Genomic DNA, 56,896 nt, shown 5'->3' with positions numbered 1-56,896 from the left:
TGAGAACGGTACCTTCGTTATCAACGGTACCGAGCGTGTAATCGTTTCCCAGCTGCACCGTTCCCCGGGCGTGTTCTTCGACCACGACCGCGGCAAGACGCACAGCTCCGGCAAGCTCCTGTACTCCGCGCGGATCATTCCGTACCGTGGTTCGTGGTTGGACTTCGAGTTCGACCCGAAAGACTGCGTGTTCGTGCGTATCGACCGTCGTCGCAAGCTGCCGGCCTCGGTACTGCTGCGCGCGCTCGGCTATACCACCGAGCAGGTGCTGGACGCTTTCTACACCACCAACGTCTTCAGCCTGAAGGATGAAACCCTCAGCCTGGAACTGATTGCTTCGCGTCTGCGTGGTGAAATTGCGGTCCTGGACATCCAGGATGAGAAGGGCAAAGTCATTGTTGAGGCTGGCCGTCGTATTACTGCGCGCCACATCAACCAGATCGAAAAAGCCGGTATCAAGTCGCTGGACGTGCCTCTGGACTATGTCCTGGGTCGGACTACCGCCAAGGTCATCGTTCACCCGGCTACAGGCGAAATCCTGGCTGAGTGCAACACCGAGCTGAACACCGAGATCCTGGCAAAAATCGCCAAGGCTCAGGTTGTTCGCATCGAGACCCTGTACACCAACGATATCGACTGCGGTCCGTTCGTCTCCGACACCCTGAAGATCGACTCCACCAGCAACCAATTGGAAGCGCTGGTCGAGATCTATCGCATGATGCGTCCTGGCGAGCCACCTACCAAAGACGCTGCCGAAACCCTGTTCAACAACCTGTTCTTCAGCCCTGAGCGCTATGACCTGTCTGCGGTCGGCCGGATGAAGTTCAACCGTCGTATCGGTCGTACCGAGATCGAAGGTTCGGGCGTGCTGTGCAAGGAAGACATCGTTGCGGTCCTGAAGACCCTGGTCGACATCCGTAACGGCAAAGGCATCGTCGATGACATCGACCACCTGGGTAACCGTCGTGTTCGCTGTGTAGGCGAAATGGCCGAGAACCAGTTCCGCGTTGGCCTGGTACGTGTTGAGCGTGCGGTCAAAGAGCGTCTGTCGATGGCTGAAAGCGAAGGCCTGATGCCGCAAGACCTGATCAACGCCAAGCCAGTGGCTGCGGCGGTGAAAGAGTTCTTCGGTTCCAGCCAGCTCTCGCAGTTCATGGACCAGAACAACCCGCTCTCTGAGATCACCCACAAGCGCCGTGTCTCTGCACTGGGCCCGGGCGGTCTGACCCGTGAGCGTGCTGGCTTTGAAGTTCGTGACGTTCACCCGACGCACTACGGTCGTGTATGCCCGATCGAAACGCCGGAAGGTCCGAACATCGGTCTGATCAACTCTCTGGCTGCCTATGCGCGCACCAACCAGTACGGCTTCCTTGAAAGCCCGTACCGCGTGGTGAAAGACGCCCTGGTCACCGACGAGATCGTCTTCCTGTCCGCCATCGAAGAAGCTGATCACGTGATCGCTCAGGCTTCGGCCACGATGAACGACAAGAAAGTCCTGATCGACGAGCTGGTAGCTGTTCGTCACTTGAACGAGTTCACCGTTAAGGCGCCGGAAGACGTCACCTTGATGGACGTATCGCCCAAGCAGGTAGTTTCGGTTGCAGCGTCGCTGATCCCGTTCCTGGAACACGATGACGCCAACCGTGCGTTGATGGGTTCCAACATGCAGCGTCAAGCTGTACCGACCCTGCGTGCTGACAAGCCGCTGGTAGGTACCGGCATGGAGCGTAACGTAGCTCGCGACTCCGGCGTTTGCGTCGTGGCTCGTCGTGGCGGCGTGATCGACTCCGTTGATGCTAGCCGTATCGTGGTTCGTGTTGCCGATGACGAAGTTGAAACTGGCGAAGCCGGTGTCGACATCTACAACCTGACTAAATACACCCGCTCGAACCAGAACACCTGCATCAACCAGCGTCCGCTGGTGAGCAAGGGTGATCGCGTTCAGCGTAGTGACATCATGGCCGACGGTCCGTCCACCGATATGGGTGAGTTGGCTCTGGGTCAGAACATGCGCATCGCGTTCATGGCATGGAACGGCTTCAACTTCGAAGACTCCATCTGCCTGTCCGAGCGTGTGGTTCAAGAAGACCGCTTCACCACGATCCACATCCAGGAACTGACCTGTGTGGCGCGTGACACCAAGCTTGGGCCTGAGGAAATCACCGCAGACATCCCGAACGTGGGTGAAGCTGCTCTGAACAAGCTGGACGAAGCCGGTATCGTTTACGTAGGTGCTGAAGTTGGCGCTGGCGACATCCTGGTCGGTAAGGTCACCCCGAAAGGCGAGACGCAACTGACTCCGGAAGAGAAGCTGCTGCGCGCTATTTTCGGTGAAAAAGCCAGCGACGTTAAAGACACCTCCCTGCGTGTACCTACTGGTACCAAGGGCACTGTCATCGACGTACAGGTCTTCACCCGTGATGGCGTCGAGCGTGATGCTCGTGCACTGTCCATCGAGAAGACTCAGCTCGACGAGATCCGCAAGGATCTGAACGAAGAGTTCCGTATCGTTGAGGGCGCGACCTTCGAACGTCTGCGTTCCGCACTGGTAGGCCACAAGGCCGAAGGCGGCGCAGGTCTGAAGAAAGGCCAGGACATCACCGACGAAATCCTCGACGGTCTTGAGCATGGGCAGTGGTTCAAGCTGCGCATGGCTGAAGATGCTCTGAACGAGCAGCTCGAGAAGGCTCAGGCCTATATCGTTGATCGCCGCCGTCTGCTGGACGACAAGTTTGAAGACAAGAAGCGCAAACTGCAGCAGGGCGATGACCTGGCTCCAGGCGTGCTGAAAATCGTCAAGGTTTACCTGGCAATCCGTCGTCGCATCCAGCCGGGCGACAAGATGGCCGGTCGTCACGGTAACAAAGGTGTGGTCTCCGTGATCATGCCGGTTGAAGACATGCCGCACGATGCCAATGGCACCCCGGTCGACGTCGTCCTCAACCCGTTGGGCGTACCTTCGCGTATGAACGTTGGTCAGATCCTTGAAACCCACCTGGGCCTCGCGGCTAAAGGTCTGGGCGAGAAGATCAACCGTATGATCGAAGAGCAGCGTAAGGTCGCAGACCTGCGTAAGTTCCTGCACGAGATCTACAACGAGATCGGCGGCCGCAAAGAAGAGCTGGACACTTTCTCCGACCAGGAAATCCTGGATCTGGCGAAGAACCTGCGCGGCGGCGTTCCAATGGCTACCCCAGTGTTCGACGGTGCCAAGGAAAGCGAAATCAAGGCCATGCTGAAACTGGCAGACCTGCCAGAAAGCGGCCAGATGCAGCTGTTCGACGGCCGTACCGGCAACAAGTTCGAGCGCCCGGTTACTGTTGGCTACATGTACATGCTGAAGCTGAACCACTTGGTAGACGACAAGATGCACGCTCGTTCTACCGGTTCGTACAGCCTGGTTACCCAGCAGCCGCTGGGTGGTAAGGCTCAGTTCGGTGGTCAGCGTTTCGGGGAGATGGAGGTCTGGGCACTGGAAGCATACGGTGCTGCATACACTCTGCAAGAAATGCTCACAGTGAAGTCGGACGATGTGAACGGTCGTACCAAGATGTACAAAAACATCGTGGACGGCGATCACCGTATGGAGCCGGGCATGCCCGAGTCCTTCAACGTGTTGATCAAAGAAATTCGTTCCCTCGGCATCGATATCGATCTGGAAACCGAATAACACGTGACGCGAATCGAGAGCGGGGCTGTTTAGCTCGCTCTCTGCTCCGCCAGGAGGAAAGGCCTTGAAAGACCTACTGAATTTGCTGAAAAACCAGGGTCAAGTCGAAGAGTTCGACGCCATCCGTATTGGATTGGCATCGCCTGAGATGATCCGATCGTGGTCGTTCGGTGAAGTTAAAAAGCCGGAAACCATCAACTACCGTACGTTCAAACCTGAGCGTGACGGCCTGTTCTGCGCCAAGATCTTTGGCCCGGTAAAGGATTACGAGTGCCTGTGCGGTAAGTACAAGCGCTTGAAGCACCGTGGTGTGATCTGCGAGAAGTGCGGCGTTGAAGTCGCACTGGCCAAGGTTCGTCGTGAGCGCATGGCGCACATCGAGCTGGCTTCGCCGGTTGCCCACATCTGGTTCCTGAAATCGCTGCCGTCCCGTATCGGTTTGCTGATGGACATGACCCTGCGTGATATCGAACGCGTTCTCTACTTCGAGAGCTATGTCGTTATCGATCCAGGCATGACCACCCTTGAAAAAGGTCAGCTGCTCAACGACGAGCAGTACTTCGAAGCGCTGGAAGAATTCGGCGACGATTTCGATGCCCGCATGGGTGCCGAAGCTGTCCGCGAACTGCTGCACGCTATCGACCTGGAACACGAGATTGGCCGCCTGCGCGAAGAAATTCCGCAAACCAACTCCGAAACCAAGATCAAGAAGCTGTCCAAGCGTCTGAAGTTGATGGAAGCCTTCCAGGGTTCCGGCAACTTGCCAGAGTGGATGGTGCTGACCGTTCTGCCGGTTCTGCCGCCAGACCTGCGTCCGCTGGTACCGTTGGATGGTGGTCGTTTCGCGACTTCCGACCTCAACGACCTGTACCGCCGCGTGATCAACCGTAACAACCGCTTGAAGCGCCTGCTTGATCTGTCCGCTCCGGACATCATCGTGCGCAACGAAAAGCGTATGTTGCAAGAAGCGGTTGATGCCCTGCTCGACAACGGTCGTCGTGGCCGCGCTATCACGGGTTCCAACAAGCGTCCTCTGAAATCCCTGGCCGACATGATCAAGGGTAAGCAAGGTCGTTTCCGTCAGAACTTGCTCGGTAAGCGCGTTGACTACTCCGGTCGTTCGGTAATTACCGTAGGCCCGACCCTGCGTCTGCACCAGTGCGGTCTGCCTAAGAAGATGGCTCTCGAGCTGTTCAAACCGTTCATCTTCGGCAAGCTGGAAATGCGCGGTCTCGCGACCACCATCAAAGCGGCCAAGAAAATGGTCGAGCGCGAACTGCCAGAGGTTTGGGACGTTCTCGCTGAAGTGATTCGCGAACACCCGGTCCTCCTCAACCGTGCACCGACCCTTCACCGTCTGGGTATCCAGGCGTTTGAACCGGTACTGATCGAAGGTAAGGCTATTCAGCTGCACCCTCTGGTCTGTGCTGCGTACAACGCCGACTTCGACGGCGACCAAATGGCCGTGCACGTACCGCTGACGCTGGAAGCCCAGCTGGAAGCGCGTGCGTTGATGATGTCGACCAACAACATCCTGTCGCCAGCCAACGGTGAGCCAATCATCGTTCCGTCGCAGGACGTTGTACTGGGTCTGTACTACATGACCCGTGAAGCGATCAACGCCAAGGGCGAAGGTCGTGTGTTCGCTGACCTGCAAGAAGTTGACCGTGTGTTCCGTGCCGGCGAAGCCGCACTGCACGCCAAGGTCAAGGTGCGGATCCACGAAACCGTCAACGATCGTGACGGCGGCAGCGTGAGCAACACCCGTATCGTCGACACCACTGTCGGCCGTGCGCTGTTGTACCAGGTTGTGCCAAAAGGTCTGTCTTACGACGTCGTCAACCTGCCGATGAAGAAGAAGGCGATCTCCAAGCTGATCAACCAGTGCTACCGCGTGGTTGGTCTGAAAGAGACCGTGATCTTCGCTGACCAGTTGATGTATACCGGTTTCGCTTATTCGACCATTTCCGGCGTTTCCATCGGTGTTAACGACTTCGTTATCCCGGATGAAAAAGCCCGCATCATCAGTGCTGCCACTGACGAAGTGAAAGAGATCGAGAGCCAGTACGCCTCCGGCCTGGTAACCCAGGGCGAGAAGTACAACAAAGTGATCGACCTTTGGTCCAAGGCCAACGACGAAGTTTCCAAGGCGATGATGGCCAACCTCTCGAAAGAGAAAGTCATCGACCGCCACGGTGTCGAAGTCGATCAAGAGTCTTTCAACTCGATGTACATGATGGCCGACTCGGGCGCACGGGGTTCTGCTGCGCAGATCCGTCAGCTCGCCGGTATGCGTGGCCTGATGGCCAAGCCGGACGGTTCCATCATCGAAACGCCGATTACTGCGAACTTCCGTGAAGGTTTGAGCGTACTTCAGTACTTCATCTCCACGCACGGTGCTCGTAAAGGTCTGGCGGATACCGCGTTGAAAACCGCTAACTCCGGTTACCTGACTCGTCGTCTGGTAGACGTTGCACAAGATCTGGTTGTAACCGAGATCGATTGCGGCACCGAGCATGGCCTGCTGATGACTCCGCACATTGAAGGCGGTGACGTTGTAGAGCCTCTGGGTGAGCGCGTATTGGGTCGTGTTATTGCTCGTGACGTGTTCAAGCCAGGTACCGAGGAAATCATCGTTCCTGCCGGCACCCTGGTGGATGAGAAGTGGGTCGAGTTCATCGAACTCAACAGCATCGACGAAGTGATTGTTCGCTCGCCGATCAGCTGCGAAACCCGTTACGGCATCTGCGCCAAGTGCTACGGCCGTGACTTGGCTCGTGGTCACCAGGTCAACATCGGTGAAGCGGTTGGCGTTATCGCTGCCCAGTCCATCGGTGAGCCGGGTACCCAGTTGACCATGCGTACGTTCCACATCGGTGGTGCTGCAAGCCGGACCTCCGCAGCTGACAGCGTTCAGGTGAAGAATGGCGGTACTGTCCGTCTGCACAACCTCAAGCACGTTGAGCGAGTGGATGGCCACCTGGTTGCTGTGTCCCGTTCTGGTGAGCTGGCGATCGCTGATGACTTCGGTCGTGAGCGTGAGCGTTACAAGCTGCCGTACGGTGCTGTGATTTCGGTTAAAGAAGGTGACAAGGTCGACGCTGGCGCAATCGTAGCCAAGTGGGATCCGCACACTCACCCAATCGTTACCGAAATGAAAGGTACCGTGACCTACGTGGGCATGGAAGAAGGCATCACGATCAAGCGTCAGACTGACGAATTGACCGGTATGACCAACATTGAAGTCCTCGACGCCAAAGATCGTCCAGCTGCCGGTAAAGACATCCGTCCTGCCGTGAAGATGGTTGATGACAACGGCAAGGATCTGTTGCTGCCAGGCACTGACGTTATTGCTCAGTACTTCCTGCCAGCCAACGCCCTGGTCGGTGTGGCGGATGGTGCGAAGATCGCGATCGGTGATGTTATCGCTCGTATCCCGCAAGAAACTTCGAAGACCCGTGACATCACCGGTGGTCTGCCGCGTGTTGCCGACTTGTTCGAAGCTCGTCGTCCGAAAGAAGCGTCGATTCTGGCTGAAGTCAGCGGCACCATCGCGTTCGGTAAAGAGACCAAGGGCAAGCGCCGTCTGGTCATTACCCCGAACGACGGTAGCGATCCGTATGAAGAGCTGATTCCGAAGTGGCGTCACCTGAACGTCTTCGAAGGCGAACAGGTAAACCGCGGCGAAGTTATCTCCGACGGCCCGAGCGATCCACACGATATCCTGCGTCTGCTGGGTGTGAGTGCGCTGGCCAAGTACATCGTTAACGAGATCCAGGACGTTTACCGCCTGCAAGGCGTGAAGATCAACGATAAGCACATCGAGACCATCCTGCGTCAGATGCTGCGTAAAGTTGAAATCGCTGAATCCGGCGATTCGAGTTTCATCAAGGGCGACCAGATGGAACTGACTCACGTACTGGTAGAAAACGAGCGTCTGGCAACCGAGGAGAAATTTGTTTCCAAGTTCACTCGCGTGTTGCTGGGTATCACCAAGGCGTCGTTGTCCACTGAGTCGTTCATCTCGGCGGCCTCCTTCCAGGAGACCACTCGCGTACTGACCGAAGCAGCGGTAACCGGCAAGCGTGACTACTTGCGCGGCCTGAAAGAAAACGTGGTTGTGGGTCGTCTGATCCCGGCCGGTACCGGTTTGGCCTACCACAGCGAGCGTAAGCGTCGCCGTGAACTCGACAAGCCGTTGCGCGTAAGCGCCAGTGAAGTGGAAGCTGCACTGACCGAAGCGCTGAACTCTAGCGGTAACTGAGTTCTGCGATAAATAAGACCGGGCCCTGGCAGCCCCGTTCGTCGGAACAAGACAGTTTTGTCGGGTTTCGGTGGAGGGGGAGGTCGGGGCCTTGCCTTGACTGGGGGCAAGATCCTCTTTAGACTCTTGTACCCCTAAATTTGGCGGGAATTCGTTCCTGCCATTTTGCTTTTCTTGCAAGACAATAGCGTCGCAAGACAACAGTGGAGCTAGTAGATGGCAACTATCAACCAGCTGGTACGTCAGCCGCGTAAGCGTATCGTCGAGAAATCCGACGTGCCTGCGCTGCAGAACTGCCCGCAACGTCGTGGCGTATGCACTCGCGTGTATACCACTACGCCGAAAAAACCTAACTCGGCACTGCGTAAAGTATGCCGTGTGCGCCTGACCAACGGTTTCGAGGTTTCCTCGTACATCGGCGGTGAAGGCCACAACCTGCAAGAGCACAGCGTGGTACTGATCCGCGGCGGTCGTGTAAAAGACTTGCCAGGTGTTCGTTACCACACCGTACGCGGCTCCTTGGATACTTCCGGCGTTAAAGGTCGTAACCAGGGTCGTTCGAAGTACGGTACCAAGAAGCCTAAGTAGTAGCGGCTTTTTGTAAACTGAATCATCTTATTTTCTGAGTCGATAAGAGTAAGGTCGGAGGCGTCCCGCAAGGGCACCGATTCCGAGCGAACCTGAAGACCGTTTGAGGGCTTATCCATGCCAAGAAGACGCGTAGCAGCCAAGCGCGAAGTGCTTGACGATCCAAAATACGGAAGCCAAATTCTGGCCAAGTTCATGAACCACGTGATGGAAAGCGGCAAGAAAGCCGTTGCCGAGCGTATCGTTTATGGCGCGCTGGAAAAGGTTAAAGAACGCAAGAACAGCGACCCCCTGGAAATCTTCGAGAAAGCTCTCGACGCCATCGCTCCGCTGGTCGAAGTGAAGTCGCGCCGTGTAGGCGGTGCTACTTACCAGGTTCCGGTCGAAGTTCGTCCGTCCCGTCGTAACGCCCTGGCAATGCGCTGGTTGGTAGACTTCGCCCGTAAGCGCGGCGAGAAGTCTATGGCTCTGCGTTTGGCCGGCGAGCTGTTGGACGCTGCTGAAGGTAAAGGTGCTGCTGTTAAGAAGCGTGAAGACGTGCACCGTATGGCTGAAGCTAACAAAGCTTTCTCGCACTACCGCTTCTAATCTTAGCTTCACTAATTTTGCGAGGGCTTTATGGCTCGTACTACTCCGATTAGCCGCTACCGTAACATCGGTATCGTTGCTCACGTGGATGCTGGTAAAACCACCACCACCGAGCGCGTACTGTTTTACACCGGCAAAAGTCACAAAATGGGCGAGGTGCATGATGGCGCCGCGACCACAGACTGGATGGTTCAGGAGCAGGAGCGTGGTATTACCATTACTTCTGCTGCTATTACCGCCTTCTGGAAAGGTTCTGCCAAGCAGTACAAGGACGAGCACCGCTTCAACGTAATCGATACCCCGGGTCACGTGGACTTCACTATTGAAGTTGAGCGTTCCCTGCGTGTACTCGACGGCGCGGTCGTTGTGTTCTGTGGTACTTCGGGTGTTGAGCCTCAGTCGGAAACCGTATGGCGTCAAGCCAACAAGTACGGTGTTCCGCGTCTTGTTTACGTAAACAAGATGGACCGTGCTGGTGCGAACTTCCTGCGCGTGATCGGTCAGATCAAGCAGCGTCTGGGTCACACTCCGGTGCCAATCCAATTGGCTATCGGTTCCGAAGACAACTTCCAGGGCCAGATCGATCTGATCACCATGGAAGCCGTCTACTGGAATGACGCCGACAAAGGTATGGTTCCTGTTCGCAAGCCTATCCCTGCAGATATGCAGGAACTGGCTGACGAGTGGCGCAACAACCTGGTTGAGGCTGCTGCCGAAGCCAGCGAAGAGCTGATGAACAAGTACCTCGAAGGTGAAGAACTCACCAACGTGGAAATCAAGGCCGCTCTGCGTCAGCGTACTATCGCTGGTGAGATCGTCTTGGCTGTTTGCGGTTCCTCGTTCAAGAACAAGGGTGTTCCCCTGGTTCTCGATGCTGTGATCGACTACCTGCCTGCTCCAACCGACATTCCTGCTATCAAGGGTACCAACCCTGATAACGAGGAAGAGGAAATGGAGCGTCATGCAGACGACAGCGAGCCGTTCTCGGCCCTGGCGTTCAAGATCGCTACCGACCCATTCGTGGGTACCTTGACTTTCGTCCGCGTTTACTCGGGCGTGTTGGCATCCGGCGACGGCGTGATCAACTCGGTTAAAGGTAAGAAAGAGCGCGTGGGTCGTATGGTGCAAATGCACGCAAACGCCCGTGAAGAGATCAAGGAAGTACGCGCTGGTGACATCGCGGCCCTGATCGGCATGAAGGACGTCACCACTGGTGAGACTTTGTGCGACGCTGCTAAGCCAATCATCCTGGTTCGCATGGACTTCCCGGAGCCGGTTATTTCGGTTGCCGTAGAGCCTAAGACCAAGGATGACCAGGAAAAAATGGGTATCGCTCTGGGCAAACTTGCTCAGGAAGATCCATCTTTCCGCGTTAAGACTGATGAAGAGACTGGTCAAACGATCATCTCTGGCATGGGCGAGCTGCACCTGGACATCCTGGTTGACCGGATGCGCCGTGAGTTCAACGTCGAAGCCAACATCGGTAAGCCTCAGGTTTCCTATCGTGAGCGCATCACGAAGAACTGTGAAATCGAAGGCAAGTTCGTTCGTCAGTCCGGCGGTCGTGGTCAGTTCGGTCACTGCTGGATCCGTTTTGCTCCTGCTGACGAAGGTCAGGAAGGTCTGCAATTCGTGAACGAAGTAGTGGGTGGTGTTGTTCCTAAGGAATACATCCCTGCTATCCAGAAGGGTATCGAAGAGCAGATGAAGAACGGTGTTGTTGCCGGCTATCCGCTGATCGGCCTGAAAGCAACCGTTTTTGACGGTTCTTACCACGACGTCGACTCCAACGAGATGGCGTTTAAGGTGGCTGCTTCCATGGCAACCAAGCAACTGGCCCAGAAGGGCGGTGGTGAGTTGCTTGAGCCAATCATGGCGGTAGAAGTTGTTACACCTGAAGACTATATGGGTGATGTCATGGGCGACCTTAACCGTCGTCGCGGCATGATCTTGGGCATGGAAGACACGGTTTCCGGCAAAGTGATTCGCGCCGAGGTTCCGTTGGGTGAGATGTTCGGTTATGCGACCGACGTTCGCTCCATGTCTCAGGGTCGCGCAAGCTACTCTATGGAATTCAAAAAATACAACACAGCTCCGGCGCACATCGCTGAAACTGTATCCAAAAAACAAGGCTGATTCAGTCCTTTAGGCAAGGAGTTAATTGTCGTGGCTAAAGAAAAATTTGATCGTTCCCTACCGCACGTCAACGTTGGCACCATCGGTCACGTTGACCACGGTAAAACCACTCTGACTGCTGCTCTGACTCGCGTTTGCTCCGAAGTATTCGGTTCGGCAATCGTTGATTTCGATAAAATCGACAGCGCACCAGAAGAAAAAGCTCGTGGTATCACCATCAACACCGCGCACGTTGAATACAACTCGCTGATCCGTCACTACGCTCACGTTGACTGCCCAGGTCACGCTGACTATGTGAAGAACATGATCACCGGTGCTGCCCAGATGGACGGCGCAATCCTGGTTTGCTCGGCCGCTGATGGTCCGATGCCACAAACCCGTGAGCACATCCTGCTGTCCCGTCAGGTTGGCGTTCCGTACATCGTGGTTTACCTGAACAAGGCTGACCTGGTAGACGACGCTGAGCTGCTGGAACTGGTTGAGATGGAAGTGCGCGATCTGCTGAGCACTTACGACTTCCCAGGCGACGACACTCCGATCATCATCGGTTCTGCTCGTATGGCTCTGGAAGGTAAAGACGATAACGAAATGGGCACCACGTCCGTTCGTAAACTGGTAGAGACTCTGGACAGCTACATCCCAGATCCAGTTCGTGTTATCGACAAGCCGTTCCTGATGCCAATCGAAGACGTATTCTCGATCTCCGGTCGCGGTACTGTTGTAACTGGCCGTATCGAGCGCGGTATCGTTAAGGTTCAAGATCCACTGGAAATCGTTGGTCTGCGTGACACTACCGTCACCACCTGCACCGGTGTTGAAATGTTCCGTAAGCTGCTCGACGAAGGTCGTGCTGGCGAGAACTGCGGCGTTCTGCTGCGTGGTACCAAGCGTGACGACGTTGAGCGTGGCCAGGTTCTGGTCAAGCCAGGTTCGGTTAAGCCGCACACCAAGTTCGAAGCTGAAGTGTACGTGCTGAGCAAAGAAGAAGGCGGTCGTCACACTCCGTTCTTCAAAGGCTACCGTCCACAGTTCTACTTCCGTACTACTGACGTGACTGGTAACTGCGAACTGCCGGAAGGCGTTGAAATGGTAATGCCAGGCGACAACATCAAAATGGTTGTCACCCTGATCAAAACCATCGCAATGGAAGACGGTCTGCGCTTCGCAATCCGTGAAGGCGGCCGTACCGTTGGTGCTGGCGTTGTAGCTAAAATCATCGAGTAAGCATCTCTTCTGAGATAGCTTCGATGCTTTGAAAAGCCCCCGCTCAGCGGGGGCTTTTTTATTGGGTTGACACCTATCTGGGGCGTCTATAGAATTGCGCCTCCTTTTAACGGGCGCAGTGCGCTCGGTGGGAATAGCAGCCGGAGTCTGAAATCCAATGCAAAATCAGCAAATCCGTATCAGGTTGAAGGCTTTTGACCATCGCCTGATCGACCAATCCACCCAGGAAATCGTGGAAACCGCGAAACGTACTGGGGCACAAGTGCGTGGTCCTATTCCACTGCCTACCCGCAAAGAGCGGTTCACCGTTCTGGTCTCCCCGCACGTCAACAAAGACGCGCGTGACCAGTACGAGATCCGTACTCATAAGCGCGTTCTGGACATCGTCCAGCCAACGGATAAAACCGTTGATGCGCTTATGAAGCTTGATCTGGCGGCCGGTGTGGAAGTACAGATCAGCCTCGGCTAAGACTCGGGTCTTAGTCGTGTAACGCTCTGAAATGGGCGGCCATAGCGGGTGAAAGCCCCGTACACTCATGAGGTTTACAACATGACTATTGGTGTAGTCGGTCGTAAATGCGGTATGACCCGTATTTTCACCGAAGAAGGTGTCTCCATTCCGGTCACGGTCATTGAGATCGAGCCGAATCGCGTCACCCAGTTCAAAACTGAAGAAACCGATGGCTATCGTGCAGTGCAAGTCACTGTCGGCGAGCGTCGTGCTTCGCGCGTGACTGCTGCTCAAGCAGGTCACTTCGCTAAAGCAAACGTTGCAGCTGGTCGTACTGTCATGGAGTTCCGTCTTGAAGAAGGCGACTACCAGGCTGGCGATCTGATCAACGCTGAAATCTTCGCCGCTGGTCAACTGGTTGATGTAACCGGTCAGTCCAAGGGTAAAGGCTTCCAGGGTACGATCAAGCGTTGGAATTTCCGTGGTCAAGACAACACTCACGGTAACTCCGTTTCCCACCGCGTCCCGGGCTCTATTGGCCAGTGCCAGACTCCTGGTCGTGTATTCAAGGGCAAAAAAATGTCCGGTCATATGGGCGCTGAGCGCGTGACCGTGCAGTCCCTCGAAGTAGTGCGCGTCGACGCTGAACGCAATCTGTTGTTGGTCAAGGGTGCTGTTCCTGGCGCTACTGGCGGCAACCTGGTTGTACGTCCAGCGGCCAAGGCTCGCGGTTAAGGGGAAGCTGACATGCAATTAAATGTAAATGACGCTCAAGCGATCGAAGTTTCCGAACTGACATTTGGCGGCGAATTCAACGAGACGCTCGTTCACCAAGCAGTCGTGGCCTACATGGCCGGCGGCCGTCAAGGTAGCAAGCAGCAAAAGACCCGTTCCGACGTTCGTGGTGGCGGTAAGCGCCCTTGGCGTCAGAAAGGTACTGGCCGCGCTCGTGCCGGTACTATCCGTAGCCCAATCTGGCGTGGCGGCGGTACCACTTTCGCAGCTCGTCCGCAGGATCACTCTCAGAAGCTCAACAAGAAGATGTATCGCGCAGCACTGCGCTCCATCCTTGCTGAACTCGTGCGTACTGACCGTCTGGTCGTGGTTCAGGACTTCGCTGTTGAAAGTCCAAAAACCAAAGATCTGCTGGGCAAACTGAACAACATGAGCCTGACCGATGTTTTGATCGTGTCTGAAGCTGTTGATCAGAACCTGTACCTGGCTGCTCGCAACCTGCCACACGTTGATGTACGTGACGTGCAAGGTTCCGATCCAGTTAGTCTGATCGCATACGACAAGGTGTTGATCACCGTGTCGGCCGTGAAGAAATTCGAGGAGCTGCTGGGATGAACCAGGAACGCGTATTTAAAGTTCTGCTTGGCCCGCACGTTTCCGAAAAGGCTACGGTTCTGGCTGACAAGAAAGGCCAGTTCGTTTTCAAGGTTGCAACTGACGCAACCAAGCTGGAAATCAAGAAGGCCGTCGAAAGCCTGTTCAGCGTGAAAGTAGAGCGTGTTACTACCCTGAATGTTCTGGGTAAGAGCAAGCGCACTGCTCGCGGTCTGGGCAAGCGTAATGACTGGAAGAAGGCAGTTATCTCCCTTCAGCCAGGCCAAGATCTCGATTTCAGCAGCAGTGCTGAGTAAGGAAGGGGTGCATCATGGCAATCGTTAAATGCAAACCGACTTCCCCTGGCCGCCGTTTTGTGGTCAAGGTGGTCAACCAGGAGCTGCATAAAGGCGCTCCTCACGCACCGCTGCTCGAGAAGAAATCGAAGACTGGTGGTCGTAACAACAATGGTCGTATTACCACTCGTCACATCGGTGGTGGCCATAAGCAGCATTATCGTCTGGTCGATTTCCGTCGCAACGACAAAGATGGCATCTCTGCCACTGTCGAGCGTATCGAATACGATCCAAACCGTACTGCTCACATCGCTCTGCTGCTGTACGCAGATGGCGAGCGTCGCTACATCATCGCGCCTAAAGGCGTGAGTGCTGGCGACCAGCTGATCGCAGGTGCTCTGGCACCGATCAAGCCGGGCAACGCTCTGCAACTGCGTAACATTCCAGTTGGTAGCACCGTACACGGCATCGAATTGAAGCCAGGTAAAGGCGCACAGATCGCTCGTTCCGCTGGTGCTTCGGCTCAGCTGATCGCTCGTGAAGGTGTCTACGTGACCCTGCGTCTGCGTTCTGGTGAGATGCGTAAAGTACTGGCTGAATGCCGTGCGACCCTGGGCGAAGTCTCGAACTCCGAGCACAGCCTGCGTTCGCTGGGTAAAGCTGGTGCCAAACGCTGGCGTGGCGTTCGCCCAACCGTTCGTGGTGTTGCCATGAACCCGGTTGACCACCCACACGGTGGTGGTGAAGGTCGTACCTCTGGTGGTCGTCATCCGGTATCGCCATGGGGCTTCCCGACTAAGGGCGCGAAGACTCGTGGTAATAAGCGTACCGACAAAATGATCGTCCGTCGTCGCAAGTAAATAGAGGGATACGACAGTGCCACGTTCTCTGAAAAAAGGTCCTTTTATTGATCTTCACCTACTGAAGAAGATCGAAGTGGCGGCGGAAAAGAACGATCGCAAACCAGTTAAGACCTGGTCGCGCCGTTCTATGATCCTGCCACAAATGGTCGGTTTGACCATCGCAGTACACAACGGTCGTCAGCACGTCCCAGTTCTCGTTAACGAAGACATGGTCGGCCACAAACTGGGCGAGTTTGCCGGTACCCGCACTTATCGTGGGCACGTGGCAGACAAGAAAGCCAAGCGTTAAGGGGTTAGGAAATGGAAGTAGCCGCTAAGTTGTCGGGCGCTCGAATCTCCGCCCAGAAAGCCCGCTTGGTCGCCGACCAGATCCGCGGGAAGAAGGTGGGCGAAGCGCTCAACTTGTTGGCTTTCAGCAGTAAGAAAGCCGCCGAGATCATGAAGAAAGTGCTGGAGTCGGCCGTAGCCAACGCCGAGCATAACGAAGGCGCAGACGTTGATGACCTGAAGGTCAGCACCGTTTTCGTCAACGAAGGGCGTTCGCTGAAGCGTATCATGCCGCGTGCCAAAGGCCGTGCTGATCGCATCGTCAAGCGGTCTTGCCATATCACTGTCAAGGTTGCTGACAAGTAACGGAGTCGAAGAGATGGGTCAGAAAGTACATCCCATTGGCATTCGCCTGGGAATCGTCAAGGAGCACACCTCCGTCTGGTACGCAGACGGTCGGACTTATGCGGACTATTTGTTCGCTGATCTGAAGGTGCGTGAGTATCTCCAAGACAAACTAAAAAGCGCGTCCGTAAGCCGTATCGATATCCATCGTCCGGCCCAAACTGCACGTATCACCATCCACACCGCTCGTCCAGGTATCGTTATCGGGAAGAAAGGTGAAGATGTTGAGAAACTGCGTCAGGACCTGACCAAGCAAATGGGTGTGCCTGTGCACATCAATATCGAAGAGATCCGCAAGCCGGAGCTCGACGGTATGCTGGTTGCGCAGAGCGTAGCTCAGCAGCTGGAGCGCCGCGTAATGTTCCGTCGTGCTATGAAGCGCGCCGTGCAAAACGCCATGCGTATTGGTGCCAAGGGCATCAAAATCCAAGTGAGCGGTCGTCTCGGCGGTGCTGAAATCGCACGTACTGAATGGTATCGCGAAGGTCGTGTGCCGTTGCACACCCTGCGTGCCGACATCGACTATGCCAACTACGAAGCTCACACCACTTACGGTGTGATCGGTGTAAAGGTTTGGATCTTCAAAGGCGAAGTAATTGGTGGTCGCCAAGAAGAACTGAAACCACAAGCACCAGCGCCTCGTAAAAAAGCTGCTAAGTAAGGGGTACGCCAAATGTTGCAACCTAAGCGTACGAAGTTCCGCAAGCAGATGACAGGCCACAACCGTGGTCTGGCTCAGCGCGGTAGCAAAGTCAGCTTCGGCGAGTTCGCGCTGAAGTCTGTAGCTCGTGGTCGTCTCACCGCTCGTCAGATCGAGTCAGCGCGTCGTGCACTGACCCGTCACGTAAAACGTGGCGGCAAGATCTGGATCCGTGTATTCCCGGACAAGCCGATCTCCAAAAAACCTCTCGAGGTTCGGATGGGTAAAGGTAAGGGTAACGTGGAATACTGGGTAGCCCAGATTCAGCCAGGCAAAGTCCTGTATGAAATCGAGGGTGTAACTGAAGAGCTGGCGCGTGAGGCTTTTGCCCTGGCTGCTGCAAAGCTGCCGCTCGCCACCGCCTTTGTTAAACGGACGGTGATGTGATGAAAGCGAATGAACTTCGTGAAAAATCCGCACAGCAGCTGAACGAGCAACTGCTCGGCCTGCTGCGCGACCAGTTCAATCTGCGTATGCAGAAAGCAACTGGCCAGTTGGGGCAGTCTCATCTGCTCTCGCAAGTTAAGCGTGACATCGCTCGCGTGAAGACTGTGCTCAACCAGCAGGCAGGTAAGTGATCATGGCTGAAGCCGAAAAGACTGTCCGTACGCTGACTGGCCGTGTTGTCAGCGACAAGATGGACAAAACCATCACCGTTTTGATCGAGCGTCGCGTTAAGCACCCGATCTACGGTAAATATGTTAAGCGTTCGACTAAGCTGCACGCGCACGACGAAACCAATCAGTGCCACATCGGCGACAAAGTCACTATTCGTGAAACTCGTCCGCTGGCCAAGACCAAGTCTTGGGCATTGGTTGATGTTCTCGAACGCGCTGTGGAAGTCTAAGGACTAGGGGTCGGAGAAATTATATGATTCAGACTCAATCCATGCTCGATGTGGCCGATAACAGCGGCGCTCGCCGTGTTATGTGCATCAAGGTGCTGGGTGGCTCCCATCGTCGTTACGCTGGTATCGGTGACATCATCAAAGTTACCGTCAAGGAAGCAATTCCTCGCGGTAAAGTGAAAAAAGGCCAAGTGATGACTGCTGTTGTAGTCCGCACTCGTCACGGCGTACGTCGTGCTGATGGCTCCATTATCCGCTTTGATGGCAACGCTGCTGTTCTTCTGAACAACAAGCAAGAGCCGATCGGCACCCGTATCTTTGGGCCAGTGACCCGTGAACTTCGTACTGAGAAGTTCATGAAGATCGTCTCGCTCGCCCCAGAAGTGCTGTAAGGAGATCCGACATGCAAAAGATTCGTCGTGACGACGAGATCATCGTGATCGCCGGCAAAGACAAAGGTAAGCGCGGTAAGGTGCTGAAGGTTCTTGCTGATGACCGTCTGGTCATTGGTGGTCTGAACCTGGTCAAGCGTCATACCAAGCCTAACCCCGCGTCGGGCGTACAGGGCGGTATCGTCGAGAAAGAAGCGCCATTGCACGCTTCTAACGTCGCCATCTTCAACGGCGAAACCAACAAGGCTGACCGCGTTGGTTTCAAAGTAGAAGACGGTAAGAAAATTCGTGTCTTCAAGTCGACCCAAAAAGCGGTTGATGCTTGAACACTGCTAGGTAGATAAGACCATGGCACGACTAAAAGAGATTTACCGGAAGGAAATCGCTCCGAAGCTTAAGGAAGAACTTAAGCTTTCGAACGTGATGGAAGTTCCGCGCGTTACCAAAATCACCCTGAACATGGGTCTGGGCGAAGCGATCGGTGACAAAAAAGTCATCGAGCACGCTGTTGCTGACCTGGAAAAGATCACCGGTCAAAAAGTCGTTGTGACTTACGCTCGGAAATCCATCGCTGGCTTTAAAGTCCGTGAAGGTTGGCCGATCGGTGTCAAAGTGACTCTGCGCCGCGAGCGTATGTACGAGTTCCTGGATCGTCTGCTGTCGATCTCCCTGCCTCGGGTTCGCGACTTCCGCGGCCTGAATGCCAAGTCCTTCGATGGTCGTGGTAACTACAGCATGGGCGTGAAAGAGCAGATCATCTTCCCGGAAATCGACTACGACAAGATCGATGCTCTCCGCGGTCTGGACATCACCCTGACCACCACTGCCAAGAACGATGATGAAGGCCGCGCTCTGCTGCGTGCGTTCAAATTCCCGTTCCGCAACTGATTGGAGTAGGACCATGGCCAAGATGAGCATGAAAAACCGCGAGCTGAAGCGTCAGCTCACGGTTGCCAAGTACGCCAAGAAGCGTGCAGCACTGAAAGCTATCATCGTTGATCTGAACGCAAGTCCAGAAGCGCGTTGGGAAGCTACAGTAGCTCTGCAGAAGCAGCCACGTGACGCAAGCGCCTCGCGCATGCGTAACCGCTGCCGCCTGACCGGTCGTCCACACGGCGTTTACCGCAAGTTCGGCCTCGGCCGTAACAAACTGCGTGAAGCGGCAATGCGTGGTGACGTACCAGGTCTGGTTAAAGCTAGCTGGTAAGTACTTTCGAAGTCCAGGTGGCCAGGATCGCAAGATACTGACCGCCGGTGGCCTAGAATCTGGAACAAGCCCCTTTTGGGGCTTGTTTCATTTCCGGAGTGTGTCTAAAATACGCGGCTCGCCTGAGCCCGTGTGTTTTATGCCCGGAGATTCTCGGTGACATATGTAGCCGCAAGGCTAATTTTTTTGTATTAGGAGCGTCTAGCCCATGAGTATGCAGGACCCGTTAGCGGACATGCTAACTCGTATCCGTAATGCCCAGATGGCTGAAAAGTCCGTCGTAAGCATGCCATCTTCCACGTTGAAGGTAGCTGTTGCCAAAGTCCTGAAAGACGAAGGCTACATTGCGGGTTATCAGATCAGCAGCGAAATCAAGCCACTGCTGTCCATCGAGCTGAAGTACTTCGAAGGCCGTCCGGTCATCGAGGAAGTGAAGCGCGTTAGCCGTCCAGGCCTGCGTCAGTACAAGTCCGTTGAAGATCTGCCGAAAGTTCGTGGCGGTCTTGGCGTGTCTATCGTCTCCACCAACAAAGGTGTGATGACGGATCGTGCTGCGCGCGCTGCCGGTGTCGGCGGCGAAGTTCTTTGCACTGTGTTCTAAGGGGGGATAAGCATGTCTCGCGTCGCTAAGAACCCCGTTAAGCTGCCAGCCGGTGTCGAAGTAAAATTCGCAGGCCAACAGCTTTCGGTGAAGGGTGCCAAGGGTACTCTTGAACTGAACATCCATTCGTCCGTTGAGATCGTTGAAGAAGCTGGTGAGCTGCGTTTCGCTGCTCGCAATGGCGATCAACAAACTCGCGCAATGGCCGGTACCACGCGTGCGTTGGTAAACAACATGGTCCAAGGCGTAAGCCAAGGCTTCGAGCGCAAGCTCCAGCTGGTCGGTGTTGGTTACAAAGCGCAAGCAAAAGGCACGGTTTTGAACCTGGCCCTTGGCTTCTCGCACCCAGTGGATTACGAACTGCCGGAAGGCATCACCGCTGAAACTCCTAGCCAGACCGATATCCTGATCAAGGGCATCGATAAGCAGCTGGTAGGTCAAGTGGCTGCCGAGATCCGCGACTTCCGTCCACCAGAGCCGTACAAAGGCAAAGGTGTGCGCTACGCGGACGAAGTCGTCCGTCGTAAAGAAGCCAAGAAGAAGTAGGGCATAGCAAATGACCGACAAAAAAGTTACTCGACTGCGTCGCGCTCGCAAAGCACGCCTGAAAATGCACGAACTCGAAGTCGTGCGTCTCTGCGTGTTCCGCTCGTCGCAGCACATCTACGCCCAGGTCATCTCGGCCGACGGCAACAAAGTCCTGGCAAGCGCCTCGACTTTGGATAAAGAACTGCGTGATGGTGCCACTGGCAACATCGACGCGGCCACTAAGGTTGGCCAGCTGGTCGCTACGCGTGCTAAGGCCGCTGGCGTCTCGCAAGTGGCTTTCGACCGCTCTGGCTTCAAGTACCACGGCCGCGTTAAAGCGCTGGCTGATGCTGCTCGTGAAGCTGGGCTGGAGTTCTAAGTTATGTCAAATAACGACCAAAAGCGCGACGAAGGCTACATTGAGAAGCTGGTTCAAGTTAACCGCGTAGCCAAAACCGTTAAAGGCGGCCGTATCTTCACTTTCACCGCGTTGACCGTGGTTGGTGATGGTAAGGGCCGTGTTGGCTTCGGCCGTGGCAAGTCGCGTGAAGTGCCTGCTGCGATCCAGAAGGCAATGGAAGCTGCTCGTCGCAACATGATCCAAGTTGACCTGAACGGCACCACCCTGCAGTACGCAATGAAGTCTGCCCATGGCGCTTCGAAGGTGTACATGCAGCCTGCTTCTGAAGGTACCGGTATCATCGCTGGCGGCGCTATGCGTGCTGTCCTCGAGGTTGCTGGCGTTCAGAACGTTCTGGCCAAGTGCTACGGCTCGACTAACCCGGTAAACGTGGTTCACGCCACTTTTAAAGGTTTGAAAGCTATGCAATCTCCTGAATCCATTGCCGCCAAGCGTGGCAAAAGCGTCAAGGAGATCTTCTGATCATGGCTACCGTTAAAGTAACGCTGATCAAAAGCATGACCGGCCGCATCCCTAACCACAAATTGTGCGTTAAGGGTTTGGGTCTGCGTCGCATCGGTCACACTGTAGAAGTCCAGGATACTCCCGAGAATCGCGGGATGATCAACAAGGCTTACTACATGCTGCGTGTCGAGGGTTAATCGATGAAACTCAATGATCTGAGTCCAGCGCCGGGTTCCCGTCGCGAAAAGCATCGTCCGGGCCGTGGTATCGGTAGCGGTTTGGGTAAGACTGGTGGCCGTGGCCACAAAGGTCAAACCTCCCGCTCCGGTGGCACCATCGCTCCAGGCTTTGAAGGCGGTCAACAGCCGCTGCATCGTCGCCTGCCGAAGTTCGGTTTCGTTTCCCTGAAGGCCATGGATCGCGCAGAAGTGCGTTTGTCCGAACTGGCTAAAGTGGAAGGCGACATCGTTACCGTGCAGACCCTGAAAGATGCCAACGTGATCAACGTCAACGTACAGCGTGTGAAAATCATGCTGTCCGGTGAAGTGACTCGCGCTGTCACTATCGGCAAGGGAATCGGCGCCACCAAAGGTGCGCGTTCGGCTATCGAAGCAGCTGGCGGCAAGTTCGAGGAATAAATGGCTAAGCAAGGTGCTCTCTCAGCGCTCGGCAAAGGCGGTATGTCTGAACTTTGGGCTCGTCTGCGTTTTCTGTTCCTGGCGATTATCGTCTACCGAATAGGCGCACACATCCCGGTTCCAGGTATCAATCCGGACCGACTCGCAGACCTGTTTCGACAGAATGAGGGGACCATTCTTAGCTTGTTCAACATGTTTTCCGGCGGCGCGCTGGAGCGGATGAGCATCTTTGCACTGGGGATCATGCCGTACATTTCGGCATCGATCATCATGCAGTTGATGAGCGCCGTCAGCCCGCAGCTGGAGCAGTTGAAGAAGGAAGGTGAAGCTGGTCGTCGCAAGATTAGCCAGTACACCCGCTACCTCACTGTCGTTCTTGCTCTTGTCCAGGCTGTTGGCATGTCCATCGGTCTGGCAGGGCAGGGCGTAGCGTTCACTGGTGACTTTGGCTTCCATTTCGTCGCAGTAACCACATTTGTGGCTGGTGCGATGTTCATGATGTGGCTGGGTGAGCAGATTACTGAGCGTGGTGTTGGCAACGGTATCTCGATGTTGATTTTCGCAGGTATCGTCGCCGGTCTTCCGAGGGCAATCGGGCAGTCTTTCGAGTCTGCACGTCAGGGTGATATCAATATCTTCGCCTTGGTTGCCATCGGTTTGCTGGCAGTAGCGATTATCGGTTTTGTGGTGTTCATTGAGCGTGGCCAGCGTCGTATTGCTGTTCACTACGCCAAGCGTCAGCAGGGCCGTAAGGTCTTCGCTGCGCAGACCAGCCACTTGCCGCTGAAAGTGAATATGGCCGGTGTTATTCCTGCTATCTTCGCGAGCAGCATTTTGCTGTTTCCGGCTTCGTTGGGTGCCTGGTTCGGTCAGTCTGAAGGTATGGGCTGGTTGCAGGACATCTCGCAGTCGATCGCTCCTGGTCAGCCGTTGAATATTCTGCTGTTTAGTGCAGGGATTATTTTCTTCTGCTTCTTCTATACGGCGTTGATGTTCAATCCGAAAGACGTAGCGGAAAACCTGAAGAAGTCCGGTGCCTTTATTCCGGGTATTCGTCCAGGCGAGCAGTCGGCGCGCTATATTGATGGCGTTCTGACTCGTTTGACCCTGTTCGGTGCTCTATATATGACGGCCGTGTGCTTGTTGCCCCAGTTCCTGGTGGTTGCAGCCAACGTTCCGTTCTACCTTGGCGGGACCTCGTTGCTGATCGTCGTCGTGGTTGTGATGGACTTCATGTCCCAAGTACAATCGCACCTCGTTTCGCACCAGTACGAATCCCTGATGAAGAAAGCCAACCTGAAGGGCTACGGCAGCGGCATGTTGCGCTGAGTACCCCATAAGGTTCGAGGAGTTGGTGATGAAAGTTCGTGCATCGGTGAAAAAGCTGTGCCGTAACTGCAAGATTATTCGCCGCGAAGGTGTTGTTCGAGTAATTTGCAGCGCGGAACCGCGTCACAAACAGCGCCAAGGCTGAGTGTGATCCGCTTGAAGCCCGGCAGCTAGTGCGCTGCCGGGTTGATTATTTGTTATTACAGCGATATTATCTCGCGCCCTATTTCTTGGCTTCCGGGGCGTAGGTAGCTGTCAATTGGAGTCCCACTGAATGGCCCGTATTGCAGGCGTTAACATTCCAGATAACAAGCACACTGTTATCTCGCTGACCTACATCTATGGTGTTGGTCGCACTACTGCGCAGAAAATTTGCGCAGTTGCTGGGGTAAACCCAGCCGCTAAGATCAAGGATCTGAGCGACGAGCAGATTGAATTGCTGCGTGGCGAAGTGGCGAAGTTCACCACTGAAGGTGACCTGCGTCGCGAAATCAACATGAAAATCAAGCGTTTGATGGACCTCGGTTGCTATCGCGGTCTGCGTCATCGTCGTGGTCTTCCAGTACGCGGTCAGCGTACCAAGACTAACGCGCGTACCCGTAAAGGTCCGCGTAAGCCGATCCGCAAGTAATCGCCCCAGCGAATCGACAGGAAAATTATCATGGCAAAACCTGCTGCTCGTCCTCGTAAAAAAGTTAAAAAGACAGTGGTTGATGGCATCGCCCACATCCATGCATCTTTTAACAACACCATCGTGACCATCACCGACCGTCAAGGTAACGCGCTTTCTTGGGCTACCTCTGGTGGTTCGGGTTTCCGCGGTTCCCGCAAGTCCACCCCGTTTGCTGCTCAAGTAGCTGCTGAACGTGCTGGTCAAGCTGCGCTGGAATACGGCCTGAAAAACCTCGACGTTAACGTCAAGGGTCCAGGTCCAGGTCGTGAGTCTGCTGTCCGTGCTTTGAACGGCTGTGGCTATAAGATCGCCAGCATCACCGACGTGACGCCAATCCCGCACAACGGGTGCCGTCCGCCGAAGAAGCGCCGCGTGTAATCCAGGAGATTGTAAAGAATGGCTCGTTACATTGGTCCAAAATGCAAACTCGCTCGTCGCGAAGGCACCGATCTCTTTCTGAAGAGCGGCGTGCGCGCGATCGAATCGAAGTGCAACATTGAAGCAGCACCTGGTATCCACGGCCAACGCCGCGGTCGCCAGTCCGACTACGGCACCCAACTGCGTGAAAAGCAGAAGGTCCGTCGTATCTACGGCGTTCTCGAGCGTCAGTTCAGCGGCTACTACAAAGAAGCTGCTGGCAAGAAAGGTGCAACTGGTGAAAACCTGCTGCAACTGCTCGAATGCCGTCTGGACAACGTTGTATACCGTATGGGCTTTGGTTCGACTCGTGCCGAATCCCGTCAGCTGGTATCGCACAAATCCGTAAGCGTAAACGGCCAAACCGTTAACGTCCCGTCCTACCAGGTTCGTGCTGGTGACGTGGTCGCGATTCGCGAGAAAGCAAAAAACCAACTTCGCATTGTCCAAGCTCTCGATCTGTGTGCCCAACGTGGCCGCGTAGAATGGGTAGAAGTAGACACTGAGAAGAAGTCGGGCGTTTTCAAGAACGTTCCTGCTCGCAGTGATCTGTCCGCCGACATCAACGAAAGCCTGATTGTCGAGCTCTACTCCAAGTAAGGGCTAGAAAATAGGTGCATCCATGCAGATTTCGGTAAATGAGTTCCTGACACCCCGCCACATTGATGTGCAGGTTGTCAGTCCAACCCGCGCCAAGATCACTCTCGAGCCTCTCGAGCGTGGTTTTGGCCACACCCTGGGCAACGCGCTGCGCCGCATCCTGTTGTCCTCAATGCCCGGCTGTGCAGTAGTCGAGGCCGAGATTGACGGTGTGCTCCACGAGTACAGCGCCATCGAAGGTGTACAGGAAGACGTAATTGAAATCCTGTTGAACCTTAAAGGTCTGGCTATCAAGCTGCACGGCCGTGACGAAGTTACGCTGACCTTGTCGAAGAAGGGTTCGGGGGTGGTTACCGCTGCCGATATTCAGCTGGATCATGATGTCGAGATCGTTAACCCCGATCACGTAATCGCTAACCTGGCGTCTAACGGCGCTTTGAACATGAAGCTCACCGTAGCTCGTGGTCGTGGTTATGAACCGGCCGACTCGCGTCAGAGCGATGAAGATGAAAGCCGCAGCATTGGTCGCTTGCAGCTTGACTCTTCGTTCAGCCCGGTTCGCCGTATCGCATACGTGGTGGAAAACGCCCGTGTCGAGCAGCGTACTAACCTGGACAAGCTGGTTATTGATCTGGAAACCAACGGTACTCTGGATCCTGAAGAGGCTATTCGCCGCGCTGCAACCATTCTGCAACAGCAGTTGGCTGCGTTCGTCGACCTCAAGGGTGACAGCGAACCAGTGGTAATCGAGCAGGAAGACGAGATCGATCCGATCCTGCTTCGCCCGGTTGACGATCTGGAACTGACTGTACGTTCGGCTAACTGCCTTAAGGCGGAAAACATTTACTACATCGGTGACCTGATCCAGCGCACCGAAGTAGAACTGTTGAAGACTCCGAACCTGGGCAAGAAATCCTTGACTGAAATCAAGGACGTTCTGGCCTCCCGCGGTCTGTCCCTCGGCATGCGCCTCGACAACTGGCCGCCTGCAAGTCTTAAGAAGGACGACAAGGCGACTGCCTGATCGTCGTAATCACCGAACGTGAGTTTGGTAAGGAATGAACCATGCGTCATCGTAAAAGTGGTCGTCACCTGAGCCGTACCAGCTCGCACCGCAAGGCCATGTTTCAAAACATGGCGGTGTCGCTGTTCGAGCACGAGCTGATCAAAACTACACTGCCGAAAGCCAAAGAACTGCGTCGCGTTGCTGAGCCGCTGATCACTTTGGCCAAGACAGACAGCCTGGCTAACCGCCGTCTGGCTTTCGACCGTACTCGTTCGAAAGCTATCGTTGGTAAGCTCTTCAACGACCTGGGCAAGCGTTATGCTACCCGTGAGGGTGGCTACCTGCGCATCCTCAAGTGCGGTTTCCGCACTGGCGACAACGCGCCTATGGCGTACGTCGAGTTGGTTGATCGTGCTACTGCTGGCGAAGCTGTATCCGCCGAGTAAGACGACAGTCTGCTACGAAAAACCGGGCCTAGTGCCCGGTTTTTTGTGGGCGATAGAAAAGCCAATACCTAATATTGATTGAGTTTTGGCTATCTGAACCAAGGCATAGTTAGTAATTAACTATCGATATGCATGATTTAATAAATTTGATGGTGTCATCTTCCTGGTCAATACTCCCTCCAAGCCGATTAGCCGGCAGTTCCAAGACTGACCTGAGGAGATTGAGCATGAGCCAGAAAACCCTTACCACCGCCAGCGGCGCTCCCGTTGCCGATAACCAGAATTCCCGTTCCGCAGGTCCGCGTGGGCCGTTGCTGCTCGACGACTTTCACCTGATTGAGAAGCTTGCCCACTTCAACCGTGAAAACATTCCAGAGCGTCGTGTGCACGCCAAAGGCTCGGGAGCGTACGGAACCTTCACGGTCACCAAAGACATCACCCAATACACTAGCGCCAAGCTGTTTGAAGCTGTCGGTAAGCAGACGCCGACTTTCCTGCGCTTCTCTACAGTCGGTGGCGAGCGCGGCTCGGCAGATACCGAACGCGACCCACGTGGCTTTGCGTTGAAGTTCTACACCGAAGAAGGCAACTGGGATATTGTCGGGAATAACACCCCTGTGTTCTTTATCCGGGACCCGCTGAAATTTCCTGATTTTATCCACACCCAAAAGCGCCTGCCGCAAAGCAACCTGAAAAGCGCGCAGATGATGTGGGACTTCTGGTCGCATTCGCCTGAGGCACTGCACCAGGTCACCATCCTGTTCTCGGACCGTGGCATCCCGGACGGCTACCGTCACATGCACGGCTTCGGTAGTCATACCTACAGCTTGATCAGCGCGAATGGCGAGCGTCATTGGGTGAAGTGGCACTACAAGACCAAGCAAGGCATCAAGAACCTGGCACCTGCCGATGCTGCACGCCTTGCTGGTACTGACCCGGACTACGCCCAGCGCGATCTGTTCGAGGCCATTGAGCGCGGCGACTTCCCGAAATGGCGCGTCTGCATCCAGATCATGACTGAGGCCCAGGCCAACGCTCACTATGAGAATCCCTTCGACGTGACCAAAACCTGGTCGCAGAAAGAGTTTCCGCTGATTGAAGTCGGTGAATTGGAGTTGAACCGCAACCCGCTGAACTACTTCGCCGAAGTGGAGCAGGCAGCGTTCGGTCCAAGCAACATGGTGCCAGGTGTCGGTTTGTCTCCGGATCGCATGCTGCAAGGCCGTGTGTTCGCTTACGCTGACGCGCACCGCTACCGTATTGGCACTAACCATCAGCACTTGCCAGTGAATGCTGCGCGTAGTCCAGTCAGCAACTACCAACGTGATGGCTCCATGGCATTTGGTAGCAACGGTGGCGCGGCTCCCAACTACGAGCCTAATAGCTACGCCGACGCACCCAAACAGGCTCCGCAGTACGCAGAACCTGCCTTGGCACTCAGTGGCGCGGCAGATCGTTACGATCACCGTGAAGACACTGATTACTACAGCCACGCCGGTGCGCTGTTCCGCCTGATGAATGCTGAGCAAAAAGCGCTGTTGATCAACAACATCGCTGGTGCAATGACTGGAGTTTCCAGTGATGTGGTTCAGCGTCAGTTGCAACACTTCTTCAAGGCCGATCCAGCCTATGGAGAAGGAATCGCAACTGCGCTGGGTGTAGCGCTTAACTAACTCTAAGTGATAAGCAGAACCGCCCTCATTTGGGCGGTTTTTGCGTTATTTCAGCTACTTTTCTCTGAAAATCTTCACTTTTCTGCCGTTCGTCCCGTGACCTGCAGGTCAGCATGGTTCAAACTAAGGCCTTTCAAGCAGGGAGATGTAGGGCGATGCAAGGTCACCCCGACGTAATCGATTACCTCAACACGTTGCTGACGGGCGAACTGGCAGCTCGTGACCAATATTTCATTCACTCGCGTATGTACGAAGACTGGGGCTTTACCGAGCTCTACGAGCGTATCAACCACGAAATGGAAGAAGAGGCACAGCATGCCGACGCGCTGATGCGCCGTATCCTGATGCTCGAAGGCACGCCACGCATGCGTCCTGACGACCTGGATACTGGCACCACGGTGCCTGAGATGCTCGCCAGCGACTTGCGCCTGGAGTACAAGGTTCGCGCTGCACTGTGCAAAGGCATTGAGCTTTGCGAGAAGCACAACGACTACGTGACCCGTGAAATCCTGCGCGTACAGTTGAACGATACTGAAGAAGATCACACCTACTGGCTAGAAAAGCAGTTGGGTCTGATCAAGTTGATCGGTCTGGAAAACTACCTGCAATCGCAGTTCTGATTTCGCCGGCAATGAAAAAGCCCCTGTCACCGCTACGGTGACAGGGGCTTTTTGTTGGGCCCGAAAAATCAGGCCCGGTCGCGCGCCAGCAACGGCTTCAGATAGTAACCAGTGTGGGATTGCGGCATCTCGGAAACCTGCTCCGGCGTTCCCACCGCAATAATCTGCCCACCCTTGGAACCGCCCTCCGGGCCGAGGTCCACCAGCCAGTCTGCCGTCTTGATCACATCCAGATTGTGCTCGATCACCACCACGGTGTTGCCGTGATCGCGTAGCCGGTGCAGTACGTCGAGCAATTGCTGGATGTCCGCGAAGTGCAGACCGGTAGTCGGTTCATCGAGGATATACAGGGTCTTGCCAGTATCGCGCTTGGACAGTTCGCGAGACAGTTTCACCCGCTGCGCCTCGCCACCGGACAAGGTGGTCGCCGACTGCCCCAGCTTGATATACGACAAGCCCACGTCCATCAGGGTCTGGAGCTTGCGTGCCAGGGCCGGCACTGCGTCAAAGAACACCCGCGCTTCCTCGATGGTCATCTCGAGGGTTTCATGGATGTTCTTGCCCTTGTATTTGATCTCCAGGGTTTCGCGGTTGTAGCGCTTACTCTTGCACACATCGCATGGCACGTAGATGTCCGGCAGGAAGTGCATCTCCACCTTGATCAAACCGTCGCCCTGGCACGCCTCGCAACGCCCGCCCTTGACGTTGAAGGAGAAGCGCCCAGGCCCATAACCACGGGACCGGGACTCCGGCACGCCGGCGAATAGTTCGCGAATCGGCGTGAACAGCCCGGTGTAGGTCGCGGGGTTGGAGCGGGGAGTGCGACCAATCGGGCTCTGGTCGATATCCACCACCTTGTCCAGGAGCTCCAGGCCCTTGATGCTGTCATGCGCTGCAGCTTCCAGGGTGGTGGCGCCATTCAACGCTGTGGCGCTGAGGGGGAACAAGGTGTTGTTGATCAACGTGGACTTGCCTGAGCCGGATACACCTGTGACGCAGGTCAGCAGGCCCAAGGGGATTTCCAGATCGACATTGCGCAGATTGTTACCGCGCGCGCCCTTGAGGTGCAGCGCCTGTTTTTTGTTACGTGGCGTACGTTTGGCTGGCACTTCGATTTTTACCCGGCCAGATAAGTATTTGCCGGTCAGGGAGTCCGGATGGGCCATGACTTCAGCTGGTGTGCCCTGGGCAACGATGTGCCCGCCATGGACGCCCGCGCCGGGGCCGATATCGACCACATAGTCCGCCAGGCGAATGGCATCCTCATCGTGCTCGACCACGATCACCGTATTGCCGATATCGCGCAGGTGCTTGAGCGTGCCCAGCAAACGATCATTGTCGCGCTGGTGCAGGCCGATGGAGGGCTCGTCGAGGATGTACAGCACGCCCACCAGGCCCGCGCCGATCTGGCTGGCCAGGCGAATGCGCTGGGCCTCGCCGCCGGACAGCGTGTCGGCACTGCGATCCAGGGACAGGTAATCCAGCCCCACGTTGACCAGGAACTGCAGGCGTTCGCGGATCTCCTTGAGGATCTTGTCGGCAATCTCGCCGCGTCGCCCGGTCAGCTTCAATACGCCGAAGTATTCGCAGGCATCACCGATGGGCAGGTTGGTCACTGCCGGCAATGTCTTCTCACCTACCCACACGTGGCGCGCCTCGCGACGCAAGCGAGTGCCCCGGCAATCCGGGCAGGGCTGTGTGCTGAGGAACTTGGCCAGCTCCTCGCGCACGCTGGCCGACTCGGTTTCCCGATAGCGGCGCTCCAGGTTGGGCACGATGCCTTCGAATGGGTGGGAGCGCTTGACGATATCGCCACGGTCATTCAGGTATTTGAAATCGACGTTCTGCGAACCGCTGCCATGCAGGATGACTTTCTGTTGCTCTGCTGGCAGCTCGTTGAACGGCACCTCCAGGCTGAATTTGTAGTGGGCGGCCAACGACCCGAGCATCTGGAAGTAGTAGACATTGCGCCGATCCCAGCCGCGTATCGCGCCCTCCGCCAGCGTCAGGTCACCATTGACCAGGCGCTTGATGTCGAAGAACTGCTTGACCCCCAACCCATCACAGGTCGGACAGGCGCCGGCCGGGTTGTTGAAGGAGAACAGCTTGGGTTCCAGCTCGCTGATGGCGTGGCCGCAGATCGGGCAGGCAAAGCGTGCGGAGAAGATGATTTCTTCGCCTGGCTCGTCGTCCATCGGGGCAACCAGGGCTATACCGTCCGCCAGTTTCAGCGCGGTTTCGAACGACTCCGCCAGGCGCTGCTGCAGATCGGCACGCACCTTGAACCGGTCGACTACTACATCGATGGTGTGCTTCTTCTGCTTGTCCAGCTTCGGAGCTTCATCCAGCTCATAGAGCTTGCCGTTGATCCGGGCACGGACAAAACCCTGGGCGCGCAGCTCTTCGAACACTGAGAGGTGTTCGCCCTTGCGCTCGCGGATCACCGGAGCCAGCAGCATCAGCTTGGCGCCTTCCGGCTGTGCCAGCACCAGATCAACCATCTGGCTGACGGTCTGGGCTTCCAGCGGAATATCGTGATCCGGGCAGCGTGGAATACCGACGCGCGCATACAGCAAGCGCAGGTAATCGTAAATTTCGGTAATGGTGCCCACGGTGGAGCGAGGGTTGTGGGAGGTCGACTTTTGTTCGATGGAAATGGCTGGCGACAGGCCTTCAATGGTGTCGACGTCAGGCTTTTCCATCATCGACAGGAATTGCCGGGCATAGGCCGACAGCGACTCCACATAACGACGCTGGCCTTCGGCATATAGCGTATCGAACGCCAGCGATGACTTGCCGGACCCGGACAAGCCGGTGATGACAATCAGTTTGTCCCGGGGCAGGGTCAGGTCGATGTTCTTCAGGTTGTGGGTTCTAGCCCCACGAATCAGGATCTTGTCCAAGATGGCCTCGCACGGCGGGCGTATAAATAATGCAGGAGTATACGGCTAAAGACTGGATGAATATACACTGTCGGTTTGCCCATTTCAGCCTTACATGAAAGCTGCGCGGCAAAGCGCCGCATATACCCTCTCAATCGATGGGACTGGTAGAATCGCCGCCGGTTCACACGAGGTTTTTCCATGCACGATCCCCACAGCGAACGCATGAGTAGCGGCGAGACCCGAGCGGCAAGCGGTCTGGCCCTGGTGTTCGCCTTCCGTATGCTGGGCATGTTCATGGTGTTGCCGGTATTGGCGACCTATGGCATGGACCTCGCAGGTGCGACCCCAGCCTTGATTGGCCTGGCGATTGGTGCCTATGGTCTGACCCAGGCGATTTTCCAGATTCCGTTCGGGATCATTTCCGACCGCATTGGCCGCCGGCCGGTGATCTACCTGGGGCTGATCGTGTTCGCCCTGGGCAGCGTGTTGGCGGCCAATGCCGATTCGATCTGGGGCGTGATCGCCGGACGTATCCTGCAAGGTGCCGGGGCGATTTCTGCGGCGGTGATGGCACTGCTGTCAGATCTGACCCGCGAGCAGCATCGTACCAAGGCCATGGCCATGATTGGCATGACCATCGGTCTTTCGTTTGCCGTTGCGATGGTGGTTGGCCCGCTGCTGACCCGTGCGTTCGGATTGCACGGCCTATTCCTCGCCACTGGGGGCATGGCGCTGTTCGGCATCGTGATCGTGGCCTTTATGGTGCCGCGCTCCACCGGGCCGCTGCAGCACCGTGAATCGGGCGTGGCAAAGCAAGCGCTGCTGCCGACGCTCAAGCACCCGGACTTGCTGCGCCTGGATTTAGGTATCTTTGTATTGCATGCGATGCTGATGTGCAGCTTCGTCGCGTTGCCCCTGGCCCTGGTGGAAAAAGCCGGGTTGCCCAAGGAACAGCACTGGTGGGTCTACCTCACCGCCTTGTTGATTTCATTCTTCGCCATGATCCCGTTCATCATCTATGGCGAGAAGAAACGCAAAATGAAACGAGTTTTGCTCGGTGCCGTCGCGACATTGATGCTCACTGAACTATTCTTCTGGCAGTTCGGCGACAGCCTACGGGCACTGGTAATCGGCACGGTGGTATTTTTCACCGCGTTCAACCTGCTGGAGGCGTCACTGCCTTCGCTGATCAGTAAAGTTTCACCGGCAGGCGGCAAAGGCACGGCGATGGGGGTTTATTCCACCAGTCAGTTCCTCGGTTCGGCGCTGGGCGGCATCATGGGCGGCTGGATGTTCCAGCATGGCGGTTTGTCGGTTGTGTTCCTCGGATGCGCCGGGCTGGCTGCACTTTGGCTGGTCTTTGCTGTTACCATGCGCGAACCTCCCTACGTCACAAGTCTGCGTTTGCCGCTATCGCCCGAGGCGATCCGTGAAAGCGGTCTGGTAGAGCGCCTGAAGGCCGTCGTAGGGGTAACAGATGCAGTCGTGGTCGCTGAAGAGGCGGCCATTTACATCAAATTGGACACCGAATTATTGGATCGCGCGACGCTCGAGCAACTGGTCAACCCAGTGCCGACAGCGCGCCCAGCCTAGGAGAACGTTATGGCCCGTGGGGTTAACAAAGTCATATTGGTCGGTACATGCGGCCAGGATCCCGAAGTTCGCTACTTGCCTAACGGTAACGCCGTGACCAACCTGAGTCTGGCGACCAGCGAACAATGGACCGACAAGCAGACTGGCCAGAAGGTCGAGAAAACCGAATGGCACCGTGTATCGATGTTCGGCAAGGTTGCAGAGATCGCCGGTGAATACCTGCGCAAGGGTTCGCAGGTCTACATCGAAGGCAAACTGCAGACCCGCGAGTGGGAAAAAGACGGTATCAAGCGTTACACCACCGAAATCGTGGTTGATATGCAAGGCACCATGCAACTGCTGGGCGGCCGTCCACAGGGCGACCAACAGGGCCAGGGCGGCATGTCCAACTCGGCACCGCGCCCACAGCAGTCCCGTCCACAGCCAAGCCAGCAGCCACAGCGTGAATCGCGCCCAGCGCCACAGCAGGCGGCACCGCAGCCGGCTGCTGACTTCGACAGCTTTGATGACGATATTCCGTTCTAGGATATACCTTTGATCCAAGTGTAAGTTTTGTGCTTAAAGCCCTGATTATTCGGGGCTTTTTTATTGAATTCTTCTTTTCTTGACAGAAGTGTAAACGAGAACTCAGCTACCTAAACCAAAGTGTAGGTTTTTTGGGGGGCTACGCTGCTTGCTAAGCGGTTCGTCATGAAGTCAGGGAGCGCTATGTCATCTTGATTGATGAGAGTCGGCACATACCCCAAAGAAACTGACCCGCCTTCTACAACGTGCATAGTCACCATTTTAGGAGATCAGTGATCGTAGGTGGTGTAGGAGGGGATCCATATTACGTCATAAAGATCGTCTTCATATGGAGTGGTAAAACCCCATTATGCCGACTCTTTAAAGCAAACTACTTCAACTATGGTTCCAGCCCTTTCAAAGCTTTTTTGATAGGCTCAGCTTTAAGCCCTTTCATGGTTCTTGAACTGCAAAGCAGCAGGTTTTTAAACGCCTGACTATTTTGCAATACAAGGCTTATAAACAAGGAGTGACGGAAGTAGCGTTGGCCGTCCCTCTACCATATGCAACATCGCCTTGAATGCCGCCAGTACGGGGAAGACGATTATCTGCGCTATTGGCCTCCTGCCGTAGGATTACCAATGACACACTCAGCGAAAGGGATAGCCAATAAAAAGGAAACAATTTTTCGATGATGTCACGAGTTTTGATTTTAAGTGATTGGTGTTGCGAAAAACTATTATCACTATGAAACTGTTTCATATGATTGATTTCGCGCGCACTTTGTTGGGGTCAGCGAAAAACGAAGATTACTAAAAATTATTTTATCATGTTATTTCTTCTGGAGAAGTCGATTAGCTCCAAAACGTTATCCAGATTAAGTTTTCGCAGTATTCTTGTTTTATAGGTGCTAATTGTTTTGTTGCTGAGTAGCATCTTGTCGCCAATTACTTTGTTGCTATATCCGAGGGCTATTTGCTGAAGTATTAATACTTCTCTGTCCGTCAGTTTTTTTATTCTCGATACATCGTTAGTCTCAGCGTCTCCCGTTTGTGGAGCATTCAAGGTCCTGTTGGGAAAATATGTGTATCCGTCAAGCAAGGCGGTGATCGCGTTGGTTAAACTATTTACGCTTTCCTCTTTGCTGACAAAGCCGTTCGCCCCTAGCGCAATGCAACGGTTGAGATAAGTTTCCACAGGTAAAGAAGTGAATACTAAAATCAATACAGGCTGTTCGAGCGCCCTGATACGGCTTATAACCTCAAGACCATCCTGTTTGGGCATGCCAATATCAAGAATGACGATGCGCGGTTGTAGACTCTTGACAAGGCTCACCGCATCTACACCATTGTCGGCATCACCTACAACTTGCATTTCATGCTTTTCAAGTGCGATACGCAGCGCGGCGCGTATAACGGGATGGTCGTCTACAATTAATACTTTTTTCATTTTTCACATTTTCCAAGTTTTTCGTTCTTAAAAAACTTACAGGATCATCCTGGCCTCAGGTCTGCTCGAAAGTTACGTGTCGCACATCAATAATATCGCCCTCAACGCCTAGCAGGGCCACCTTAAATTTCGAACGCTGATGAATGGTAAAGTAACCAATCCTATCTCTCTAGGAAAATTTACCACGATTTTTATTGAGCACGGGTACTTTGTAGGATCCAGGCTTTTTCCTCTGCTCCGTAGGAATGGTCTTACAAATGTGGAGGACGCGGATGAACGATTTTGTAGGAAGATTCGTAGATTATTGGCCTGTTATCTATTTTCAGATGGTTTGTCATGCCCGAACTCAGCGTACTGGTACTTGAAGACCAGCCTTTTCAAAGGTTGGTCGCTGTATCTGCCTTAAAGAAGGCAGGAGTAGCACACGTGTATGAAGCGTCAGACGGCAATGAAGCGCTCAGCGTATTGAAAGCCAACGGCTGCGTAGACATTGCGATATGTGATCTACGTATGCGCGGTATGGACGGGCTGACCTTCTTGCACCATGCGAGTCAACGCGGCCTGTTACGCTCGGTGATTCTTAGCAGCGATCTCGATCCGGTCCTGCGTCAGGCGACGGTCTCAATGATCCAGTCGCTTGGGCTAGTGTTTCTTGGGGACCTGGGAAAGCCATTCAATCTCGGCCGGGCTAAGGTGTTGTTGCAACGCTACCGTCGACCTCAATTAACCCAGTCTACGCATGGCGAGGAAACTGCAGCGCTGTGCGCATCAGATATTCAACGAGGCCTCAACAATGGAGAGTTCGAGGCCTACTATCAGCCCAAAGTGAGCTTGGCCACAGGTCAGTTAAATGGGGCAGAGGTACTGGCTCGCTGGAACCACCCACGGCTGGGGATCCTCTCGCCTATCCGCTTTCTACCCGTCATGGAGGCTAACGATCTTGTGGGGCAACTGTTTGCCGCGTTGTTCAGCCAAGGCATCGCATTGCAAAAGCAGTTAGCAGAGCGGCTACAGCCTATTGAGTTGGCCTTTAATCTGCACGTATCACAACTGGCTTCTCTGGAACTGCTGGAACACATCAGCCAGTCGCTCGAGCAGTCTAAATTACCCGCCACGGGTTTGATGTTTGAAGTCACCGAGACAGGATTGGTACTAGCGCCGGCCAGCAGCCTGGAAACCCTTGTCAGGCTGAGGCTTCTCGGGTGCGGGCTGGCGATGGATGACTTCGGTGCGGGTTACTCCTCGCTTGAGCGGCTCTGCGAGTTCCCGTTCAGTCAGATAAAACTGGATGCCTCGTTCGTACGTAAACTGGACTTCCAGCCCCGTAGCCGAGCGATTATCAGCAGCACCGTGACCCTCTCCGAATCCCTTGGCCTCTCGCTGGTGATCGAAGGCGTGGAAACCCAAGAGCAGTCCAGGCAGCTACTTGAACTTGGATGCACCTTGGCTCAAGGCTTTTTGTTCGCCCGGCCAATGCCCCGCAAGCACTTTATTTCCTACTGCCAGGACCAAAGTGCAAACTATGCAACACCGGATACACCTTAGTAATAGGCAATTCGTGAATATGCACCGTGGTCGCTGCCAGTCACCGTGCTTATCGTTCTCACATTTTTCTACTGCATGAACTAGCGTTCAAACAGTACCTTTCGTTACACGCAGGTAACCCGATTGAAAAACTTTCATATGTCCACGCGGGTAACGAACGGCCTGCTCGCTTTCTGTCTCATAGTGATGAGTTTTTTAGCTGCTGCCGAAGGCCCCGCGATCAGCCCACTCAATCTCGGCAGTCGACTAAGCCAGGAGTCTACGGACATCGTGCTGGATGAAGACGACTGGCATTGGCTGAGACAAAAACACCGTCTGATACTGGGTGTGTCTGCATCAAGCTTCCCCCCGCTGGACACCATCTTTAACGGTCAAGACTATGAGGGCATCAGCGCTGACATTGTCTCGTTGATCGCTCAGTTGTTGAACGTTGAGGTCCAAGTGGTTTCCCTTCCTGACAGAGCGAGTGCCTTGGCTGCCCTGGAGTCCGGACAAGTCGATATGCTGTCCAGCTCCAACAGTTTCGAGCTGAACAATCCTTCGGTGGTGTTGAGCAGGCCTTACGTAAAGGATCGGCCCGCGCTGTTCAGGCGCCAGGGAGATACACGCACCTTCGACGATGACTTGAGCGGACTGACGATTGCCACACCAGCAGATTATTTGCCGTTAGCTGAGCTACAAGCGCGCTTTCCCGCTGCGAAACTTGTTCCAATGAAGTCGCACATGGAAGCCATGGCCTCCTTGGCATTTGGGCCCGCTGATCTCTACTTGGGCGATAACCTATCGTCATTCAGCATGATAAACCGGGATTTTTTCAACGATATAAGGCTTGAGCGTTTCGTCGACATCAACTCCGGTGGTTTCAGCTTTGCCATGCATAAGGGAAATCCGCGCCTGGAGCACATTATCAATACGGTAATCGACTCCCTGGGTGAAGAGCGATTGATGACGATCGTCAAACGTTGGAGCGGCGGGGATGTTGCGCTGACGGATCGAAAATTGCTGCTGACACCGCAGGAGCGTCGTTGGATTCAGCGCCATCCTGTGGTGCGTCTGGTGATCAATGACGATCTTGCACCTATTGCCTATTACAACACCGACGGTAATTTCAACGGTATCGTCGCCGACCTGCTGAGTATGATTTCCCTGCGCAGCGGGTTGCAGTTCGAGGTGCTACGCAAAGGCAGTTTTCCAAGCATCATGGAGGCCATACGAACCAACGAAGCCGACTTGGCGATTTTGACCGCAAGTACCGACCGCGAAGCCTTTCTGCGCTTCAGTCGTCCGTTTGGCTCCACCTCTTTTGCACTGGTGACCAACGTCAGTTCCAGCCACGCCATTACCGATCTGGCCAGCCTACAAGGCAAGCGTCTGGCCGTCGCCGAAGGGCACGTGGTGTTCGACAAGATCAAAACCGACTTTCCACAAATCCGCATGGTGACGGCCTCTACCACACTCGATGCCATGAGCATGGTCAACACGCACAAGGCCGATGCCGCCATCGTCTCTTTGAGTGTCGCCCGCTACTACGTGGCTCGGCTCTACGACCAGAAGCTAAAAGTGGCCAACATCATTGATAACGGCCAAGCCACTGGCAACTTTGCCATGCGCCGCAGCGATACCGAACTGCAGTCGATTCTAGACAAAGCCTTACTGAGCATTCCGCCTGAAGAACTGAACGCCGTTTCCAATCGTTGGCGTGCCAATGCTTCGATGAGCGGGCAGACCTGGCACGACTATCGAGGGGTGATCGCCAGCATTGTCGGCGCAGCGTTATTGATCCTGCTGACGGCCTTGGGCTGGATCCTTTACCTGCGCCGGCAGATCCGAAAACGTGTCGCGGCGGAGCAGGCGCTGGTCGACCATCTCGCCCTGATGCAGGCCTTAAGCAACGGCATGCCGCATCCGGTTTATATGCGCGACCGCGACGGCCGTATGCTGTCCTGCAATGACAGCTACCTGGAAGCGGTAGGGCTGACCCGGCCACAGGTATTGGGCAAAACGGTTGAGCAAATCATCGACAGTAATTGCCTCCTGCTCCCCGATTTTCACAGCAGCTATTTAAAGGCAATGGACGAAGACCGGGCGATCACTCAGGCGTGCGCTCTGACACTGAATGCAAAGGCGCTGTGGATCAATTATTGGATTCAGCCATTTCATGATGCTGCGGGCAACGTTATCGGCGTCATTTGTGGCTGGCTGGATATCACTGAACATCGTCAATTGGTGGATGAGCTGGAGAGGTCCAAGAACATTGCCGATGAAGCGAGCCGCACCAAAACCACGTTTCTCGCGTCCATGAGCCATGAAATTCGTACGCCGATGAACGCTGTGATCGGCATCCTTGAACTGGTGCTTAAGCGTGGGGAGCGAGGCACCTTCGATCAAGCCGGTATCGAGATTGCCTATTCATCAGCCAAAAGCTTGCTGGGCCTGATCGGTGACATTCTCGACATCGCGCGTATCGAGTCTGGGCGCCTGAGCCTGGCGCCCAAACGCTCCAATTTGCGTGAATTAATGGAGTCAGTGGTAAAGGTTTTTGAGGGACTGTCACTGCAAAAAGGCCTCGACCTGAAGCTGGATATCGACTCGAGTATCAACTGCGATGTGCTGGTCGATCCGCAGCGCTTCAAGCAGGTGCTCTCCAACCTGCTGAGCAATGCGATCAAATTTACCGACGAAGGGAGTGTCAAGGTACAAATCCGCGGCGAGGCCATGGAGTCGGGTCGCTTGAGCGTACAGCTGCTGATCGAAGACTCCGGCATCGGCATCTCGGATGACGATCAGCAAAAGCTCTTCCAGCCCTTCAGCCAGACGATACAAGGCGTAGGCAAAGGTCAAGAAGGCGCGGGTTTGGGGCTGCTAATCAGCCGCTCGTTGTGTGAACTCATGGGCGGCAGGCTCACGATGAACAGTGCACGGGGGCAGGGCACTCAGGTGCAGGTGGAACTGCTGCTCAATACGCTGGAATCGGTTGAAGTGCATCACCTGGATGGCGTGAGAAACCTGCCGGAAATCGTCCAGACCTGGAAGGTGCTGGTGGTCGATGATCACGCGATCAACCGCGAGATTCTGCGCCAGCAAATGAGCTTTCTGGGGCATGAGGTCGTAGAGGCTGAAAACGGTTCGGTTGCGCTGGAAAAGTGGCTCAAGGGTGGATTCGACATCGTACTCACCGACTGCCATATGCCATTGATGAGCGGCCCGGAACTCGCCAAAGCTATCCGTCAGGAGGAACGCGAGCAACAACGCCAGGCCTGCGTCATCGTTGGGCTGACGGCTGATGCGCAACCCGAAGAGATAGAACGCAGCATCCAGGCGGGCATGAACGATTGTTTGATCAAGCCCGTGGGGCTTGATGTACTCGCCGAGCGCATCAGCGCTATCCATCACCTGGTCCGGCAGAATCTGGGTTACAAACCCGTCATTAATACCGAGCCCCTTCAGCACTTTGACCAGGGTTTGCTCTACGACCTCGCGCCGCTGGAGGAACTGACCGGAAGCGACACGGCCTTGATGAACCATCTGATCGACGAATTGATGGTGAGTAATCGCAAAGACTTGGAGGACCTGATCCAGCTGGTGGAAGATCAGAACACCAGTGAGTTGTTCGAACTGGGCCACCGAATCAAAGGCGCAGCGCGAGTGGTAACCGCCAACCGCCTGATTACCTGTTGCGAACGCCTGGAGCAGGTCTGTAGCCAGCAACAAGTGCCCTACTCAACCTTGATGGACGCGGGCGACGCCGTTGAGCAAGCCATCTTTGAGCTGGAGCAAGCCCTCGCAAGCCTTCGCTCGGAACCTCCCCGTCTATAGCGGTGATCCTTCACCGCCGCCTCTTCACGCGATACGTATAGGGCAGGGCACGCCATCACTGCGATTCTTTGGCGGTGCTGTCGGACAGCCCTGCCTGTGCCAGCGAGAAACTCGAGCGGTTCCTCCGGGCCAGGCGCACTTCAACCCTGGCTATCAGGCGATTTTCAAAGGGTATCAGATGCAGCCTACAGTTCTGTAGGACTGGTCCTAAATGGACGCAGGAACGAGCCTCTTAGAACGCACCCTTGAAGTCCTTAATATAACAACGGCTGCGACAGCAAGCTTTCGAAGTAAGGCATTTAGCGTCGCATACATCCCCTCACTTGAACCCTAAGGATGACAAGATGAAGTTTCACAAGGCTCCCCTGGCAATTTTCACTGCGCTCATTGTTAGCAGTGCAACTGTTTATGCTGCACCTGCGCCTTCTGCCGGCAGCGGTAAAGTTCACTTTGAAGGTTCGATTATTGATGCGCCTTGCTCGCTGGACTCTAAAAGCGTAGACCAGACCGTCATCATGGACCAAGTTTCCAACAAGGCGTTGGCTGATAACGGCACCTCCGAAGTTAAAAACTTTAATATCGAACTGCGCCAGTGTGATATCAGCACACTGAAAAAAGTTAAAGTCACCTTCGGTGGTGATGCCGACGCGAACGATAGCAGCCTTCTGGGTATTGCAGGTTCGGCCAAAGGCGCTGGCATTGTGCTGACTAACGGTTCTGGCGTACAGGTAAAGCTGGGTGAGGCTTCCACCGCCCGTACATTGCTGCAAGGCGACAACACCCTGGTTTTCGGCGCTTACCTGAAAGGCACCACCGCTAAAGACGAAGCGGTCACCCCAGGTTCGTTCAATGCGACTGCTAACTTCATGTTGGCCTACGAATAAGCGTTAACCGTGTCTTGACACGCTGTTTCGTTATATCTCCGTTTGTGCGTCGGGGCTCTTGAGCCTCGGCGCTTTAAACGTCTAGTTTCAGTCTTGGCCGAGTATTGCGCTCAGGGCCAGGCAAAGAATATCAAAATTTATATCCGGTTACGTCAAGTCATAAGACTGCCTGCGTTACCAGATACAGATGTGAGTCACTGAAGTACCCATCTGCCTTCTAGCGTATCTAGAGCATTCAGAAACTAAATATAGTTCAGTGTTTGAAAACCTATGACCCTTGGGAAGAAAACTCTATCGACCGTGTTATTGGTGAGTTCGTTGAACTACTCACAGGCCTCTCAGACCGTCGAATTTAACCTCGACGTTATGGACATCTCCGATCGCAGCGGCATTGACCTGAGCCGATTCAAATCGGCCAACTATGTCACGCCCGGTCAGTACCTGATGAGTCTGAAAATAAACGATAGAGCCTTGCCCGAAGAGAGCTTGCATTTCTACCCCGTCGACGAGAGCGAAACCACCACGCGTGCCTGCCTGCCGATGGAGATGGTGGCCAACTTTGGCTTAAAGCCCGAGGCGCTGCAGCAACTGGGTACCTGGGGGCCGACACAGGCGTGCGCAGACATCGAAAGCCTTGCCGGCGTGCGTCTTAGGCCCGATATGAGCAAAGGTGTTCTGTACGTTGTTGTGCCCCAAGCCTGGCTGGAATATCGCGACCCCAACTGGACGCCCATCAGTGAGTGGGACCAAGGCGTTGCCGGGTTCATGCTCGATTACAACCTTAACGGCTCGACTAGCCAATACTCGGGCATGGGCAAATCTACGCAAATCGGCACCAACGGAACCCTGGGTTTTAACGCCGGCCCATGGCGCTTGCGTGGCGACTTTCAAGGCCGTCGCTATCAAAGCCAGACCTACAGTGGCCAGAATTTTTCCTGGAGTAGCCTCTACGCCTATCGCCCGTTACCGACAATGGGCGCCAAGTTGACGTTGGGTGAAATCAACCTGAATTCCAAGCTGTTCGATGGCTTCCGCTACCAGGGCGTCAACCTAGTCAGCGACGACCAAATGCTGCCGCCAAGCCTGCGCGGGTATGCACCTGAAGTCGTGGGTGTCGCTCAGGGTAATGCCCGGGTGACGGTACGCCAAGGTGAGCGCGTGCTCTATGAAACAGCGGTGCCGCCCGGCCCTTTTCGCATCCGTGACATCAACAGCGCGGTGAGCGGCAAGCTGGATATTGAAATCACCGAGGATGACGGCAGCACCCAGAACTACCAGATGGAAACAGCCAACGTGCCCTACCTGAGCCGGCCGGGCTACGTGCGTTACAACGTGACTGCCGGTCGCCCCAGCAGTTGGGACCGAGAGCAAACAGGGCCAACCTTTGCCACGGGCGAAATGTCTTTGGGCCTAAACAGCGATTGGTCGCTGTTTGGCGGCGCCCTGTTGACCGACGGCTATAGCGCGGTCGCGGGCGGCATCGGGCACAACCTTGGCCAGTTCGGCGTGGTGTCGGTGGACGTCACCCAGACGCGCGCCGTTGTGCCCGAGCAAGGGCGGCTCACGGGGCACTCGTGGCGTTTGAACTACGCCAAGCGCTTCGACGAATACGACAGCGAAATCACCTTCGCCGGGTACCGGTTCTCGGAACGAAACTTCATGACGATGGATGAGTTTATCAACGCCCGTAATCACGACGTCTACGGTCGAAACAGCAAGACGGCCTACACCATACTGGCCAATAAAAACTTTACCGACCTGGGCTTTAGCACCTTCCTGTCCTATACCCACGAAGACTATTGGGACAACAGCGCTACCGACTACCTGAGTGCGAATGCCAGCCGCTACTTTAACGTCGGGGCATTCAAAGGTGTCTCCGTGACCTTGTCCCTGAGCCAGACACGCAATACCCAATCAACCAGTAACAGCGTGTCCCTGTCTGTGTCTGTGCCTTTCGGTGCCAGCCAGAGAGTGGGCTACGACACCTATCTGAACAAAGGCGACTTGCGTCAAGCCGCCAGCTACTCCAAGTACAACAACGAAAATAGCTACCAGGTCAGGGCCAGTAGCGGTGCCGAAGGCCAAGGCATGCAGGGGTATTACAGCCAGAGAACCGCCCATGGCGACTACAACTTGAACGGCAGCTATCAATCGGATGGCAGCCAGAGCGTAGGGTTTGGCATGCAGGGCGGCGCGACGGTAACCGCTGCCGGCGGCGCCCTGCATCCTCCGACCTTCAATGGCGGTACACGCATCATGCTCGACACCAATGGCGTCGAGGGCGTGCCCCTGCGAAACGGCCAAGTTCGCACCAACGCAATGGGTGTGGCAGTAGTTCCTGCCCACACCAGCTACTCGCGCACCGACGTGAGCATTGACGTGAACAAGTTGGCCGATGACATGGAAGCCAGCAAATCGGTGACCGAAGCGACCCTGACCGAAGGCGCCATCGGCTATCGCCGACTGACCGTCATTCAAGGGGCCAAGGCCCTGGTCACCTTAACGCTGCCGGATGGCTCATACCCACCGTTTGGCGCCAGCCTGCAGGATGCCTCAGGACGCGAAGTGGCCATCATTGCCGACAGCGGTTTTGCCTACCTAACCGGAATCACGGCCGAGTCCAAGTTCCAGGTGAAGTGGGGCGCCAACAACAGCTGCGACGTCATCCTGCCGACGAACGTGCAGTCAGAGCAGCGCCACACGTTGCGCTGCCAGCCTCAATATTAATACGAGTAACCAAATGAACATCAAAACCCCACACCTTAAGGCCCTTGCGGCTGTTGTTTGTATCGCGCTGCCGGGTCTTGCTCCACACGCTGCGATATCCCTGGACCGCACCCGGATTGTTTTCGATGGCGACAAGAAATCGGTCAGTCTGAATATTCGCAACGACAACAAAGAAATGCCCTACCTAGCTCAGTCCTGGATCGAGAACGAGCAACAGCAAAAAGTCACCGCACCGATCATTGTGCTACCGCCCTTGCAGCGAGTAGAGCCCGATACGGGCGGGCAGGTGAAGTTGCTGAAAACGCCGGAAGCCGAGCAACTGCCCAAAGACCGCGAGTCGCTGTTCTACTTCAACCTTCGGGAAGTGCCGCCGCGTACCGAAACGTCGAATACCATGCAAATCGCTTTGCAGACCAAGATAAAACTCTTCTACCGACCGCAGGAAATCACGCCCGGCAGAAATATTGTCTGGCAGGAGCGCTTGATCGTCAGCAAGGTCTCGGGTGGTTTTCAGGTGGAAAACCCGACCCCTTATTACGTGACCATCATCGATCTGCAGGATGTGTCGGACAAAAAAAGCGAAAGCAACTTTGAGCCGGTGATGCTCGCACCCTTCTCATCAAGCACCCTGGAGCCTGAGGCACGTAACATCAAACACCCGGTAATCGGCTATATCAACGATTACGGCGGTTATCAAAAGCTGAACTACACCTGCGAAAAAACGCTGTGCTCGTTTAAGTCTACGAAGTAGTCCTTCGCGGCCTCTTTGTGTGTAAAAAACCACAATCATGCCCTTTTATTTATCCGTAGAGCGCAGGCTTTTGCCATGAAAAAAACGCTTATCAACGTCAGTGCTGCAAGCGCTCTATTATTAGCGGCACACTCAGTGTGCGCCGACGATATACGCATAAACTTCTCTGGCAAATTGATTGTCCCTCCCTGCGACTTGAGCATCGACAGCCCGGAGCAGACCGTCCAAATGGGGACCTTCGATAAGCGCGAATTAATCAGCACAGGCAAAAGCCGCGCGACGCCCTTTCATATTACCGTTAACACCTGCGAGACGGCCTCCGCACTCAGCATCAGTTTCAGCGGCCAGCCAGAGCCGCTGCTGGCCGGTGCGTTGGCAATCAATGGCGCGGCTTCTGGCGTGGCAATCGTCCTTGAACAGGCAGACAGCACGCCTATCGCCATAAACACCGACACACTGACGTATCCCCTGAGCGGTACAACGCAGGAGCGCTTGTCTTTCAATGCCTACCTGCTAAGACTCAACGGCAAGGGGATTGTCAGTGGCAACTTTACTGCACTGGTCAACGTGACGGCAGCATACCCATGATCAAAAAAAACCATACTAACAGGCTAGTCGCTTTTGGGGCTTTGTTAATAGGTGTGATATCAAATGGCTGCCTGGCGGGAACGGATGCAGTCACTGTGACCGTCTCCGGAAGTGTAACTCAGCCAACCTGCAAGTTTAACCAGGGCAAATCTCTGGATGTAAAATTTAATGAGGTTGATGTCACGAAGATTTCCACGAGGCAATATCGGATACCTATTGGCCTTAAAGTGTCTTGTGGCGGGAAAGATGCCTATATTCATTTGAGTATGGCAGCTCCATTAGGTTGGGCTGGAAACTTAATTAATACGAGTGTTGAAGGTTTGGGTATCGAAATTTTCGTACCACGAGTGAATAGTCCCTGGACGCCAGGCACCTCACATATTTCAAGGACTCAGGATGATAATAGTATTGTTGCCACCTTGGTTGCGCGGCCGGGGGCAAAGCTAAAGGGGGGCGAATTCACAAGCAGTATAACTATCTCGGTTAAATATTTTTAGGTGTAAGTAAGTCGGGTTTAATAACGGTTCGAGCAACTTTTTAGGCTGGATGTATTTTATGAGATTTTTTCATGGCTTTTACGAATTTTGTCTTTTTCCGTTTTTGACGACATGTACTGAGAGCAGGCGCATGCAGGTGGTAAGTAACATAAACGAAAACTCGCTATGACAATGGCCTTGAAGCGATTTTGGTGGTAGGCCCAAAGTTGAAGCTTAAGGGGGCAAGAAGTATTACTCTTTCGGCGACTTATTTTAGCGGGTATCTCCATGTAACCTTTACTAAAAAATAGCGGTTTATATTCGGGCGGGTATTTTATGAAGATATATTTTGGGTTTTTGATTTTACTTTTTACGAGTCCCGCCTTTGGGGTTTTATATTTCACTGAAATGACGGAAAACCAGGCTCAAAATGGCGACTATAGATTATATGGGGGCATGCCAAAGACAGATCTTCTTGAACTAAATTTCGGCGGATCCCGTTACTTGGTACTCTTCCTCAAATAGAGCTATATGGAGTTAGGGGGATTTTGTTTTTCCAGAGTGGAGAATATCATAGGATCGGTGGCGGCGGATGGATTCCCGGATGGGAGCAGGGGATAGATCTTGAAAATTTCCGGACCCAGTTTCGCCTGTTCGCGGAGCAGGTTCTAGGAGGCTACGGCTTCGTAGTACATAGTAAGACCAGTATTAGCTCAATTGGTAACATAGTCCTTTTTTTTGTTATCGCCCCCTTAAAGATGCTCCCGGTGAAACAATTTTGTGTCTAAAAACGGGCAGTCGAATCGGAGAGATTGTTATTGAACGGCCCCGGCAGAAACCTCTGAGCTGTAACCTTCAGATTCGCCATTATGAAATCACTCCCGAAAGAGTTAACAATGACCGCGCCTTCGCCACCGCATTCGTCAACTGTAATCGCAGCGCTAAAGTGACGCTTGCCATTGATAAAAGCATAAAGCTAAATGGGGTGGAAGGACTTTATTCGCAGCTGCACATCGGCTATGCGTCCGCTGGCGAACCTTATACGGTTACCATTAATGCCAGCGACACAGCAATACGGGTGAACTCCACGCTAAAAACTCAAGGTACAGTGACTTCCGGTGCTTTCAGCGGCAGTACCCGACTGGTGATGACGTTTCCTTGATAAATGCTATTTGGTTTTGATTGCCACCCAAAAAAGTAAAGCTTAGAGGTGGCGTTTTTTAAGCAATATGACTGCGTTAGCCACTTGTGTTCAGAGATCGCCTCCCGAATATCCTGGTCGGCAAATGATTATCTATATTATGGGAGGTTGTTGATGAAGCTTTATGTTGGTGTTTTAATTTTGCTTTTCGCGACGCCAGCGTTTGCGACGTTGTATTTAACTCAAGACGCGATGGGCTATATGACGTTGAAGGGAGAGATGCCCGCGTCAGAGTCGGATATGTTTAAAAAGAGCTATTCCAGTTCGCCGCTTAATGCCTTTCCCGCACACGAGTTGCTAGGGATGCGTTATTTTATTTTTTTTGGAAACGGCGAAAGTCATATCGTGGGTCCTCCCGGGCAGATTTCTGGCTGGACACCGAGCACGCACAGTCCGCTTACGCATTATGCGAAACAACAATTAGGCTCTCAAGGGTTGCCGGTATTCAGCACGACCGATATTGGCGCTATTGGTCCCGTGGTTGTTTATTTTTGTTCTTTTCCCTTGGCGGGGAGTACCTGGGACGGTTGGTGTATGAAAACCGGCACTCAAAGCGGAGGGGTTGTTGTGGGGGGGGCAGCGCAGAAGCAAGTCACTTGCAGTCTTAACGGTGACCTTCAGCTTCGGCATTATGAACTTACACCTGAAAGAGCTAACACTGACCTCGCCTACGGCACCGTTTTCGTGAACTGTAATCGCAGCGCTAAAGTAACGATTACCCTTGATAAAAGCATAAAGCTAAACGGGGTAGAAGGGCTTTATTCGCAGCTGCACGTCGGCTATGCGGCCCCGGGCAAACCCTATACGCTGACCGTGGGTGCCGGCTATACACCGATACGCTTGAACTCCACGCTAAAATCGCAAGGTACAGTGACCTCCGGTGCTTTCAGCGGCAGTGCGAGGCTGGTGATGACGTTTCCCTGATCAAAACGAATGGCTGGGAAAATAGAATGCATTGAGTACGGTCAATCGTGACGTGTTGAGGGCGTACGAGTAAATCGATTGAGAAGTTAAGCCCGTAAAGTCTCAGAGGGGGGTGATTGTTTTACTAAAGCAGCTTTATGACGTTTTTTATTGTCAGTGGCGTGCTTTTCCCGGCGGCTGCACCATTTTAAAGCGGCATCCCCCATAATCCAGCACTCATCTAGAGAAGTCGGATAGTTTTCAGCCAGCCACACCATAGGCACATAGACATGATCGGCTCGGATTCGCACAGGTACTTGATCTCTTAGCGTAGAGATAGAGACCGTTTTTTCTACACCGCCAATGGCTGCTGGAACAAAAACGCTTCCATCTGCCGATATGCCTACTGTTCTCTTCCATTGCGGTAAAGTATTGAAGTTTTTGTAATTGACAACTAACCAGCGCATCTGTCTCTCCCCGCAATTTAATTTGCGCTAAGGCTGGTAGTGTCTCTTATTTAACGTGCAGCTTTAAATAGGATGCTTCCTCAAGATTTGTAGACGTTTCCTACGGTTATAGCGGCTTTGATCGCTCTTTATGCGAAGCTTATCCAGAATTAGGGATTTACATAAAGATGGGGTGACTCGCCTCAAGTTCTTACCCCGCCCCGCAATACCAGGACATGGCTTGTTCTTAAGCTAGTCGACCTATGGCCATTCCAGAGCAGCCAGTCATAGATCACTTTGCCCAGGCGCCTCTCACGCGGAACCGGCGATTTTGTAAAAATATTCCTCTAAGTCGCATTATTTCATTACAGAAAATAGCCTAAATGACTATTTTTCGGCGAAGCGAAATTAAAAAGCCATTAGAAACAATCGCTTATAGACCGCCTAGTAACGCCATGAGAGTCTTAGGTGAAATGGAAAGCTCTAAGGCCACCTTGGCCCGGACTATCCCGTAACACCAGGAACCCCCGGTGGCATTTGCCTCGGGGGTTTCTTGTTTTTGAGTAGGAAAATTCCGGAGGCCTGGCATTTGTCCCCGTGCGCCACGAGACTTAAGCTGTAGCGCATTCCCTTACCCAAGAAGGAAGCCCCGATGACCTGGTCTGCCCAGCAATATTCGATGTTTGAACAACAGCGCACCCGTCCCGTCCGGGACCTGGTCGCCGCCATTCCTGCGGGTAATGTGCGCACTGCGGTCGACCTGGGTTGTGGCCCCGGCAATTCCACCGAGGTGTTGGCCGAACGTTTCCCCCACGCAACGATTACTGGCTTGGACAGTTCACAGGACATGCTGGTCAGCGCCCGCGGGCGGCTACCGGCACTGCGCTTTGAATTGGCCGATATCGGCGCCTGGAAGCCTGCGCAACAGTTCGATGTGATCCTCGCCAACGCCTCGCTGCAATGGGTGCCCGACCACGCCAGCCTCTACCCGCACCTGGTGGCGCAACTGGCACCGGGCGGGACGCTGGCGGTGCAAACCCCGGACAATCTCAACGAACCCGCTCACCGCCTGGCCCGTGAAGTGGCAGCGCAAGGGCCGTGGGCGAGCAAGATCGGCGCGGTCAAACATGAGGCTCGTCACCCGGCAAGTTATTACTTCGAACTGTTGAGCAAGCATTGCAGTGCCGTGGATGTGTGGCACACCACTTATTACCACCCGCTCACCGGCCATGAGGCGGTGGTGGAGTGGTTCAAGGGCACGGGCCTGCGGCCATTCCTGGCGTTGCTGGATGAGGCCGAGCAAGGCGCCTTCCTTGACGCCTATCTGGCCCGCATCCGCGAGGCTTACCCGGCCCTGGCCGATGGCACAGTGTTGCTGCCGTTTCCACGCCTGTTCATTATCGCCACGCGCTGACAGTCAGCCTTCAGGCCTTGAGGAACTCGTCCGCCGAAACCACGCTGGCATAGGCAAATGCCAGCGACGCCATGTAGGCCTCATGCACTTGGGCCGCCGCCACGGTCTTGCCATTGAACTCCAGGTCACGGGTGGCACAGGCATCGTGGATCACCGTAACGGTGTAGCCATAATCCGCCGCTGCCCGAACCACTGCGTCGATACACATATGGCTCATGCTGCCCACCACCACCAGGTCGGTGATGCTGCGCTGTTCCAGCAGCTCGCGCAGGTTGGTTTGGCGAAAGGCATTTACAAAATGCTTGAGTACCACCGGTTCGTCGTTTTCGTTCAGCACCTTGGGATGCAAGTGCGCGCCTTCGGAGCCTGGCGTGAAGAAGGGGGCGTCGTCGGAAGTGAACTCATGGCGCACGTGGATCACCGCATCACCGGCCTGGCGAAACGCCTGGAGCAGTTGTTGTGCCTTGTCTGCGGCAGCCTCGACACCAGCCAGTGGCCATTTGCCCTGGGGGAAGTAGTCGTTCTGGATATCAATTAGGATAAGTGCTTGCTTGGCCATGAGTATTTTCTCGTGATGGGTTGATGCGTCCAGTATCGTGGCTGGCGCGAGGCTCAGGGATTGGCTGCACCGACAATAACAGGGGGAAAACTGACAATGGCTCTGGAACGCTCGATCGTCGAGCTTGGCGTGCTGATTTACAGCGGTGCGCAGATGGCCGCGGTACACGGCTTGACCGACCTGTTTGGGGTCGCCAATCGCATCGCCGCCGAGCATCAGGCCGAGCAGTTGCCAGTGTTGCGTATCAGCCATTGGCAGGTGGGTGGCGATGGTACTCCTGTTCGGGCTTTCGACAGCCTGCCTGGGCCTGAACAACCCTTGATGGCGGTGCTGGTACCGCCCTCGATTGGTGAATTCTGTGAAGAACAGGCGCCGCCCCGGCTGTTGCAGTGGCTGCGCGAGCAACATGCGGCGGGCACAGTGCTGGGAGGCGTGTGCATCGGCTCGATCATGCTGGCGCGCAGCGGTTTGCTCGATGGGCGCAGCGCCACCACTCACTGGTCTTCGGCCAGCACCTTCGCCAGTCGTTTTCCCGCGGTGCGCTTGGAGGCCGACAAACCTATCGTCGATGATGGCGACCTGATTACCACTGCCGGGCTGATGGCCTGGTCCGAACTGGGCCTGCGCCTGGTCGACCGCCTCATGGGCCCGAGCATCGCCGCTGGCACTGCGCGTTTTCTGGTGATTGAGCACAGCGACAGCGCCAGCCAGTGCGGCAGCAATTTTGCGCCGATCCTGAGCCATGGTGACGGGGCGATCCTCAAGGTCCAGCACGCTTTGCAGGCCAGCGGTGCGGTGGACGTATCGCTCGCGACGATGGCACAGGCAGCCGGCCTGGAAGAGCGCACCTTCCTGCGCCGTTTTCGCAATGCCACCGGCCTGAAACCCACCGAATATTGCCAGCACCTGCGAGTTGGCAAGGCGCGGCAGATGCTTGAATTTACCAATACCACCATCGACCAGATTGCCTGGACTGTGGGTTATCAAGACCCCAGTGCCTTTCGCGCAACCTTCAAAAAAATCACCGGCCTTGCGCCCAGCGATTACCGCAACCGATTCGGGGTCAAAGCCCCCGCTTGATCACCAGATACACCCCCAACCCATGTAGGAGCGAGCTTGCTCGCGATAGCGGTCTATCAGTAAGTGCATCTTTGCCTGACCCACCGCTATCGCGAGCAAGCTCGCTCCCACATTTTGCCCGCTGACCGGCCCGGCATCGTGCAGAACGCCGGACCCTTGATCACGCTTCGTGCAGAATGAGGCAGGCCAAATGCCATCTCTTTCCCGCTAACCGCTTGATCTACCAACTCTTTGCTCCGAGTGCAGCTTGGCCTGAACCCTGCAACCTTTGTGCTACACACTCGCAAGCCTTGCCCAAGGGGGACGCATGACCCCGACCAACCGTAAAAAAATCGTGGTGGCCCACTCGATCCGGCCCGATGCTCCTCTCCACGAAGTGGAAACCAACCGTGCCCTCGCTCGCTGGCTGGCGCAGATCCTCGGGCTCGACTACGGCGGTAGCTACAGCGTCGACCTGCACGTCGAAGCGGATCTGTACCTGCTGCCCACCCAGACCCTTGTGGGGCCTGCCCAGGCACTCAGTCTGGGAGTGAAGGGCCCGGAGGATTTGTGGGGCGGTTACGTGGACCACGATTTCATCTGTACCAAAGCCATTACCCACGGCCTGCACGGCCCTGAAGCGGTGGCGCCCGAGGGCTGGTCGCCGTTGTTTGCCGAGCGCGTACGCGCCGTGGTGCTCGACGGCCTGAGCGTGTTTGCCGTGCAAGATGCTCGCGCGGCCGCCATGCAGTTGCTGGAGCTCGGGCCGATTCGCCTGAAGCCGGTGCATGCCTGCGCTGGTCGGGGCCAAGAGGTGGTCGACAGCCTCAAGCAATTCGACGCAATCCTGGCCCGCGCCGATGTGGCAGACCTGTTCGCCCAAGGTGTGGTGCTGGAACAAGACCTGCAAGATGTGGTGACTCACAGCGTCGGCCAAAGCTTTATCGGCGGGCGGGTGTTCAGTTACTGCGGCGAGCAATACCTGACCCAGGACGGGCAGGGCGAAGCGGTCTACGGTGGCTCCAACCTGCTGGTGGTGCCGGGGTACTACGAAGAGTTGCTTACCCTGTCGCTGGACGAGGACGTGCGCCTGGCCATTGAACAGGCACAGGTCTTCGATAACGCCGCCGATGAGGCCTATCCTGGTTTTTATGCCTCGCGGCGCAACTACGACATCGCCCAGGGCCTGGACAGCCAAGGCACGCAGCGCAGCGGTGTGCTGGAGCAATCGTGGCGCATGGGCGGCGCCAGCAGCGCGGAGGTCGCGGCGTTGCAGAGCTTTGTCGACGATCCCACCCTGCGGGCGATTCGCGTGTCGTCCGTGGAGACCTATATCGACCAGCCATTGCCCGCCGATGCCGTCGAGATCTATCGCGGCCCGGCTGAAAACAGCGACTTTCTTCTCAAATATGTAACGGTCAAATCCTATGACGGCTAGAAGCGAAACCATCACCATTGATATCGATGACGAACAGATGAGCGGGACCTTTCTCAGTCCCAAGTCAAAAGTGCCAGGGGTGTTGTTCGTGCATGGCTGGGGCGGTAGCCAGGAGCGCGACCTGGAACGGGCCAAGGGTATCGCCGGCCTGGGCTGCGTGTGCCTCACCTTTGATTTGCGCGGGCATGCTGGCAATGGCATTCCCTTGTCACGGGTCACTCGGGAGGACAACCTGCGGGACTTGCTCGCGGCCTATGATCGCCTGCTGGCCCACCCGGCCATCGACACCTCAGCGGTGGCGGTGGTGGGCACCAGTTACGGGGGCTACCTGGCAGCGATCCTTACCTCCTTGCGCCCGGTGCGCTGGCTGGCGCTGCGTGTGCCGGCGCTGTATCGCGACCAGCAATGGCATACCCCCAAGCGCGATTTGGATAAAGCCGACCTGATGGATTACCGCAGCACCCTGGTGCACGCCCAAGACAATCGCGCACTGCACGCCTGCGCCGCCTTTACCGGGGATGTGTTGATCGTCGAATCAGAAACCGATGACCACGTACCCCACGCCACCATCATGAGCTACCGCGCTGCGTGCCAGCAGACCCATTCGCTGACGCATCGGATCATCGACGGTGGCGACCATTCATTGAGCGACCCGGTGTCTCAGCAGGCCTACACCTCGATCCTGGTGGACTGGATCACCGAGATGGTGGTGGGTGAGCGGTTGAGCATCATCCAATCCCAATGATGGGTTTCATGCGGGTGTTTTCTTCACCCGCAGGGCCTTGGCCTTCGCCTCCACTGCGAGGTACATCACCAGGGCGACCAGCAACGGCAAGATAAAATAGATCGCCCGATAGGCAATCAACCCGGCGAGCAGGCTACCCCGTGAGGCTTCATGTTGTAGCAAGGCGATAAACACCGCCTCCAGTACGCCAAGGCCGGCCGGAATATGTGTCACCACGCCGGCAATCGCGCTGATCAGCAACACCCCCAACACCAGCGGATAGTCGAGCTTGGCCGGCAGCAAGGTAAAAATTACCGCCGCCATCAGCGACCAGTTCAACGCACCGAGCGCCAGTTGCAGACACGCCATGCGCAGCGACGGCAGGTTGATCTCGATCCCGCGAATCGACCAGGCGCGCTTTTTCGAGAACTGACAGGCCGCCAGATAGCCGAGGCTCGCCACTACCAGCAACACGCCGACACCTTGCAGGGCGCCGCTACTGAGTTTCCAGCCCGGCGGCATCGTCACCAGGCCGCTGCTGAACACCACGCCGGCCAAGGCCATATAGCCAAACCAATTGGTGGCCAGGCTCAAGCCAAGGATTTTCGCAATATTGCCGTTGCTCACCCCCAGCCGCGAATACAGCCGATAGCGCATGGCAATCCCGCCGACCCAGGCGCTGAGGTTGAGGTTGAACGCGTAACTGATGATGCCCACCGGCAGGATCTGCTTCCAGCGCAAGGGCTGGCGCACGTAGGTCCGCCCGATCAGATCAAAGCACGCGTACACCAGAAAACTGCACAGGGTCAGCCCGGCTGCGATCCACAAGGTGCGTAGCTTGAAGTCGCCGAGGGTGGCGAATACTTCGCTCCAGTCGATACGCCGCGCGAGCAGGGTAAACAGCACGATCAGCAACAGGAAGAACACGATGGTCAGCGGCTTCTTCCAGCGTTTGAACGCGTGGGCGCGCGCATCAGCCGCGTGGGCTTGGCTCATGGTCCTGGCTCCCGTTATGCACAAAGGGTTTCAAGCGCGGTTTATGCGCGGGCAGCCAGCCAGTCCAGGCCGGAAAATGCCGCAGTACATGGAACACCACAAACCCCACGGTCACCCGCCACAACCAGCCGCGCGGGGTGCGGTTTTCCGGCATGGTCTTGCAGTGGTTGCGGCTCAGGTCCTCCAGGCGCTCGAACAAGTGCTGATTGAAGCCTCGGTCACGAATCAGCACATTGGCCTCCAGGTTCAGCGCCAGGCTCAGCGGGTCGAGGTTGCTCGAGCCCACGGTGCTCCACTCTTCATCCACCAGGGCCACCTTGCCGTGCAGTGGGCGCTGGCAATACTCGTGGATCACCACGCCTTCCTTGAGCAGATAGTCGTAGAGCATGCGCGCCGCCAGCTTGGCCATCAGCACATCGGGCTGGCCTTGCATGATCAACTGCACCTGCACGCCGCGCCGGGCGGCATTGCGCAATTCCCGCAGCAGGCGGTAACCGGGAAAGAAGTAGGCGTTGGCGATCACCACGCGCTGGCGGGCGTGGCGCAGGGCGTGCAGGTAGGCTTCCTCGATATCGCTGCGGTGTTGCAGATTGTCGCGGTAGATCAGGCGTACCAGGCCGTCACCTTCCGCCGCCGCCCAGGAAGGTTGTTGCCGTCGCCGCCAACCGCGCCGCGCATGCACCGGACGGCCACTTTGCGCCAGGGCAAAGTGATGCAGGTCCGCCACGGCTGGCCCGATCACCTGCACCGTATAATCCTGCTTGGCCTCGGGACCGAAGTCCGCCAGATGGTCTGCAGAAAAATTGATCCCGCCGATAAACCCCACCGCAGCGTCCACGACCACGATCTTGCGATGCAGGCGGCGAAACCAGTTGGTGCGAAATCCCAGGGTCTTGGGCGCCGGGTCGAACATCTGGACCGTGACCCCGGCCTGGGCCAACTCGCCGAGAAACCCCGGGCTCAGTTCGCCGCAGCCAAAGCCATCAAGACTGACCACCACCTTTACTCCGCGCTGGGCTGCCTCGATCAGAATTCCGTGCAGCTCGTGGCCGACTTTGTCTTCGAACAGAATAAATGTCTCCAGAAGGATTTCCTGGCGAGCCTGGCGCAGGGCCTCGAATACCTTGGGGAAGTACGCTTCGCCGTTTTCCAGCAGTTGCAGCTGGTTGCCGGGCTGCCAGCCGTAGTCCAGATCCCTGGCCCTGGCGTCATCCGGCGGCAGGTCGGTGGCGATGTGTTCCACGGCGCCGTTCATAACTCTATCTCCACTGACAGTGGCGCATGATCCGACAAGTGCGACCAAGGCCGAGCCGTCAGCACTTGCGCCTGATGGACCTTGAGGTTACGCACATAAATGCGGTCCAACGGCAACAGGGGCAGGCGCGCCGGAAACGTACGCGCCGGCTTGCCATGGGCCTGCACGAACACTTCCTGCAGGCCGCTGCCGCTCAGGTCGGCCTGCTGGCGCCAGTCATTGAAGTCGCCGGCGACGATCAGCGGCGCTGCGTCGGGAATTTCGGCAACTCGCTGCGCCAGCAATTTCAGCTGTTGTTGGCGGTGCACTTCGCGCAGCCCCAGGTGCACGCAAATGGCATGCACCTCCTGGCCGGTGCCCGGCAGGCGCAGCACGCAATGCAGCAGCCCGCGGCTTTCGTGGCCGCTCTGGGAGATGTCGAGGTTGTCATAGCGAATGATCTGGAATTTCGACAGCAGTGCATTGCCGTGGTCGCCATGGGGATACACCGCGTTGCGCCCGTAGGCGAACTGCGGCCAGATACTGTCGGCGAGAAACTCATACTGCGGCATGATCGGCCAGTTGCTGTAGCGCCGGGGATGCTGCTCATGGGTGCCATGCACCTCCTGCAGGAACACCACATCGGCAGCGACACCCCGCACCGCTTCGCGCAATTCCGGCAGGATGAAGCGTCGATTGAGGGCAGTGAAGCCCTTGTGGGTATTGACCGTCAGCACCTTGAAGCGGGTGATGGCAGCAGTGGGCGTGACAGGCACCCATTCTGGAATCACAGCCATGGTGGCTCCCGTGGGTTGGCGGGGCAGTGGCCTCCGTTCGTTAATGGCTGACTGTGATGCTCGCGCGAAAGTTTCGACGATTCTACAAACGGCACCCCACTATAGGAGCCGGCTTGCCGGCGATAGGCATAGGTATCTACACAACTTTGCCGCAACGCCTAAATCCAGGCAGATAGCGCAGTTGTGGCGAGCGGGCTTGCCCCGCGCTGGGCTGCGAAGCAGCCCTAAAACCAGCCGCTACGGAGTATCTGATACACCGCATACGGCTTACTGGGGCTGCTTCG

Annotated in this window: 58 protein-coding genes (1 of these 58 cut by a window edge); 51 read left to right on the top strand and 7 right to left on the bottom strand. The window is 55.5% G+C overall.

The window, feature by feature from the left end; all coding sequences use genetic code 11:
* The 36 genes from rpoB to bfr all read left to right on the top strand — a co-directional run.
* On the top strand, positions 1–3,670 hold the 3' portion of the coding sequence (rpoB, locus tag HBO09_RS26565) for a DNA-directed RNA polymerase subunit beta (RefSeq protein ID WP_029299252.1). It extends 404 nt beyond the left edge of the window; the window shows 3,670 of its 4,074 coding nt (coding positions 405–4,074); the start codon falls outside the window, past its left edge; the stop codon is at positions 3,668–3,670.
* A gap of 64 nt (positions 3,671–3,734) precedes the next feature.
* A complete protein-coding gene (gene rpoC, locus HBO09_RS26560; protein WP_169951377.1) occupies positions 3,735–7,934 on the top strand; it encodes a DNA-directed RNA polymerase subunit beta' in 4,200 nt (1,399 codons plus the stop codon).
* Between the two features lie 216 nt (positions 7,935–8,150).
* Entirely contained in the window at positions 8,151–8,522 is a 372-nt protein-coding gene (rpsL, locus tag HBO09_RS26555) for a 30S ribosomal protein S12 (protein ID WP_002555494.1), read from the top strand.
* A 117-nt stretch (positions 8,523–8,639) separates the two neighbouring features.
* The gene (gene rpsG, locus HBO09_RS26550; RefSeq protein ID WP_002555493.1) at positions 8,640–9,110 is read left to right on the top strand and encodes a 30S ribosomal protein S7; all 471 of its coding nucleotides are present in this window, start codon (positions 8,640–8,642) and stop codon (positions 9,108–9,110) included.
* Between the two features lie 30 nt (positions 9,111–9,140).
* A complete protein-coding gene (gene fusA, locus HBO09_RS26545; RefSeq protein WP_169998327.1) occupies positions 9,141–11,246 on the top strand; it encodes an elongation factor G in 2,106 nt (701 codons plus the stop codon).
* A 30-nt stretch (positions 11,247–11,276) separates the two neighbouring features.
* Complete coding sequence (gene tuf / locus HBO09_RS26540; RefSeq protein ID WP_003176426.1) at positions 11,277–12,470, top strand: elongation factor Tu; 1,194 nt, start codon at positions 11,277–11,279, stop codon at positions 12,468–12,470.
* Positions 12,471–12,627: 157 nt separating this feature from the next.
* Positions 12,628–12,939: a 30S ribosomal protein S10 gene (rpsJ, locus tag HBO09_RS26535; protein WP_003186070.1), complete on the top strand. Its 312-nt coding sequence runs from the start codon at positions 12,628–12,630 to the stop codon at positions 12,937–12,939.
* Positions 12,940–13,020: 81 nt separating this feature from the next.
* Positions 13,021–13,656 carry a 50S ribosomal protein L3 gene (gene rplC, locus HBO09_RS26530; protein WP_007253310.1) on the top strand — a complete coding sequence of 212 codons (636 nt, stop codon included), beginning with the start codon at positions 13,021–13,023 and terminating at the stop codon, positions 13,654–13,656.
* Positions 13,657–13,668: 12 nt separating this feature from the next.
* Positions 13,669–14,271, top strand: coding sequence for a 50S ribosomal protein L4 (gene rplD, locus HBO09_RS26525; protein WP_003176424.1), 603 nt, complete (start codon positions 13,669–13,671; stop codon positions 14,269–14,271).
* Complete coding sequence (gene rplW, locus HBO09_RS26520; RefSeq protein ID WP_002555488.1) at positions 14,268–14,567, top strand: 50S ribosomal protein L23; 300 nt, start codon at positions 14,268–14,270, stop codon at positions 14,565–14,567. The genes rplD and rplW overlap by 4 nt, the downstream gene beginning before the upstream one ends.
* 14 nt (positions 14,568–14,581) lie before the next feature.
* Positions 14,582–15,406 (top strand): 50S ribosomal protein L2, encoded by an 825-nt coding sequence (gene rplB / locus HBO09_RS26515; protein WP_003176423.1) that lies wholly within the window; start codon positions 14,582–14,584, stop codon positions 15,404–15,406.
* Between the two features lie 16 nt (positions 15,407–15,422).
* Positions 15,423–15,698: a 30S ribosomal protein S19 gene (rpsS, locus tag HBO09_RS26510; protein ID WP_002555486.1), complete on the top strand. Its 276-nt coding sequence runs from the start codon at positions 15,423–15,425 to the stop codon at positions 15,696–15,698.
* A gap of 11 nt (positions 15,699–15,709) precedes the next feature.
* On the top strand, positions 15,710–16,042 hold the full coding sequence (rplV, locus tag HBO09_RS26505) for a 50S ribosomal protein L22 (protein WP_003103908.1): 333 nt from the start codon (positions 15,710–15,712) through the stop codon (positions 16,040–16,042).
* A gap of 13 nt (positions 16,043–16,055) precedes the next feature.
* Positions 16,056–16,742: a 30S ribosomal protein S3 gene (gene rpsC / locus HBO09_RS26500; RefSeq protein WP_003176422.1), complete on the top strand. Its 687-nt coding sequence runs from the start codon at positions 16,056–16,058 to the stop codon at positions 16,740–16,742.
* A gap of 12 nt (positions 16,743–16,754) precedes the next feature.
* Complete coding sequence (gene rplP / locus HBO09_RS26495; RefSeq protein ID WP_003232424.1) at positions 16,755–17,168, top strand: 50S ribosomal protein L16; 414 nt, start codon at positions 16,755–16,757, stop codon at positions 17,166–17,168.
* Positions 17,168–17,359 (top strand): 50S ribosomal protein L29, encoded by a 192-nt coding sequence (gene rpmC, locus HBO09_RS26490; RefSeq protein ID WP_002555481.1) that lies wholly within the window; start codon positions 17,168–17,170, stop codon positions 17,357–17,359. Before rplP ends, rpmC begins: the two co-directional genes overlap by 1 nt.
* Before the next feature lie 2 nt (positions 17,360–17,361).
* Complete coding sequence (gene rpsQ / locus HBO09_RS26485; protein WP_003176419.1) at positions 17,362–17,628, top strand: 30S ribosomal protein S17; 267 nt, start codon at positions 17,362–17,364, stop codon at positions 17,626–17,628.
* A 23-nt stretch (positions 17,629–17,651) separates the two neighbouring features.
* Positions 17,652–18,020, top strand: coding sequence for a 50S ribosomal protein L14 (rplN, locus tag HBO09_RS26480; RefSeq protein ID WP_002555479.1), 369 nt, complete (start codon positions 17,652–17,654; stop codon positions 18,018–18,020).
* An 11-nt stretch (positions 18,021–18,031) separates the two neighbouring features.
* On the top strand, positions 18,032–18,346 hold the full coding sequence (gene rplX, locus HBO09_RS26475) for a 50S ribosomal protein L24 (protein ID WP_029299388.1): 315 nt from the start codon (positions 18,032–18,034) through the stop codon (positions 18,344–18,346).
* A gap of 22 nt (positions 18,347–18,368) precedes the next feature.
* On the top strand, positions 18,369–18,908 hold the full coding sequence (gene rplE, locus HBO09_RS26470) for a 50S ribosomal protein L5 (protein WP_003210069.1): 540 nt from the start codon (positions 18,369–18,371) through the stop codon (positions 18,906–18,908).
* 13 nt (positions 18,909–18,921) lie between these two features.
* On the top strand, positions 18,922–19,227 hold the full coding sequence (gene rpsN / locus HBO09_RS26465) for a 30S ribosomal protein S14 (protein ID WP_003176414.1): 306 nt from the start codon (positions 18,922–18,924) through the stop codon (positions 19,225–19,227).
* A 208-nt stretch (positions 19,228–19,435) separates the two neighbouring features.
* Positions 19,436–19,828: a 30S ribosomal protein S8 gene (gene rpsH, locus HBO09_RS26460; protein ID WP_017848802.1), complete on the top strand. Its 393-nt coding sequence runs from the start codon at positions 19,436–19,438 to the stop codon at positions 19,826–19,828.
* A 12-nt stretch (positions 19,829–19,840) separates the two neighbouring features.
* A complete protein-coding gene (gene rplF, locus HBO09_RS26455) occupies positions 19,841–20,374 on the top strand; it encodes a 50S ribosomal protein L6 (RefSeq protein WP_003176412.1) in 534 nt (177 codons plus the stop codon).
* A gap of 10 nt (positions 20,375–20,384) precedes the next feature.
* Positions 20,385–20,735, top strand: coding sequence for a 50S ribosomal protein L18 (gene rplR, locus HBO09_RS26450; protein ID WP_003186037.1), 351 nt, complete (start codon positions 20,385–20,387; stop codon positions 20,733–20,735).
* Positions 20,736–20,738: 3 nt separating this feature from the next.
* Positions 20,739–21,239 carry a 30S ribosomal protein S5 gene (gene rpsE / locus HBO09_RS26445; protein ID WP_003186035.1) on the top strand — a complete coding sequence of 167 codons (501 nt, stop codon included), beginning with the start codon at positions 20,739–20,741 and terminating at the stop codon, positions 21,237–21,239.
* Between the two features lie 2 nt (positions 21,240–21,241).
* The gene (gene rpmD, locus HBO09_RS26440) at positions 21,242–21,418 is read left to right on the top strand and encodes a 50S ribosomal protein L30 (protein WP_003176408.1); all 177 of its coding nucleotides are present in this window, start codon (positions 21,242–21,244) and stop codon (positions 21,416–21,418) included.
* A 3-nt stretch (positions 21,419–21,421) separates the two neighbouring features.
* Positions 21,422–21,859, top strand: a complete 438-nt coding sequence (rplO, locus tag HBO09_RS26435; protein WP_003176407.1) for a 50S ribosomal protein L15 — start codon at positions 21,422–21,424, stop codon at positions 21,857–21,859.
* Positions 21,860–23,188, top strand: a complete 1,329-nt coding sequence (secY, locus tag HBO09_RS26430; RefSeq protein ID WP_018612224.1) for a preprotein translocase subunit SecY — start codon at positions 21,860–21,862, stop codon at positions 23,186–23,188.
* A gap of 28 nt (positions 23,189–23,216) precedes the next feature.
* Complete coding sequence (gene rpmJ, locus HBO09_RS26425) at positions 23,217–23,333, top strand: 50S ribosomal protein L36 (RefSeq protein WP_002555468.1); 117 nt, start codon at positions 23,217–23,219, stop codon at positions 23,331–23,333.
* A 129-nt stretch (positions 23,334–23,462) separates the two neighbouring features.
* Positions 23,463–23,819 carry a 30S ribosomal protein S13 gene (rpsM, locus tag HBO09_RS26420; protein WP_024077676.1) on the top strand — a complete coding sequence of 119 codons (357 nt, stop codon included), beginning with the start codon at positions 23,463–23,465 and terminating at the stop codon, positions 23,817–23,819.
* Positions 23,820–23,849: 30 nt separating this feature from the next.
* The gene (gene rpsK / locus HBO09_RS26415; protein WP_002555466.1) at positions 23,850–24,239 is read left to right on the top strand and encodes a 30S ribosomal protein S11; all 390 of its coding nucleotides are present in this window, start codon (positions 23,850–23,852) and stop codon (positions 24,237–24,239) included.
* An 18-nt stretch (positions 24,240–24,257) separates the two neighbouring features.
* Positions 24,258–24,878 (top strand): 30S ribosomal protein S4, encoded by a 621-nt coding sequence (gene rpsD, locus HBO09_RS26410; protein ID WP_003210056.1) that lies wholly within the window; start codon positions 24,258–24,260, stop codon positions 24,876–24,878.
* Positions 24,879–24,900: 22 nt separating this feature from the next.
* The gene (rpoA, locus tag HBO09_RS26405) at positions 24,901–25,902 is read left to right on the top strand and encodes a DNA-directed RNA polymerase subunit alpha (protein ID WP_003176403.1); all 1,002 of its coding nucleotides are present in this window, start codon (positions 24,901–24,903) and stop codon (positions 25,900–25,902) included.
* A gap of 41 nt (positions 25,903–25,943) precedes the next feature.
* Positions 25,944–26,330, top strand: a complete 387-nt coding sequence (gene rplQ / locus HBO09_RS26400) for a 50S ribosomal protein L17 (protein ID WP_007918448.1) — start codon at positions 25,944–25,946, stop codon at positions 26,328–26,330.
* Between the two features lie 227 nt (positions 26,331–26,557).
* Complete coding sequence (locus HBO09_RS26395) at positions 26,558–28,003, top strand: catalase (protein ID WP_169998329.1); 1,446 nt, start codon at positions 26,558–26,560, stop codon at positions 28,001–28,003.
* A 155-nt stretch (positions 28,004–28,158) separates the two neighbouring features.
* The gene (gene bfr / locus HBO09_RS26390; protein WP_029299402.1) at positions 28,159–28,623 is read left to right on the top strand and encodes a bacterioferritin; all 465 of its coding nucleotides are present in this window, start codon (positions 28,159–28,161) and stop codon (positions 28,621–28,623) included.
* Between the two features lie 68 nt (positions 28,624–28,691).
* Here the strand turns inward: bfr and uvrA are convergent, their stop codons facing one another.
* Entirely contained in the window at positions 28,692–31,526 is a 2,835-nt protein-coding gene (uvrA, locus tag HBO09_RS26385; protein WP_029299403.1) for an excinuclease ABC subunit UvrA, read from the bottom strand.
* A 180-nt stretch (positions 31,527–31,706) separates the two neighbouring features.
* Between uvrA and HBO09_RS26380 the strand changes: the two genes are divergently transcribed.
* Together HBO09_RS26380 and HBO09_RS26375 are read left to right on the top strand one after the other, a co-directional pair.
* Entirely contained in the window at positions 31,707–33,101 is a 1,395-nt protein-coding gene (locus HBO09_RS26380; RefSeq protein ID WP_038443736.1) for an MFS transporter, read from the top strand.
* A 9-nt stretch (positions 33,102–33,110) separates the two neighbouring features.
* On the top strand, positions 33,111–33,626 hold the full coding sequence (locus tag HBO09_RS26375) for a single-stranded DNA-binding protein (RefSeq protein WP_017849542.1): 516 nt from the start codon (positions 33,111–33,113) through the stop codon (positions 33,624–33,626).
* Between the two features lie 798 nt (positions 33,627–34,424).
* Here HBO09_RS26375 and HBO09_RS26370 read toward each other — a convergent pair.
* The gene (locus HBO09_RS26370; protein WP_169998331.1) at positions 34,425–35,054 is read right to left on the bottom strand and encodes a response regulator transcription factor; all 630 of its coding nucleotides are present in this window, start codon (positions 35,052–35,054) and stop codon (positions 34,425–34,427) included.
* A gap of 336 nt (positions 35,055–35,390) precedes the next feature.
* Between HBO09_RS26370 and HBO09_RS26365 the strand changes: the two genes are divergently transcribed.
* From HBO09_RS26365 to HBO09_RS26325, 9 genes are all read left to right on the top strand, one after another.
* The gene (locus tag HBO09_RS26365; RefSeq protein ID WP_169998333.1) at positions 35,391–36,599 is read left to right on the top strand and encodes an EAL domain-containing response regulator; all 1,209 of its coding nucleotides are present in this window, start codon (positions 35,391–35,393) and stop codon (positions 36,597–36,599) included.
* A gap of 123 nt (positions 36,600–36,722) precedes the next feature.
* A complete protein-coding gene (locus HBO09_RS26360) occupies positions 36,723–40,415 on the top strand; it encodes a transporter substrate-binding domain-containing protein (protein WP_262381336.1) in 3,693 nt (1,230 codons plus the stop codon).
* 344 nt (positions 40,416–40,759) lie between these two features.
* The gene (locus tag HBO09_RS26355; protein ID WP_169998335.1) at positions 40,760–41,299 is read left to right on the top strand and encodes a fimbrial protein; all 540 of its coding nucleotides are present in this window, start codon (positions 40,760–40,762) and stop codon (positions 41,297–41,299) included.
* 309 nt (positions 41,300–41,608) lie between these two features.
* On the top strand, positions 41,609–44,026 hold the full coding sequence (locus tag HBO09_RS26350) for a fimbria/pilus outer membrane usher protein (protein WP_169998337.1): 2,418 nt from the start codon (positions 41,609–41,611) through the stop codon (positions 44,024–44,026).
* Positions 44,027–44,039: 13 nt separating this feature from the next.
* Complete coding sequence (locus tag HBO09_RS26345) at positions 44,040–44,777, top strand: fimbria/pilus periplasmic chaperone (protein ID WP_169998338.1); 738 nt, start codon at positions 44,040–44,042, stop codon at positions 44,775–44,777.
* A 75-nt stretch (positions 44,778–44,852) separates the two neighbouring features.
* Positions 44,853–45,365 carry a fimbrial protein gene (locus HBO09_RS26340; RefSeq protein WP_169998339.1) on the top strand — a complete coding sequence of 171 codons (513 nt, stop codon included), beginning with the start codon at positions 44,853–44,855 and terminating at the stop codon, positions 45,363–45,365.
* Complete coding sequence (locus HBO09_RS26335) at positions 45,362–45,862, top strand: fimbrial protein (protein WP_169998340.1); 501 nt, start codon at positions 45,362–45,364, stop codon at positions 45,860–45,862. Before HBO09_RS26340 ends, HBO09_RS26335 begins: the two co-directional genes overlap by 4 nt.
* 757 nt (positions 45,863–46,619) lie before the next feature.
* Positions 46,620–47,003, top strand: a complete 384-nt coding sequence (locus tag HBO09_RS26330; protein WP_169998341.1) for a hypothetical protein — start codon at positions 46,620–46,622, stop codon at positions 47,001–47,003.
* A 153-nt stretch (positions 47,004–47,156) separates the two neighbouring features.
* Positions 47,157–47,966 (top strand): hypothetical protein, encoded by an 810-nt coding sequence (locus HBO09_RS26325; protein ID WP_169998342.1) that lies wholly within the window; start codon positions 47,157–47,159, stop codon positions 47,964–47,966.
* A gap of 86 nt (positions 47,967–48,052) precedes the next feature.
* Here the strand turns inward: HBO09_RS26325 and HBO09_RS26320 are convergent, their stop codons facing one another.
* Positions 48,053–48,412 carry a hypothetical protein gene (locus tag HBO09_RS26320; protein ID WP_169998344.1) on the bottom strand — a complete coding sequence of 120 codons (360 nt, stop codon included), beginning with the start codon at positions 48,410–48,412 and terminating at the stop codon, positions 48,053–48,055.
* 631 nt (positions 48,413–49,043) lie between these two features.
* On the opposite strand from HBO09_RS26320, the gene tam reads away from it, so the two are divergent.
* On the top strand, positions 49,044–49,805 hold the full coding sequence (gene tam, locus HBO09_RS26315) for a trans-aconitate 2-methyltransferase (RefSeq protein WP_169998346.1): 762 nt from the start codon (positions 49,044–49,046) through the stop codon (positions 49,803–49,805).
* Positions 49,806–49,815: 10 nt separating this feature from the next.
* Here tam and HBO09_RS26310 read toward each other — a convergent pair whose 3' ends face one another.
* Complete coding sequence (locus HBO09_RS26310; protein WP_169998348.1) at positions 49,816–50,364, bottom strand: cysteine hydrolase family protein; 549 nt, start codon at positions 50,362–50,364, stop codon at positions 49,816–49,818.
* 96 nt (positions 50,365–50,460) lie between these two features.
* Between HBO09_RS26310 and HBO09_RS26305 the strand changes: the two genes are divergently transcribed.
* The 3 genes from HBO09_RS26305 (at position 50,461) to HBO09_RS26295 (ending at position 53,606) form a co-directional block, all read left to right on the top strand.
* Positions 50,461–51,444 (top strand): GlxA family transcriptional regulator, encoded by a 984-nt coding sequence (locus tag HBO09_RS26305; protein WP_169998350.1) that lies wholly within the window; start codon positions 50,461–50,463, stop codon positions 51,442–51,444.
* A gap of 307 nt (positions 51,445–51,751) precedes the next feature.
* On the top strand, positions 51,752–52,861 hold the full coding sequence (locus tag HBO09_RS26300) for a DUF3182 family protein (RefSeq protein WP_169998352.1): 1,110 nt from the start codon (positions 51,752–51,754) through the stop codon (positions 52,859–52,861).
* Positions 52,851–53,606 (top strand): alpha/beta fold hydrolase, encoded by a 756-nt coding sequence (locus HBO09_RS26295; RefSeq protein WP_169998354.1) that lies wholly within the window; start codon positions 52,851–52,853, stop codon positions 53,604–53,606. Before HBO09_RS26300 ends, HBO09_RS26295 begins: the two co-directional genes overlap by 11 nt.
* 6 nt (positions 53,607–53,612) lie before the next feature.
* Here the strand turns inward: HBO09_RS26295 and HBO09_RS26290 are convergent, their stop codons facing one another.
* Genes HBO09_RS26290 through HBO09_RS26280 form a run of 3 tightly spaced genes read right to left on the bottom strand, consistent with a single transcriptional unit; the run spans position 53,613 to position 56,612 of the window.
* On the bottom strand, positions 53,613–54,581 hold the full coding sequence (locus HBO09_RS26290) for a lysylphosphatidylglycerol synthase domain-containing protein (protein WP_169998356.1): 969 nt from the start codon (positions 54,579–54,581) through the stop codon (positions 53,613–53,615).
* Positions 54,559–55,836: a cardiolipin synthase ClsB gene (gene clsB, locus HBO09_RS26285; protein ID WP_169998358.1), complete on the bottom strand. Its 1,278-nt coding sequence runs from the start codon at positions 55,834–55,836 to the stop codon at positions 54,559–54,561. Before clsB ends, HBO09_RS26290 begins: the two co-directional genes overlap by 23 nt.
* Complete coding sequence (locus tag HBO09_RS26280) at positions 55,833–56,612, bottom strand: endonuclease/exonuclease/phosphatase family protein (RefSeq protein WP_169998360.1); 780 nt, start codon at positions 56,610–56,612, stop codon at positions 55,833–55,835. The genes clsB and HBO09_RS26280 overlap by 4 nt, the downstream gene beginning before the upstream one ends.
* Positions 56,613–56,896 lie beyond the last annotated feature (284 nt).

The sequence above is a fragment of the Pseudomonas sp. WS 5027 genome (assembly GCF_012985695.1).
In the GTDB taxonomy this organism is placed as follows: Bacteria; Pseudomonadota; Gammaproteobacteria; order Pseudomonadales; family Pseudomonadaceae; genus Aquipseudomonas; species Aquipseudomonas hygromyciniae.
Note: the sequence above shows the minus strand (reverse complement) of the source record. Positions and strands in the feature narration are given on the sequence as shown.

Coding starts and splice junctions, on each gene's coding strand:
- rpsN (WP_003176414.1), top strand. CDS start 18,922: ATGGCCAAGATGAGCATGAAAAACCGCGAGCTGAAGCGTCAGCTCACG.
- HBO09_RS26375 (WP_017849542.1), top strand. CDS start 33,111: ATGGCCCGTGGGGTTAACAAAGTCATATTGGTCGGTACATGCGGCCAG.
- rplV (WP_003103908.1), top strand. CDS start 15,710: ATGGAAGTAGCCGCTAAGTTGTCGGGCGCTCGAATCTCCGCCCAGAAA.
- rplN (WP_002555479.1), top strand. CDS start 17,652: ATGATTCAGACTCAATCCATGCTCGATGTGGCCGATAACAGCGGCGCT.
- rpmC (WP_002555481.1), top strand. CDS start 17,168: ATGAAAGCGAATGAACTTCGTGAAAAATCCGCACAGCAGCTGAACGAG.
- HBO09_RS26295 (WP_169998354.1), top strand. CDS start 52,851: ATGACGGCTAGAAGCGAAACCATCACCATTGATATCGATGACGAACAG.
- rpsE (WP_003186035.1), top strand. CDS start 20,739: ATGTCAAATAACGACCAAAAGCGCGACGAAGGCTACATTGAGAAGCTG.
- rpoA (WP_003176403.1), top strand. CDS start 24,901: ATGCAGATTTCGGTAAATGAGTTCCTGACACCCCGCCACATTGATGTG.
- rplP (WP_003232424.1), top strand. CDS start 16,755: ATGTTGCAACCTAAGCGTACGAAGTTCCGCAAGCAGATGACAGGCCAC.
- rpmD (WP_003176408.1), top strand. CDS start 21,242: ATGGCTACCGTTAAAGTAACGCTGATCAAAAGCATGACCGGCCGCATC.
- HBO09_RS26335 (WP_169998340.1), top strand. CDS start 45,362: ATGATCAAAAAAAACCATACTAACAGGCTAGTCGCTTTTGGGGCTTTG.
- rpsL (WP_002555494.1), top strand. CDS start 8,151: ATGGCAACTATCAACCAGCTGGTACGTCAGCCGCGTAAGCGTATCGTC.
- rplQ (WP_007918448.1), top strand. CDS start 25,944: ATGCGTCATCGTAAAAGTGGTCGTCACCTGAGCCGTACCAGCTCGCAC.
- HBO09_RS26365 (WP_169998333.1), top strand. CDS start 35,391: ATGCCCGAACTCAGCGTACTGGTACTTGAAGACCAGCCTTTTCAAAGG.
- rplO (WP_003176407.1), top strand. CDS start 21,422: ATGAAACTCAATGATCTGAGTCCAGCGCCGGGTTCCCGTCGCGAAAAG.
- HBO09_RS26300 (WP_169998352.1), top strand. CDS start 51,752: ATGACCCCGACCAACCGTAAAAAAATCGTGGTGGCCCACTCGATCCGG.
- clsB (WP_169998358.1), bottom strand. CDS start 55,836: ATGAACGGCGCCGTGGAACACATCGCCACCGACCTGCCGCCGGATGAC.
- HBO09_RS26340 (WP_169998339.1), top strand. CDS start 44,853: ATGAAAAAAACGCTTATCAACGTCAGTGCTGCAAGCGCTCTATTATTA.
- rplE (WP_003210069.1), top strand. CDS start 18,369: ATGGCACGACTAAAAGAGATTTACCGGAAGGAAATCGCTCCGAAGCTT.
- HBO09_RS26305 (WP_169998350.1), top strand. CDS start 50,461: ATGGCTCTGGAACGCTCGATCGTCGAGCTTGGCGTGCTGATTTACAGC.
- rplR (WP_003186037.1), top strand. CDS start 20,385: ATGACCGACAAAAAAGTTACTCGACTGCGTCGCGCTCGCAAAGCACGC.
- rplB (WP_003176423.1), top strand. CDS start 14,582: ATGGCAATCGTTAAATGCAAACCGACTTCCCCTGGCCGCCGTTTTGTG.
- bfr (WP_029299402.1), top strand. CDS start 28,159: ATGCAAGGTCACCCCGACGTAATCGATTACCTCAACACGTTGCTGACG.
- rpmJ (WP_002555468.1), top strand. CDS start 23,217: ATGAAAGTTCGTGCATCGGTGAAAAAGCTGTGCCGTAACTGCAAGATT.
- rplF (WP_003176412.1), top strand. CDS start 19,841: ATGTCTCGCGTCGCTAAGAACCCCGTTAAGCTGCCAGCCGGTGTCGAA.
- fusA (WP_169998327.1), top strand. CDS start 9,141: ATGGCTCGTACTACTCCGATTAGCCGCTACCGTAACATCGGTATCGTT.
- HBO09_RS26320 (WP_169998344.1), bottom strand. CDS start 48,412: ATGCGCTGGTTAGTTGTCAATTACAAAAACTTCAATACTTTACCGCAA.
- rpsC (WP_003176422.1), top strand. CDS start 16,056: ATGGGTCAGAAAGTACATCCCATTGGCATTCGCCTGGGAATCGTCAAG.
- HBO09_RS26310 (WP_169998348.1), bottom strand. CDS start 50,364: ATGGCCAAGCAAGCACTTATCCTAATTGATATCCAGAACGACTACTTC.
- rplW (WP_002555488.1), top strand. CDS start 14,268: ATGAACCAGGAACGCGTATTTAAAGTTCTGCTTGGCCCGCACGTTTCC.
- HBO09_RS26325 (WP_169998342.1), top strand. CDS start 47,157: ATGAAGCTTTATGTTGGTGTTTTAATTTTGCTTTTCGCGACGCCAGCG.
- HBO09_RS26280 (WP_169998360.1), bottom strand. CDS start 56,612: ATGGCTGTGATTCCAGAATGGGTGCCTGTCACGCCCACTGCTGCCATC.
- rpsM (WP_024077676.1), top strand. CDS start 23,463: ATGGCCCGTATTGCAGGCGTTAACATTCCAGATAACAAGCACACTGTT.
- HBO09_RS26370 (WP_169998331.1), bottom strand. CDS start 35,054: ATGAAAAAAGTATTAATTGTAGACGACCATCCCGTTATACGCGCCGCG.
- tam (WP_169998346.1), top strand. CDS start 49,044: ATGACCTGGTCTGCCCAGCAATATTCGATGTTTGAACAACAGCGCACC.
- HBO09_RS26380 (WP_038443736.1), top strand. CDS start 31,707: ATGCACGATCCCCACAGCGAACGCATGAGTAGCGGCGAGACCCGAGCG.
- rplD (WP_003176424.1), top strand. CDS start 13,669: ATGCAATTAAATGTAAATGACGCTCAAGCGATCGAAGTTTCCGAACTG.
- rpsQ (WP_003176419.1), top strand. CDS start 17,362: ATGGCTGAAGCCGAAAAGACTGTCCGTACGCTGACTGGCCGTGTTGTC.
- secY (WP_018612224.1), top strand. CDS start 21,860: ATGGCTAAGCAAGGTGCTCTCTCAGCGCTCGGCAAAGGCGGTATGTCT.
- rplC (WP_007253310.1), top strand. CDS start 13,021: ATGACTATTGGTGTAGTCGGTCGTAAATGCGGTATGACCCGTATTTTC.
- HBO09_RS26395 (WP_169998329.1), top strand. CDS start 26,558: ATGAGCCAGAAAACCCTTACCACCGCCAGCGGCGCTCCCGTTGCCGAT.
- HBO09_RS26290 (WP_169998356.1), bottom strand. CDS start 54,581: ATGAGCCAAGCCCACGCGGCTGATGCGCGCGCCCACGCGTTCAAACGC.
- HBO09_RS26355 (WP_169998335.1), top strand. CDS start 40,760: ATGAAGTTTCACAAGGCTCCCCTGGCAATTTTCACTGCGCTCATTGTT.
- rpsH (WP_017848802.1), top strand. CDS start 19,436: ATGAGTATGCAGGACCCGTTAGCGGACATGCTAACTCGTATCCGTAAT.
- rpsK (WP_002555466.1), top strand. CDS start 23,850: ATGGCAAAACCTGCTGCTCGTCCTCGTAAAAAAGTTAAAAAGACAGTG.
- rpsG (WP_002555493.1), top strand. CDS start 8,640: ATGCCAAGAAGACGCGTAGCAGCCAAGCGCGAAGTGCTTGACGATCCA.
- rpsJ (WP_003186070.1), top strand. CDS start 12,628: ATGCAAAATCAGCAAATCCGTATCAGGTTGAAGGCTTTTGACCATCGC.
- HBO09_RS26345 (WP_169998338.1), top strand. CDS start 44,040: ATGAACATCAAAACCCCACACCTTAAGGCCCTTGCGGCTGTTGTTTGT.
- rpsD (WP_003210056.1), top strand. CDS start 24,258: ATGGCTCGTTACATTGGTCCAAAATGCAAACTCGCTCGTCGCGAAGGC.
- rplX (WP_029299388.1), top strand. CDS start 18,032: ATGCAAAAGATTCGTCGTGACGACGAGATCATCGTGATCGCCGGCAAA.